60 protein-coding genes and 1 pseudogene are annotated in these 55933 nt (G+C 31.0%); 59 read left to right on the top strand and 2 right to left on the bottom strand.

Translation table 11 applies throughout. The features are described from left to right. The first annotated feature begins 121 nt into the window (after positions 1 to 121). The 58 genes and pseudogenes from KPL38_RS05855 (at position 122) to KPL38_RS05575 (ending at position 50626) form a co-directional block, all read left to right on the top strand. Positions 122 to 571 (top strand): chemotaxis protein CheW, encoded by a 450-nt coding sequence (locus tag KPL38_RS05855; RefSeq protein WP_216288115.1) that lies wholly within the window; start codon positions 122 to 124, stop codon positions 569 to 571. 14 nt (positions 572 to 585) lie between these two features. Continuing rightward, the gene (locus KPL38_RS05850) at positions 586 to 1074 is read left to right on the top strand and encodes a chemotaxis protein CheD (protein ID WP_216288113.1); all 489 of its coding nucleotides are present in this window, start codon (positions 586 to 588) and stop codon (positions 1072 to 1074) included. A gap of 49 nt (positions 1075 to 1123) precedes the next feature. Beyond that, entirely contained in the window at positions 1124 to 2194 is a 1071-nt protein-coding gene (locus KPL38_RS05845) for a protein-glutamate methylesterase/protein-glutamine glutaminase (protein WP_246577830.1), read from the top strand. 9 nt (positions 2195 to 2203) lie between these two features. Beyond that, on the top strand, positions 2204 to 2968 hold the full coding sequence (locus tag KPL38_RS05840) for a CheR family methyltransferase (protein ID WP_216288111.1): 765 nt from the start codon (positions 2204 to 2206) through the stop codon (positions 2966 to 2968). A 31-nt stretch (positions 2969 to 2999) separates the two neighbouring features. Continuing rightward, positions 3000 to 5030 (top strand): chemotaxis protein CheA, encoded by a 2031-nt coding sequence (locus KPL38_RS05835; RefSeq protein WP_216288109.1) that lies wholly within the window; start codon positions 3000 to 3002, stop codon positions 5028 to 5030. Between the two features lie 12 nt (positions 5031 to 5042). Continuing rightward, positions 5043 to 5642, top strand: a complete 600-nt coding sequence (locus tag KPL38_RS05830) for a chemotaxis protein CheC (RefSeq protein WP_216288107.1) — start codon at positions 5043 to 5045, stop codon at positions 5640 to 5642. 16 nt (positions 5643 to 5658) lie between these two features. Continuing rightward, positions 5659 to 6018 (top strand): response regulator, encoded by a 360-nt coding sequence (locus KPL38_RS05825; RefSeq protein WP_216288105.1) that lies wholly within the window; start codon positions 5659 to 5661, stop codon positions 6016 to 6018. Between the two features lie 13 nt (positions 6019 to 6031). Continuing rightward, positions 6032 to 6433 (top strand): chemotaxis protein CheW, encoded by a 402-nt coding sequence (locus tag KPL38_RS05820; protein WP_216288103.1) that lies wholly within the window; start codon positions 6032 to 6034, stop codon positions 6431 to 6433. 72 nt (positions 6434 to 6505) lie between these two features. Next, positions 6506 to 7510, top strand: a complete 1005-nt coding sequence (gene fliM, locus KPL38_RS05815) for a flagellar motor switch protein FliM (protein ID WP_216288101.1) — start codon at positions 6506 to 6508, stop codon at positions 7508 to 7510. Beyond that, positions 7503 to 8834, top strand: a complete 1332-nt coding sequence (fliY, locus tag KPL38_RS05810) for a flagellar motor switch phosphatase FliY (RefSeq protein WP_281419326.1) — start codon at positions 7503 to 7505, stop codon at positions 8832 to 8834. Before fliM ends, fliY begins: the two co-directional genes overlap by 8 nt. 130 nt (positions 8835 to 8964) lie before the next feature. Then, positions 8965 to 9237: a flagellar biosynthesis anti-sigma factor FlgM gene (locus tag KPL38_RS05805; RefSeq protein ID WP_216288098.1), complete on the top strand. Its 273-nt coding sequence runs from the start codon at positions 8965 to 8967 to the stop codon at positions 9235 to 9237. Between the two features lie 2 nt (positions 9238 to 9239). After that, positions 9240 to 9659, top strand: coding sequence for a flagellar protein FlgN (locus KPL38_RS05800; protein WP_216288097.1), 420 nt, complete (start codon positions 9240 to 9242; stop codon positions 9657 to 9659). Between the two features lie 5 nt (positions 9660 to 9664). Continuing rightward, positions 9665 to 11503 carry a flagellar hook-associated protein FlgK gene (gene flgK / locus KPL38_RS05795; protein ID WP_216288095.1) on the top strand — a complete coding sequence of 613 codons (1839 nt, stop codon included), beginning with the start codon at positions 9665 to 9667 and terminating at the stop codon, positions 11501 to 11503. Between the two features lie 39 nt (positions 11504 to 11542). Next, entirely contained in the window at positions 11543 to 12481 is a 939-nt protein-coding gene (gene flgL / locus KPL38_RS05790; RefSeq protein WP_216288093.1) for a flagellar hook-associated protein FlgL, read from the top strand. An 84-nt stretch (positions 12482 to 12565) separates the two neighbouring features. Next, the gene (gene fliW / locus KPL38_RS05785; protein WP_216288091.1) at positions 12566 to 13003 is read left to right on the top strand and encodes a flagellar assembly protein FliW; all 438 of its coding nucleotides are present in this window, start codon (positions 12566 to 12568) and stop codon (positions 13001 to 13003) included. A gap of 38 nt (positions 13004 to 13041) precedes the next feature. Next, a pseudogene (gene csrA / locus KPL38_RS19555) lies at positions 13042 to 13257 on the top strand (carbon storage regulator CsrA); the annotation flags it as partial. Positions 13258 to 13269: 12 nt separating this feature from the next. Continuing rightward, complete coding sequence (locus tag KPL38_RS19550) at positions 13270 to 13617, top strand: flagellar protein FlaG (RefSeq protein ID WP_246577833.1); 348 nt, start codon at positions 13270 to 13272, stop codon at positions 13615 to 13617. Positions 13618 to 13683: 66 nt separating this feature from the next. Beyond that, on the top strand, positions 13684 to 13974 hold the full coding sequence (locus KPL38_RS05775) for a hypothetical protein (protein WP_216288086.1): 291 nt from the start codon (positions 13684 to 13686) through the stop codon (positions 13972 to 13974). A gap of 12 nt (positions 13975 to 13986) precedes the next feature. Then, positions 13987 to 14382 carry a flagellar export chaperone FliS gene (fliS, locus tag KPL38_RS05770; protein ID WP_376769018.1) on the top strand — a complete coding sequence of 132 codons (396 nt, stop codon included), beginning with the start codon at positions 13987 to 13989 and terminating at the stop codon, positions 14380 to 14382. 54 nt (positions 14383 to 14436) lie between these two features. Further along, the gene (gene fliD / locus KPL38_RS05765; protein WP_216288084.1) at positions 14437 to 16464 is read left to right on the top strand and encodes a flagellar filament capping protein FliD; all 2028 of its coding nucleotides are present in this window, start codon (positions 14437 to 14439) and stop codon (positions 16462 to 16464) included. A gap of 68 nt (positions 16465 to 16532) precedes the next feature. Next, positions 16533 to 16868: a hypothetical protein gene (locus tag KPL38_RS05760; protein ID WP_216288075.1), complete on the top strand. Its 336-nt coding sequence runs from the start codon at positions 16533 to 16535 to the stop codon at positions 16866 to 16868. Between the two features lie 768 nt (positions 16869 to 17636). Then, the gene (locus KPL38_RS05755) at positions 17637 to 18932 is read left to right on the top strand and encodes a flagellin N-terminal helical domain-containing protein (RefSeq protein WP_216288073.1); all 1296 of its coding nucleotides are present in this window, start codon (positions 17637 to 17639) and stop codon (positions 18930 to 18932) included. Positions 18933 to 19013: 81 nt separating this feature from the next. After that, entirely contained in the window at positions 19014 to 19307 is a 294-nt protein-coding gene (locus KPL38_RS05750) for a hypothetical protein (protein ID WP_216288072.1), read from the top strand. 740 nt (positions 19308 to 20047) lie between these two features. Then, the gene (locus KPL38_RS05745; protein ID WP_216288071.1) at positions 20048 to 20194 is read left to right on the top strand and encodes a hypothetical protein; all 147 of its coding nucleotides are present in this window, start codon (positions 20048 to 20050) and stop codon (positions 20192 to 20194) included. 187 nt (positions 20195 to 20381) lie between these two features. Next, positions 20382 to 21074 carry a hypothetical protein gene (locus KPL38_RS05740; protein WP_216288070.1) on the top strand — a complete coding sequence of 231 codons (693 nt, stop codon included), beginning with the start codon at positions 20382 to 20384 and terminating at the stop codon, positions 21072 to 21074. A gap of 164 nt (positions 21075 to 21238) precedes the next feature. Continuing rightward, on the top strand, positions 21239 to 22480 hold the full coding sequence (fliB, locus tag KPL38_RS05735; RefSeq protein WP_216288069.1) for a flagellin lysine-N-methylase: 1242 nt from the start codon (positions 21239 to 21241) through the stop codon (positions 22478 to 22480). 15 nt (positions 22481 to 22495) lie between these two features. Next, complete coding sequence (locus KPL38_RS05730; protein WP_216288067.1) at positions 22496 to 22864, top strand: DUF8042 domain-containing protein; 369 nt, start codon at positions 22496 to 22498, stop codon at positions 22862 to 22864. Between the two features lie 130 nt (positions 22865 to 22994). Beyond that, positions 22995 to 23432, top strand: coding sequence for a YjfB family protein (locus tag KPL38_RS05725; RefSeq protein ID WP_216288065.1), 438 nt, complete (start codon positions 22995 to 22997; stop codon positions 23430 to 23432). 322 nt (positions 23433 to 23754) lie between these two features. Next, positions 23755 to 24570: a flagellin gene (locus KPL38_RS05720; protein WP_216288063.1), complete on the top strand. Its 816-nt coding sequence runs from the start codon at positions 23755 to 23757 to the stop codon at positions 24568 to 24570. 43 nt (positions 24571 to 24613) lie between these two features. Beyond that, positions 24614 to 24826, top strand: coding sequence for a YjfB family protein (locus KPL38_RS05715; RefSeq protein WP_246577829.1), 213 nt, complete (start codon positions 24614 to 24616; stop codon positions 24824 to 24826). A 155-nt stretch (positions 24827 to 24981) separates the two neighbouring features. Further along, positions 24982 to 25188, top strand: a complete 207-nt coding sequence (locus tag KPL38_RS05710) for a hypothetical protein (protein WP_216288061.1) — start codon at positions 24982 to 24984, stop codon at positions 25186 to 25188. Positions 25189 to 25393: 205 nt separating this feature from the next. Further along, the gene (locus KPL38_RS05705; RefSeq protein ID WP_216288059.1) at positions 25394 to 26224 is read left to right on the top strand and encodes a flagellin N-terminal helical domain-containing protein; all 831 of its coding nucleotides are present in this window, start codon (positions 25394 to 25396) and stop codon (positions 26222 to 26224) included. 352 nt (positions 26225 to 26576) lie between these two features. Next, entirely contained in the window at positions 26577 to 26978 is a 402-nt protein-coding gene (flgB, locus tag KPL38_RS05700) for a flagellar basal body rod protein FlgB (RefSeq protein WP_312884162.1), read from the top strand. Positions 26979 to 26984: 6 nt separating this feature from the next. After that, entirely contained in the window at positions 26985 to 27419 is a 435-nt protein-coding gene (gene flgC, locus KPL38_RS05695; protein ID WP_216288053.1) for a flagellar basal body rod protein FlgC, read from the top strand. A gap of 11 nt (positions 27420 to 27430) precedes the next feature. Further along, the gene (gene fliE, locus KPL38_RS05690) at positions 27431 to 27742 is read left to right on the top strand and encodes a flagellar hook-basal body complex protein FliE (RefSeq protein ID WP_216288051.1); all 312 of its coding nucleotides are present in this window, start codon (positions 27431 to 27433) and stop codon (positions 27740 to 27742) included. 13 nt (positions 27743 to 27755) lie between these two features. Beyond that, complete coding sequence (gene fliF / locus KPL38_RS05685) at positions 27756 to 29321, top strand: flagellar basal-body MS-ring/collar protein FliF (protein ID WP_216288050.1); 1566 nt, start codon at positions 27756 to 27758, stop codon at positions 29319 to 29321. Positions 29322 to 29327: 6 nt separating this feature from the next. Then, positions 29328 to 30341 carry a flagellar motor switch protein FliG gene (fliG, locus tag KPL38_RS05680; protein ID WP_216288049.1) on the top strand — a complete coding sequence of 338 codons (1014 nt, stop codon included), beginning with the start codon at positions 29328 to 29330 and terminating at the stop codon, positions 30339 to 30341. Beyond that, the gene (locus tag KPL38_RS05675; protein WP_216288048.1) at positions 30325 to 31068 is read left to right on the top strand and encodes a FliH/SctL family protein; all 744 of its coding nucleotides are present in this window, start codon (positions 30325 to 30327) and stop codon (positions 31066 to 31068) included. The genes fliG and KPL38_RS05675 overlap by 17 nt, the downstream gene beginning before the upstream one ends. 20 nt (positions 31069 to 31088) lie before the next feature. Further along, positions 31089 to 32396 carry a flagellar protein export ATPase FliI gene (gene fliI / locus KPL38_RS05670; protein ID WP_216288047.1) on the top strand — a complete coding sequence of 436 codons (1308 nt, stop codon included), beginning with the start codon at positions 31089 to 31091 and terminating at the stop codon, positions 32394 to 32396. Between the two features lie 25 nt (positions 32397 to 32421). Next, the gene (gene fliJ, locus KPL38_RS05665; RefSeq protein ID WP_216288045.1) at positions 32422 to 32859 is read left to right on the top strand and encodes a flagellar export protein FliJ; all 438 of its coding nucleotides are present in this window, start codon (positions 32422 to 32424) and stop codon (positions 32857 to 32859) included. A gap of 15 nt (positions 32860 to 32874) precedes the next feature. Beyond that, positions 32875 to 36309, top strand: a complete 3435-nt coding sequence (locus KPL38_RS05660; RefSeq protein WP_216288044.1) for a flagellar hook-length control protein FliK — start codon at positions 32875 to 32877, stop codon at positions 36307 to 36309. Positions 36310 to 36348: 39 nt separating this feature from the next. Next, the gene (locus tag KPL38_RS05655; RefSeq protein ID WP_216288042.1) at positions 36349 to 37014 is read left to right on the top strand and encodes a flagellar hook assembly protein FlgD; all 666 of its coding nucleotides are present in this window, start codon (positions 36349 to 36351) and stop codon (positions 37012 to 37014) included. 35 nt (positions 37015 to 37049) lie between these two features. After that, positions 37050 to 37472: a TIGR02530 family flagellar biosynthesis protein gene (locus KPL38_RS05650; RefSeq protein WP_216288034.1), complete on the top strand. Its 423-nt coding sequence runs from the start codon at positions 37050 to 37052 to the stop codon at positions 37470 to 37472. A 120-nt stretch (positions 37473 to 37592) separates the two neighbouring features. Then, a complete protein-coding gene (locus KPL38_RS05645) occupies positions 37593 to 38540 on the top strand; it encodes a flagellar hook-basal body complex protein (protein ID WP_216288032.1) in 948 nt (315 codons plus the stop codon). A gap of 109 nt (positions 38541 to 38649) precedes the next feature. Continuing rightward, positions 38650 to 38841 (top strand): flagellar FlbD family protein, encoded by a 192-nt coding sequence (locus KPL38_RS05640; RefSeq protein WP_216288030.1) that lies wholly within the window; start codon positions 38650 to 38652, stop codon positions 38839 to 38841. Between the two features lie 119 nt (positions 38842 to 38960). Further along, positions 38961 to 39416, top strand: coding sequence for a flagellar basal body-associated FliL family protein (locus KPL38_RS05635; RefSeq protein ID WP_216288028.1), 456 nt, complete (start codon positions 38961 to 38963; stop codon positions 39414 to 39416). 15 nt (positions 39417 to 39431) lie between these two features. Then, on the top strand, positions 39432 to 39857 hold the full coding sequence (gene fliO / locus KPL38_RS05630) for a flagellar biosynthetic protein FliO (protein WP_216288026.1): 426 nt from the start codon (positions 39432 to 39434) through the stop codon (positions 39855 to 39857). Beyond that, positions 39841 to 40668: a flagellar type III secretion system pore protein FliP gene (fliP, locus tag KPL38_RS05625; protein WP_216288024.1), complete on the top strand. Its 828-nt coding sequence runs from the start codon at positions 39841 to 39843 to the stop codon at positions 40666 to 40668. The genes fliO and fliP overlap by 17 nt, the downstream gene beginning before the upstream one ends. A gap of 10 nt (positions 40669 to 40678) precedes the next feature. Further along, the gene (gene fliQ, locus KPL38_RS05620) at positions 40679 to 40948 is read left to right on the top strand and encodes a flagellar biosynthesis protein FliQ (RefSeq protein ID WP_216288020.1); all 270 of its coding nucleotides are present in this window, start codon (positions 40679 to 40681) and stop codon (positions 40946 to 40948) included. Between the two features lie 11 nt (positions 40949 to 40959). Then, a complete protein-coding gene (locus KPL38_RS05615) occupies positions 40960 to 42798 on the top strand; it encodes a fused FliR family export protein/FlhB family type III secretion system protein (RefSeq protein WP_216288018.1) in 1839 nt (612 codons plus the stop codon). Positions 42799 to 42801: 3 nt separating this feature from the next. Further along, positions 42802 to 44877 carry a flagellar biosynthesis protein FlhA gene (gene flhA / locus KPL38_RS05610; protein ID WP_216288016.1) on the top strand — a complete coding sequence of 692 codons (2076 nt, stop codon included), beginning with the start codon at positions 42802 to 42804 and terminating at the stop codon, positions 44875 to 44877. Further along, the gene (flhF, locus tag KPL38_RS05605) at positions 44874 to 46040 is read left to right on the top strand and encodes a flagellar biosynthesis GTPase FlhF (protein WP_216288014.1); all 1167 of its coding nucleotides are present in this window, start codon (positions 44874 to 44876) and stop codon (positions 46038 to 46040) included. Before flhA ends, flhF begins: the two co-directional genes overlap by 4 nt. Beyond that, a complete protein-coding gene (locus KPL38_RS05600; protein WP_216288011.1) occupies positions 46034 to 46897 on the top strand; it encodes a MinD/ParA family protein in 864 nt (287 codons plus the stop codon). Before flhF ends, KPL38_RS05600 begins: the two co-directional genes overlap by 7 nt. A gap of 14 nt (positions 46898 to 46911) precedes the next feature. Continuing rightward, on the top strand, positions 46912 to 47556 hold the full coding sequence (locus tag KPL38_RS05595; RefSeq protein WP_216288009.1) for a flagellar brake protein: 645 nt from the start codon (positions 46912 to 46914) through the stop codon (positions 47554 to 47556). A gap of 11 nt (positions 47557 to 47567) precedes the next feature. After that, positions 47568 to 48299 (top strand): FliA/WhiG family RNA polymerase sigma factor, encoded by a 732-nt coding sequence (locus tag KPL38_RS05590; protein ID WP_216288008.1) that lies wholly within the window; start codon positions 47568 to 47570, stop codon positions 48297 to 48299. 47 nt (positions 48300 to 48346) lie between these two features. Next, positions 48347 to 48820 (top strand): DUF6115 domain-containing protein, encoded by a 474-nt coding sequence (locus tag KPL38_RS05585; RefSeq protein ID WP_216288006.1) that lies wholly within the window; start codon positions 48347 to 48349, stop codon positions 48818 to 48820. 196 nt (positions 48821 to 49016) lie between these two features. Next, positions 49017 to 49799, top strand: coding sequence for a flagellar hook-basal body complex protein (locus KPL38_RS05580; protein WP_216288005.1), 783 nt, complete (start codon positions 49017 to 49019; stop codon positions 49797 to 49799). A 29-nt stretch (positions 49800 to 49828) separates the two neighbouring features. Next, positions 49829 to 50626 carry a flagellar hook-basal body complex protein gene (locus KPL38_RS05575; protein ID WP_216288004.1) on the top strand — a complete coding sequence of 266 codons (798 nt, stop codon included), beginning with the start codon at positions 49829 to 49831 and terminating at the stop codon, positions 50624 to 50626. Between the two features lie 56 nt (positions 50627 to 50682). Here the strand turns inward: KPL38_RS05575 and KPL38_RS05570 are convergent, their stop codons facing one another. Next, the gene (locus tag KPL38_RS05570; protein ID WP_216288003.1) at positions 50683 to 52326 is read right to left on the bottom strand and encodes a putative manganese-dependent inorganic diphosphatase; all 1644 of its coding nucleotides are present in this window, start codon (positions 52324 to 52326) and stop codon (positions 50683 to 50685) included. 301 nt (positions 52327 to 52627) lie between these two features. Between KPL38_RS05570 and KPL38_RS05565 the strand changes: the two genes are divergently transcribed. Beyond that, entirely contained in the window at positions 52628 to 55222 is a 2595-nt protein-coding gene (locus KPL38_RS05565) for a calcium-translocating P-type ATPase, PMCA-type (RefSeq protein ID WP_216288118.1), read from the top strand. Between the two features lie 83 nt (positions 55223 to 55305). Here the strand turns inward: KPL38_RS05565 and KPL38_RS05560 are convergent, their stop codons facing one another. Beyond that, positions 55306 to 55719, bottom strand: coding sequence for a hypothetical protein (locus tag KPL38_RS05560; protein ID WP_216288002.1), 414 nt, complete (start codon positions 55717 to 55719; stop codon positions 55306 to 55308). Positions 55720 to 55933: the final 214 nt, after the last annotated feature.

Raw genomic sequence — 55933 nt, 5'->3', positions numbered from 1 at the left:
AAATTTAGAAATGAATAAAAATAAACATTAACATTAATAAAGATAAGTAAGAAATCATTCGTATTATTTAAAGAAGGTTTCTTATCAAACTTATAATTAGATTATACAAGGGGGTATGATGGTGAAGCAGCAAGAGGTAAAGATATTGGTATTTAAAATAAAAGATGAATATTATGCAACGAATATTAATGAAGTGGAGAGAATACTTGCATGCGTTAAAACAGCTAAAATTCCTGATTCACCAGAATTTGTTGAAGGCGTGATGAATTATGAAAATAGTATTTTACCAATTATATCACTAGCAAAAATATTTAAATTACCTTCATCTGTTATCACAGAAGAATCTAAAATAATAATTATCAGGCAAAATGATAGCAAAATAGGCATAATAGTCGATGGAGTGTCAGAGGTTAAGGATATAGTGTTAGATAACATAGAAGACCCACCTGATATAATTAAAGGAATATCTAAAGGATATATTAAAGGACTTATTAGAATTGATGGCAAAATTATTATTTATTTGAATATGTCACAAATATTGACGAATGAACAAAAAAAACAAATATTATAAAATAAGGTGTGATTATGGGAAATAATGAAATAAAAGTAGGAATTTCAGATTTAAAGGTAGCATTTTCGCCAGACAAATTAATTACTGTGGGACTTGGATCTTGTGTGGGCATTGCAATTTATGATAGATGTATAGGATTTGGGGGATTGGCACATATAATGCTTCCGGACAGTAGTCAATTTAACAAAGTAAACAATGTAATAAAATTTGCAGATTTAGCGGTGCCAATATTAGTTGAGAATATGATAAAAAAAGGTGCAAAATTAAGAAATATGAAAGCTAAAATAGCTGGTGGAGCATCAATGTTTGATTTTTCGGATAAAAGCGTAGTCATGGACATTGGAAACCGAAATAGCATAGCGGTAAAAAATGCTTTGAAAATTCTGTCCATTCCAATAGTAGCAGAGGACATTGGTGGTAATAAAGGTAGAACATTAATATTTGATACAACGAATGGAATGCTTTCTATTAGAACTGTGGGTATGGGGATAACAGAAATCTAAGGACAACAGAAATTTAATGATGCCTGAAATTATAATGGGGTGATGTATAATGTTTATGAAAATCAAAGTGATTGTTGTAGATGATTCAGCATTTATGAGAAAAATAATTTCTGATATAATAAATTCACAATCAGAGATGGAAGTTATAAATACTGCAAGAAACGGAGAAGAGCTATTAGAAAAAATATCTCGCTCTATTCCTGATGTAATAACTTTAGATATTGAAATGCCTAAAATGGATGGTATGGAAACATTAAAGCAATTAAAAAAAATCAATATAAATGTACCTGTAATTATGCTAAGTAGCATTTCTAAGTCAGGTACTGAATCAACTATGGACTGTCTTGAACTAGGGGCTTTTGATTTTATAGCAAAACCATCTGGACAAATATCACTAGATCTTAACAAAGTTAAAGATGAATTAGTTGAGAAAATAAAAATAGCTTTTATGCAAAATAAGAGTGAAATTAAATTAACAAGTGAAAAAGGTTTAAAAGAAAACAGAAAAATAGTTCATAAGATGGTAGCTAGTTCAGAAAATGGGAAAAAGCATAATATAGAGGCAGTTGTTATTGGCGCATCTACTGGTGGCCCTAAAGCATTATATGAGGTAATTACAGGACTTCCTAGTGATATAGGAGTGCCAGTCTTAGTGGTGCAACATATGCCTGTAGGATTTACAAAGGCATTTGCACAAAGACTTAATTTAAACAGCAAATTAAAGGTTGTAGAGGCTAGTGATGGTGATCTAGTAGAAAAGAATATAGTATATATTGCTCCTGGTGGATATCATATGGAAGTAGGGAGTAATAAGAAAATACATCTAAATACAGAGCCAACTGTTTGGGGCGTAAGACCTGCAGTAGATAAACTTTTTCTATCTGCAACTAAAGTTTATGGATCCAATTTGCTAAGCATTGTACTTACAGGTATGGGACATGATGGTGCGAGGGGCACCGCAGAGATTAAAGACAATGGAGGAATTACTATTGCTGAGCATGAGTCTTCATGTGTAATATATGGTATGCCTAAGGCTGCTTTTGAAACAGGTAAAGTTGATGAAGTTGTTCTACTTGCGAATGTTGCCCAACACATTAAAAAAATTGTAATGGGGAGATGAGCATAACTAATGGATTTAATATACTTTGAGCAGTGGGTTTTAAAAGAATATAATATAGATTTGTCGGCTTATAAATCTAATCAATTGCATAGACGAATTTTAAGTTTAATGTCAAGAGTTGAAGTTAACTCAGTAGAAGAGTATATTAGGTTATTAAAAAAAGATCCTGTTCAAAAGCAGAAATTTTTAGACTTCATTACTATAAATGTAACAGAATTTTTTAGAAATCCTGATATATTTGATGAATTATCAAAAATTATTAAATCTGAACTCCCATTTAATTCAGGACTTAAAATTTGGAGTGCAGCATGTTCTATTGGCTCTGAACCTTATTCATTAGCTATGATTATGGATAATTTAAATTCAAGAGCAAATCATAAAATTATTGCTACAGATATAGATTCTACAATACTCGAGAGAGCAAAAATCGGTGAATATGGTATCTCGGAAATTAAAAACATACCAAAGCAATTTTTAGCTAAATACTTTGAGGCATGTGGTGATAAATATATTATTAATCCTAAAATAAAAAAGTTAGTAGAATTCAAAAAACATGATCTTATTTTAGATAATTATGAAAGTAACTTTGATTTAATAGTGTGTAGAAATGTAGTTATTTATTTTAATCAAGATGTTAAGGATAAAATATATAGTAAAATGTCAAACTCATTAAAAAAAGGTGGCTTATTGTTTGTTGGGGCCACTGAAAGTATATATAATTATAAAGAGTATGGATTTGAAAAAGCATCTACATTCATTTATAAAAAAATATAAGGTATATAACAACTAATGTGGAGGGGATAAAATGGATACATCACAATATATGTCAATGTTCTTAGAAGAGTCTATGGAAAATTTGCAGACATTGAATGAATCTTTACTTGAGCTCGAACAGAATCCAGAAGACATAGATAAATTAAATGAAATATTTAGGGTAGCTCATACCATAAAGGGAATGGCCGCAACTATGGGATTTACACAAATGGCTGAATTAACACATAAAATGGAAGATATTTTATCTGAATTTAGAGAAGGTAAACTTAAAGTAACAGAAAAGGTGGTAACTGTTTTATTCACATGTCTAGATACTTTAGAAAAAATGGTGAATAATATATCAGAAGGAAATTCAGAAGAAATTCCAATTGAGAAAATACTACATGATTTGCATACAATGGCCGAGATTGGTGATAGTCCTAAAGCCCAGGAAAAGGTTAATAATTGTAATGAAAAAATAAGTTGCGATGTTAATGAAAAAGTTATTCTTAATGAATATGACATTAATGTTATTAAGCAAGCAATTGAGAAATTATTTAATGTTTATGAAGTGCAAATTGATTTAAGTGAAAGTACACTACTTAAAGCAGCAAGGGCGTTTCTTATTTTCAAAAGCCTAGAAGAAGATGGCGAAATAATAAAATCCATACCTGGAGCAGAAGACTTAGAAAGTGAAAATTTTGAATTTAAGATAAGTTTGATTTATATTACTAAAAAAGAAAAAGCAGAAGTTGTAGAAATGCTTTTAAATATATCAGAAGTAGAAAATGTAACTGTAGAGCCAGTTGATGTTAAAAATAATTCACAAGATTTAACAAAAAAAATGGGAGACTTTAAGGAGATAGAAAAAGTTCCGCAGGTTAATACTGTAGTTACTAAAAATAATGCTACGGTGGATGATAAGAGTAAGAAAAAAGAAACGACACATAAAAAAGCTCATCAATCTGTTAGAGTTGATTTAGAAAGACTTGATAAATTCATGAACATGGTGTCTGAACTTGTAATTCATAGAACAAGACTTGAGCAAATAAGTAGTGTTCACAAATTAACTGATTTAAATGAAACTATAGAACAAGTAGCTAGATCTACATCAGAACTTCAAGAATTAGTAATGAAAATTAGAATGCTTCCACTTGAAGTAGTATTTAATAGGTTTCCAAGGATGATAAGAGATTTATCAAAAGAACTTGATAAGGAAATGGAACTTGTAATTAAGGGACAGGAGACAGAAATTGATAGAACTGTTATAGATGAAATAGGTGAGCCATTACTTCATTTACTTCGTAATGCAGCAGATCATGGCATTGAACCCAGTGAAGTTAGAATTTCTAAAGGGAAAAGTCCTATTGGTAAGATAAGTCTTATAGCATACGCTGAAGGAACTAAAGCAATAATAAAGGTAATGGATGATGGAGCAGGACTCGATGTTAAAAGAATTACACAAAAAGCTAATGAAGTTGGAATAAACACTGATGGAATGACAGAAGCAGATATAAAAAATTTAATTTTTGCACAAGGATTTAGTACTAATGATAAAGTAACAGATATATCTGGTCGTGGAGTTGGAATGGATGTTGTTAAAACTAAAATTGCGGCCCTTGGTGGAACAGTAGATGCTACAAGTGAGATTGACAAAGGTACCTCTTTTATTATAACATTACCATTGACACTTCAAATTATTCAAGCATTATTAGTTAAAATAGGCAATGAAACTATGGCTATTTCTCTAGGATACATTGACAGAGTAATTGACTATAAAGCTGAATTAATTAAAAAAACTAGTAATAAAGAAGTTATTGTTTATAATGATAGTATAATTCCACTTGTGAGAGTAAATGAACGAATGGAAATAGAAGCAATTGAAAATACACATAAATATATTGTTATTGTAAAAGTAGGAGAGAAAACAGTAGGGCTTTTAGTAGATTCATTACTAGGACAACAAGAAATTGTGATAAAGCCTTTAGGGAAAACATTACAAGGGTTAAAAGAATATATAGGGGCAACTATTTTAGGAGATGGCCTAGTTACATTAATACTAGACGTTGCGGCTTTAGTGTAAGGAGAGTATAATATGGATTATTCTGAGCTTAGTTCTATTCAATTAGATGTATTACAAGAGGTAGGCAATATTGGTGCAGGGAATGCAGCTACTGCATTATCAGAGTTATTAAATGAGAAAGTAGATATGTCCGTGCCAGCAGTAAATATTGTTCCATTTGATGATATCTTTTCTGAAATAGGAGTTGAAAAGGTAGTAGTTGGTGTTATTGTACGAGTAATTGGAGACATACCTGGAAATATACTTTTCACTTTAGATAAAGATGTTGCATTAAATATGATTTCAAGTCTTTTAGGTGAGAAACAAGAGCAGATAACAGAGATTGGAAACTCAGCATTATGTGAAGTAGGTAATATTGTATCAAGTTCTTTTATGAATGCAATATCAAAACTTACAAATCTTGCAGTTAGGCCATCCGTGCCAGCTGTTGCTTTAGATATGATGGGTGCAATATTATCAACAACTTTTATTGAATCAGGTCAATTTGATGAATATGTACTTGATTTAGAGACACATTTTTTAAGAGCAAATGCAAAAATAAGTGGGCATTTTTATTATATACCAATGCCTGGATCACTTGAGAAGATATTTAATTCATTAGGGGTAAATTAATTGGAGGTTATATAAAATGGCTAAAGTACTAATTGTTGACGACGCGGCATTTATGAGAATGATGATAAAGGATATATTAGAAAAAAATGGATATGAAGTTGTAGGTGAAGCAAGTAATGGAGCAAAGGGTGTAGAACTATATAAAGTAGAAAGACCAGACATTGTTACGATGGACATTACTATGCCTGAGATGGATGGAATTGAAGCTGTTAAAGCAATTAAAGCATTTGATCCTGCTGCTAAAATAATCATGTGTAGTGCAATGGGACAGCAGACTATGGTTATGGATGCAATAAGGGCTGGAGCAAAAGATTTCATTGTTAAACCATTCCAATCAGATAGAGTACTTGAAGCAATAAAAAAAGTTTTAGGCTAGGAGGGGAAATGTTATGCAAATAGTTGTATTTAAAGTTAATGAAGAACAATTTGCAGTAGAAGCATCAAAAGTTCAAAGTATTAATGATATGATGGAAATAACAAAAGTGCCTAGGTCTGAGAAATACATAAAAGGGTTGATTAATCTAAGGGGAACAATAATTTCTCTTTTAGATATAAACCTTCTTTTAGATATTGATAAGGGCAGTGAATCACAAGAAAATATAATTATACTAAATTTAGAAGATGAGTTTGTTGGTGTAACTGTAGATCAAGTTGATGAAGTGCTAGAAATTGAAGAATCTTTAATAGAAAAAATTGAAACCGATAAAAACAAATCCTATATTACAGGGGTTATAAATTTTCAAGATAGGATAGTTACATTAATTGATATTGCTAAACTTATTGAAAAATAAAATGGATACGTTATGAAATGCAATTTTAAAATCATAACAATCATACCATGCACAGAGAGATGAGGATAGAATATGGCAGAAGTATTATCGCAAAGCGATATAGATTCACTTTTATCTGCTTTATCATCTGGGAAAATAGAAGCTGATCAAATCCCAAATGAAGAGGAAAAACATAAAATTAAATTATACGATTTTAAGAATCCTCAGAAGTTCTCAAAGGATCATTTGAGAGCTCTTGAGGTCATTCATGATAATTATGCAAGGTTAATGTCGAGTTATTTGACTGCACAGCTAGGAAATAATGTAAAAGTCCAAGTGGAAACTATAGAGCAAATAACCTATGAGGAATTTATTCATTCAATTCCTAATTCTACCATTCTAACAATATTTAAAATGCCACCTTTAAGTGGTTCGATATTATTTGAGACTAATCCACAGTTTTCATACCAAATATTAGATATACTTTTAGGAGGAATGGGGAGTAGAAGTGTTAAGATTAAAGAGTTTTCAGAGATAGATAAAAATATATTGAGAAAAGTTAACGAGGGTCTTTTAGGTAACTTAAAAACGGCTTGGCAGGACGTTCTGGATGTTGAACCAGAGATTGTGGCTCTTGAGACTAATCCTGCACTTAACCAAACATTAGCTCCAAATGAACCAGTTGCATTGATTACTTTTTCGGCAGAAATGAATAATAGTAGTTCGTTTATAAATATTTGTATACCTTATTTAAGCATTGAAAAAGTAATGGATAAACTTGTTGTTCAATATTGGTTTAGAGAAAATGATGAACATGTTGTAAGTGATTCTAGAAACAAGATAAAGGAACGATTGAATATAGTAAGTGTTCCAATAACAGGAGTTTTAGGAAGTACAAATATTACTGTAAATGAATTTCTACAATTAGTTGAAGGAGATGTAATAACACTCGACAATTTAAGCGATAGTCCAATTAAAGTACTTATAGAAGGACAACCATGTTATACTGGAAAACCTGGTATTATTGGTAAAAATAGGGGAATTGAAATATTAGATATAATAGATATAATAGATAAGGATGTGGAAAATTATGAGTAATGGCTTTCTTTCGCAAGAAGAAATCGACGCTCTTTTAAACGGAGACGGGGTTAGCGCGGACAATAATGTAACTGAGAATAAGGACACAGGCATAGAGACTAAAGATGCAACCGTAGAATCTAGTGAAAGTACAACTGTTGGCACTAGTGAAATCGCTAGTAAGGATATAAGTCTAGATGGTGATAAAGAGGCCAGCACTTATAATGGTATAAGCGCAGGTCAAAACTTAGAACCTGAATCCACGCAAGAGTTTGAGTTAACAGATAGTGAGAAAGATTTACTAGGTGAAGTTGGAAATATTTCTATGGGCTCAGCGTCTACTGCTCTTTCCACAATAGTTGCCCAACCAGTTAATATTGCAACACCAGTAGTTACGGTAAGCACACTTACAAAATTAAGAGATACATTTACGGTTCCTAATATTGCTTTAGATGTAAAATTCACAAGTGGTATATCGGGTGGAAACCTTTTAGTAATGAAAAATACTGATGCAGCAGTTATAGCTAGTTTAATGATGGGTGGAGATGGCATTGTAGGAGAAAAGGCAGAGTTATCAGAAATTGAGATTAGTGCAGTATCAGAAGCTATGAATCAGATGATTGGTTCTGCTGCAACATCTATGGCAACAATGTTTGCGAGGCAGGTAAATATTTCACCACCTAATTCAAAAATATGGGATGATAGTACATCACCTTTAAGTGATAGTATTGATGAGAATGAGCAAGTTGTCCAAGTTGCATTTAAAATGACTATTGGTTCCTTAATTGATAGTGTTATAATGCAAATACTACCTATAAAAACTGCAAAAAAAATTGTCTCTATAATGATGGGAACTGAAGAAGAACCTGAAAAAGTTAGTAAGGCTCAACCTGAAATTAAATTAGCAAGTGTTGAAACTGTAAAACTAAAAGCTCCAGTTAATACAAATGATGGTTCGCAACCTATGGATACTGAGTATCAATCAAAACCAATTGAGATACCAGAGCCACAAGTGGATGTACATAAGGCATCTTTTCAGCCATTAACAAAGTCCCCAGTGTATAATGCTCCTAGAAATATTGATTTAATATTAGATGTACCTCTAGAGATTTCTGTAGTGCTTGGAAAAACTAAAAAGAACATTAGGGATATTTTAAATTTAGGGACTGGATCTTTAATTGAATTAGATAAACTAGCTGAAGAACCAGTAGATATATTAGTAAATGGTAAAAAGGTAGCATATGGAGAAGTTGTAGTTGTAGATGAAAACTTTGGAGTTAGAATTACTAGCATAATTAGTGGAGAGGATAGGGTCAAAACCTTGGCTGAACAAAAAAATGCATAAGTTATTTTTGGGATAAATTAAATTTATCCCTTTTTTGTTTATTGTATAAACTTTAAATGATTATGTACGATAATACTAATATAAGAAATAAAACTAGGCTTAAAGATATAAAAGCTAGGGGTGGATATAAATGAAAATAGACGGAGTAAGTCATAATGTAATTAATATGTATAAGAAGAATGTAACTAAAACAGAACCAAAGGTTAATGTTATAAAAAAAGATACAATTGAGTTATCAGAAGAAGGTAAAAATTTGAGTGCATTATCATTAAATGATAAATCGGTTAATTCTAAGGAAAAGATAGAAGCTATTAAAAATAAAGTAATGCAGGGCACATATACGGTAGACTCCAAATTAACTGCTAAAAAAATTATTGATGTTATAAAAGGGAGAGATGTTTAGTTATGAGTGGAGAACTAAATAAGGTTATAGTGAAAGAAACTGATACCTTGAAAAATCTTTTACTTGAACTTGAGGAGCAACACAGATGCATTATTGCAAATGATATATTTGGATTGGAATCTTGCGTTAGCAAAATCAAAATAGCTAACAAAAGTATTGCATATATTGAAGTCGAAAGACGAAAACTTATTGAAAATAAGGTAATGATGGAGATAATAGAACAAGCACATGATGAGGAGCTCTTAAATAATTATTATAAAATACAACAGTTATTACAAGAAATTGTACTTCAAAAGAATACAAACGAGTTGCTTTTAAGACAAGGACTTAGTTTTACAAATAAAATGTTAAATGTATTAAATCCAGCAAGAGAAACAGCAACTTACAATTCATATGGCAAAGTAAAAAATAGTATGAGGTGAATGAGATGTCGGGATTACTTTCAACTTTAAATGTAGCAACAAGGGGCTTAAATGCACAACAAACGGCAATAGATGTAACAAGTCATAACATAGCCAATGCTAATACAGAAGGGTATTCAAGGCAAAGGGCTAATATGGAGACTACCAGTCCACTTTCTACATCTTCTGGAGTAGGGCAAATAGGTACTGGTGTTCAGGTCTCTTCAATAACAAGAATTAGAGATAGCTATTTAGATTATCAGGTAAGAACGGGTAATGGTACTAAGGGGTTATACGATGGGCGAGAGCAAATTTTGTCATCCATACAAAGCGTTTTTAATGAACCTAGCAAGACAGGTATTTCTTCCTTAATTGGAAAAGTTTTTGATTCTTGGCAAACACTTTCGACAAGTCCGGAACTTTCAAACACAAGAACTGTAGTAGTGCAGCAATCAAAAGCACTTACTGGCCAATTAAATAGCACTTATAATCAGTTGATAAGTTTGAAATCAGATATTAATGATGATATTAAACAGGATGTAGTGGATGTAAACAGTATGCTCAATCAGATAACTGATCTGAATAAACAAATTAAAAAGGTTAGTGCTAGTGGAGATAAGCCTAATGATCTAATGGATAAAAGAGATTTACTTGAAGATCAGTTAAGTGCAAAACTTGGCATTAAAATTGATAAGGGATCACTTGGAGGCGACGATATAAAGGCTACTGTTAATGGAGCTACCGGAGATACAACACTAGTATCCGCAACTTCAAGTGATGATAAAAGATTATCCTATATTAGTAGTATTGTACCAACATCTACCACAAAAGCAGGTGAGCCCGGAAGCTATACTGTAACTTATTATAAAAATGCAGATATGACCACGGATGATAATAAAGTTACTATGACTATGAATTTAACAAGTGATGATTATACAAGTCTAGATCAAGGAAGAGTGCTTGTAGCAGATAAAGACGGTTATGCCATAGATAATAGTGGAAATAGACTTGCTGGAACTGATTCTGATGGAGCACAGATTGTTGCAGGAACAACAAACACTATTATGCCAACTAATGGTAAAGATTCAACAGGAGCTAGTGTGATAAACACTCAGATTTTCAAGCCAACAACTGGAGAGCTAAATGGATACATGTCTGTTAAACCAGATATAGATACATACGTAAACCAATTAAATAGTTTAGCAAAGGGAATCGCATTTTCAGTAAATGCTGTACTTAGTGGTGAAAACGATGCATCAGCGACAACTTCTGTACCAAATTTTTTCGTGAATAGTGATGCAACTGATACTATTTCTGCAGATGATGCAGAAACTGGAATTACTGCTGGTAACATTTCTGTGAACAAAACAATTATTGATGATGTTACGAGCTTTAAGGTTGGGTCAGATACTACTGCAGGGTCAACAGATGGTAATATAGCATTAGCTATTGCGCAACTTAGAGATGTAAAATTAAATATTCAAGGAATTGATTCAAGCACTTCAAGGATGGATTTATTGCGTACTCCAGATTCTAATAATTCTTCGACCATAAGTTTAATTCTTAATCCTTCTTTGGGTGTTAAAACAATTACGGAAGCTCCGAATGGAATGACTATTGGTGGTTATTTTACTAATACTATTAATGCTTTAGCTATACAAACTCAAGAGGCTACAAGAACTACAACAAACCAAGATGCACAACTCGCAAGTTTAGAGAAATCAAGAACTTCTGTATCAGGAGTGTCTTTGGATGAAGAGATGGCTAACTTAATTCAGTTTCAACATGCTTATCAAGCAAATGCAAAAATCATTTCAACAGTTGATGAACTTCTAGATGTAATCATTAATGGATTAAAAAAATAATTAATAGAATATATGCTGTATTAATTAAGGGGTGAAGATATGAGAATAACGAACACAATGCTTTCAAATAATTTTTTGAGAGATAATAATATAAATTTAAATAATTTGAGTAATTTGCAAACTCAAATGGCTACGGGCAAACAAATAAATAAAGCTTCAGATGACCCGGCTAAAGCTTCTAAGATAATGCAAATAAATTCAGATATAAGTGAGAATGTACAATATAATGATAATATAACAAATACAACAAATTGGCTTGATGTGACAGACACAGCATTAAAACAAGTAGGGGATGTAGCTACAAGAATTCAAGAACTTCTAGTATCTGCTGGGGATGCTGGTTATGGCGATGATCAAAAGGGAGCTATTAAGGATGAAATAAATCAAAAGGTCGGAGAACTTTCTCAAATACTTAATACAAGTTTTGATGGTAAATATATATTTGGTGGAACAAGTGGAACTACTAAACCGACTGGTGCAAGCGAAGATCCTGCAAGTTCAGATCCTACAAGTAAAAACACACAACTCGATTTTACATCAACAAGTAGCTTGAAAGGCAAACTTTCAGTTGAGGTGTCTCAGGGAGTAACTATGAATTATAATGTAACAGCATCAGACGTTATAAACTATGGAACTGGAACTGATGATAATCTTAAGACGTTACTTTCAAATATCACAAGTAATCTTGATTCTGGTGATACAACTTCTTTAACAACTACAGATTTAACTGGAATTAAATCTTTAATGACCAATGTACTAAGTTTACGCTCAGAGGTTGGTGCCAAGCAAAATGCAATGACTAGTGCTTTAGATAGAAATGTTGATCAAAATGCTAATATGACAGAAATATTATCTACAACAGAAGATATAGATATTACACAAAAGGCAATGGAATATGCAACTATGCAAACAGTATATATTGCATCACTACAAACTAGTGCTAAGGTACTTCAACCTTCATTACTTGACTATTTATAAAAAATAAATACTAAAACATGAATTTTGAAATTGAGAGTGGAAAGTTAAAAGAAATAATTTTTACTAGAGGGGTGAAGTTACAATATGGAGTTAGTCACTAAGTACCATGGGGTTCGCGAATATAGCAATGAAGATATTATAGTATTTAAAAAAGGTCTACCAGGATTTAAAGAATTAAAAAACTTTATAGTTTTTCCTTTGGAAAAAAATAATGTTCTTAATATACTACACTCAGTTGAAGATGTAGATGTTGGTTTAGTTTTGATATCGCCGTTTACAATAATTAAGGATTATGAATTCAAAATACCTGATTCTTATATTAAAGAGCTCAAAATAGTGAAGCCTGAGGAAGTATTAGTATTGACTACGGTAACTTTGAGCTCAGATATTGAAAATATTACTGCAAATTTAAAAGCTCCAATTATTATTAATATAAAAGAAAAATTGGGGGAGCAGTTAATTTTAGATAATGATAAGTATAAAATAAAGGAACCTCTATTTATAGAAAACAACGTTAAATAAATGTTGCTTTTTACACAGAGTAGCAAGGGGAGGTCTAAATGTTAGTTATAGGTAGAAAAAAAAATGAATCCCTATTGATTGGTGAAAATGTTGAAATAACTATAGTTAAAATTGAAAACAGTTCAGTTAAAATAGCTATAAGTGCACCAAGAGAAATTAGCATCTTAAGGAAAGAACTCTACAAAGAAGTAACAGATGAAAATCAAAGAGCAATGATAATTAATACATCGACTTTAGCAAAATTAAATAATAAATTGGAGGATAATATGAATATCGGGAATAACATTAAAAATGAATTTACGAATTTAAATGAATTCTATAGATCTTCAGAAAATGTTAAGCCTTTAAAGACTGCTAAAACGAATAATTCATTAAGTACTAAAACAGACAGTGAAAAAGAAGTGCAAAATGCTGTAACAAAAATAAACAAATTCTTAGAAGGTGATGGTACTCATCTTCAATATGAAAAACACGATGTGTTTAACCAAATGATTATAAAAGTCATTGACAATAATACTAATCAGGTCATAAATGAAATCCCATCAAAAAGCGTACTTGATATGGTGGCCAAAATGTGTGAGATAGCTGGTATTTTGGTTGATAAAAAAGCATAATTTTATTTTTAAAAGTAGTAGATTTTTATGATAAAAAAATTACCCTAAGAAAAATAGGAGGGCAATATGGAATTTAAATTAAATAAAATTGATGTAGAATTAAGAAAAAGAGTTAAAGACACTACAAAATCTGGTGTAATTCATAGAAAAAATTCAATAATGATAAATAAAGATAGAAATCCTAGGAACAATTCAGAGACTTATGAAGAGTTTAAAGGAAAAATCATGAAATACAATAAAAAACATAAAATAACTGTGAACGCATTTAAAAATAACCAATATGAAGTTGAAGTTTTTAAAGATACCTTGGAGAAAGAGCAAAAAAAGATAGGAAATTATATAGATACAAAAAAATAGGGGCGATGTTATATGGCAATGAATGCTTATGGAAATGCATTTAATACTTACAAAAGCAATAGCATAAATTTTGCATCAAAGGATCAGTTACTTATAATGCTTGTAGATGGTGCAGTAAAATTTTCTAAAATGGGTAGACAAGCCATAATAGACAAGGATATTAATAAAGCTCATGAAAACATTATAAAAACTCAAAATATATTTTATGAGTTAATGTCAACTTTGGATGTAGCAAAAGGTGGAGAATGGGCAGAAAGTTTAATTAAGGTTTATGACTTTATAACGCGAAGGCTTATGGATGCTAATATTAAAAAAAGTGAAGCGATTATGAATGAAATAATCCCATTAATTGAAACTGTTAGAGAAACTTGGAATGAGGCTTATAAAAAATCTAAAAGCAGCTTATAAATAATTGCAAATTATTTATTTGCTTTTCAATAAAACTTAAAGGGGTGATTATACATGGCAAGTATTTATCCAACCGGTACTAATAGTAGCGCTAAGTCAAGTGCTAATATGTTAAGAATATCAGGTATGGCATCGGGTATTGATACAGATGCAGTAGTTAAGTCTATGGTTTCAAACTATCAAGCTAAAATAGACAAAGCAAATTCAGCTAAGCAGACATTGCAGTGGCAGCAGGAAGGGTATAGAGCAATTATTAAAGACATAAAAGGATTACAGGATTATTTTGACCCAATTTCAAGTAAGTATATGCTAACAGGAAATTCATTCAATACAAATACTGTAACTAATTCTGATAGTGCTATTGTTACGGGAGATGCTAATTCAAGTGCTAAGCCAGGGACATATAAGGTGGATGTACAAAAAATGGCGGAGCAGGCTAAAATAGAGGGTACACCTCAAAATTCAATGCTATTAGTATCAAATTTGACTGGGCAGACTTTAAAATTTGATGTTGGCGAAGAGGAAGTTACATTAGCAGATTTAACTGGAAGTAAAGAGAAGCTAGTCGCTGACATAAATAGCAAAATTGCAGCATCCGATTTAAAGGGTAAAATGACTGCTTCCTATGTAAGTGATGGAACTGGTGAATACATTAAATTTACAAAAGCTTCTTCAAGTAAAGATACTATTAAATTAACAGCGGCTAAGAATAGTACAATAGCAGATATAAAAGATACCACTATTAATAGCGGGATATCATCAGATTCAAAATTATCAGATTTGGGAATTTCAAAGCCTGTTAGTTTCACTTTATCCTATGATGCAGCCACCAATACGAAGCCTATAATCATAGAGGCAACTAGTGATTCAACAATTAAGGATTTGATGGAGAAAGTGAATAGTGCAACTGATGGATCAGTTACAATGAGTATAGATGATACAACTGGAAAAATATCATTTCAATCAAAGAACTATGGTTCTGCTTCAAGTTTGAAGATAACTAATAGAATGACTACAACTGATACAACACCGGTTGATACGGATAATATAATAACAAAGTTAGGTTTAGCAATAGAGGGAGAAGTTGCAATAGGAACAGGAATAGATGCAATAGTAGCTATTACTGCACCAGGACAATCTACAGCGACAACTACTACTCAAAGTTCTAATAAATTCACTGTAAATGGTGTTGCCTATAATCTTGTTGGAGTCAATGCATCAAATAATATCCCAACTGTAACTGTAACAGCAAATTCAGATACAGTTGTTAGTAATATGAAAAAATTCGTTGAGGATTATAATACTATATTATCAACAATTAATACCAAATTAACAGAAAAAAAAGATAAAAATTATACTCCATTAACGGATGATCAAAAGAAAAGTATGAGTGAAGATCAAATCAAAACATGGGAAGCTAAAGCAAAGGTTGGAATACTTAGGAAAGATGATAATTTAAGTAGATTAATGACTCAATTGCGTGGAACACTTTATTCACCTGTATACAGCAGTTATGACAGTAAAGATTCAAGTACAGGAAAAGTAGCCTTGAATTTTGGTAGCTATGGGACTGGCGCTATAGGGATAGAAACATCATCGATTGCCACAGATGTTGGTAAACTCGTGATTAAGGATGAAGCAAAATTAAAAAGCGCTATAGATAATAACATGGATGACTTTAAAAAACTGTTTATTGGAACTTCCAGTAGTAATTTAGATGCCAATGAAACATATGAAGGTTCTGAAAAATATAAGGAAGATGGAATATTTACAAGAATGGATAGCATAATAGAAGACTATGTAGCGTCGCCAGGACTTGGCAAAGACGGAACTTTCACATTGAGTGGATCTATGAATATATTCGTAAATAAGCAATATGATAATAGTATTTCGGGTTTTTCTGGTAAAAATACACTGCCTGATCAAGTGTATAGCAAGGTTTTAAGTGTTAGTAGATTTCAAACTCAACTAGAGGATGCATCAAGCAGATATTATGCTAAATTTACTGCACTAGAAACAGCTATGAATGCTTTAAATTCACAACAAAGTGCACTTGCATCTATGATGGGTACAGGCGCATAGATACAATTGAAAGTTGAAAGTTGTAAATAATTATTGGTAATTTCAATTTAAATAAAGTGGGTGATACATTGAATTTAGAGGAAGAGTTTATTGAATACAAAGATATCACTTTGACTATTATTGAAACAGTTAAAGCAGAGAAATATGAAAAACTAGATGAAATCTTTGCGCAAAGGCAGTTGATTTTAGATGATATGAATAAAATTGACTGTTCAAAAGAAGAAATGAAGAAATTCTATATGCAATGTGAAATAGAAAATTCAGAAAAAGTATTAGCACATGAAATGAAAGTTAGAAAAGATGATTTGTTAAAAAAAATAAAGCAAAATGGAAAGAAACAAATAGGAATGGCAGGATACAATAATATATCTGCCAAGGCAGTTTTTTTAAGTAAAGAAATCTAATAAAAAAGAAAAAAGTATATATTAATCGTATTGCAATACGATTAATGCATTCACTTCGCTAAGAACTACTAATTTTATTTTTAATTAATCTGCTAAAAAGCATAAACTCGCTGTCGCTCAAACATATGCTCTTTTTAACGCATCTTAATTAAAAATAAAATAAGAAGTTCTAAAGCTCGCTTCAATGCATTATACGTAATATATACTTTTTTTTGCGCATAAAAATATTTGTTATTTATTTTAATATGTACAAAACAAGAATTTCTAAATCAACTTTCAGTGTTTCTGTTCTTCTTATTTGTTGCCACTTCTGGAGAAACTTCATACTATATCATATTTACACTAAGATGTATCTACTATGAATAGCAGATAAAAAAATACCAAATCGCAATAATTCCCACCAAAAGTCTTTTAGCTGGTAGGCTGCAGATATGGTACATATGCTTCGAATTTAATATTTGCAACCTAATAATTTTCAAATGAAATTTTAAGATTTTTCTACGACAAGAGAAAAAAACTAAAATATATAAAATAATTTTAAAAAAACTATAAAGTATATAATTTAGTTCACGATATAAATAGTAGAAGTAAAAAATCAATAATTCAATTGATTAAATGTTCACTAATAAGTTAAAATAACCAAAGAGAATTTGAAAATCATAGGAAAATGAGAGAATTCTCAATAAATTAAGTTAGTAGGCTCAATGAGCTAAACTATAAATACAGTGGACAAGGATGTTCACTTTAAAAATCAAGGAGGAATTTATAATGATTATTAATCACAATTTGGGTGCAATGAACGCTAACAGAAACATGGGTATTAACTCAAGTAATGCAAATAAATCAATGGAAAAACTTTCTTCAGGTCTTAAAATTAACAAGGCTGGAGACGATGCAGCAGGTCTTGCTATATCAGAAAAGATGAGAGGACAAATCAGAGGACTTGACCAAGCAGGAGCAAATGCTCAAGATGGTATTTCAATGATTCAAACTGGTGAAGGTGCATTAAATGAAACTACTTCAATTCTTCAAAGAATGAGAGAACTTGCAGTTCAAGGTTCTAATGATACTAATACAATTGATGATAGAAAACAAATACAAAAAGAAATGAATCAGTTGACTTCAGAAGTAAGTAGAATTGGAGAAAACACTGAATTTAATGGTCAAAAGTTGCTTAATGGTGAAGGAGGAGTTGTATCAGCAGGTACAAAAACAACTGTAGCTAAAGTAGATGAAGTACTTGGCGAAACTACTGCGGCAACAGTAGGAACAACTGATGTTACTATTGATGGCAAAAAGTTAAGTTATAATGCAACTGGTGGTGGAACTACAAACTTCAAAGATGCTGCTGACTTAGTAACCTTAATTAACGGTGATGCTGAATTAAAATTAAAATACCTTGCAGTTGCGGATGGTGCAGCAGGGGTAAAATTAACACAAATTACAGGGAAGGGATCAGCAACTGCTCCAACTATTGAAGGTGCAGGTGTAGTTACTACTGGTAAAGCTGGAGTAACAGAAGCAGCAGCATATGATAGAACTAGCGGAGCTTCATCAGCATTTACATTCCAAATTGGTGCAAATCAAAAGCAACAATTTACTGCTAACATAAGCGATATGCGTTCTGCTGCTTTAGGAATAGCAGGAAAAGCAGGAGCTGCAGCAATAGGTGTTGGAACTGATGTAGTTGCTGATGCTTCTTTCGTAGATATTACAGATGATACTAATGTGTTATCAGATACAACAGATAAAACTGAACGTGCACTTGATATATCTGATTCTACAAAAGCTTCAGCTGCAATTAAAGTTCTTGATGCAGCTACAGCTTCAGTATCAGGAGAAAGAGCAAAACTTGGTGCTTATTCAAACAGATTAGATCACACAATAGCTAATTTAGGAACATCAAGCGAAAACTTAACATCAGCTGAATCAAGAATTAGAGACGTAGATATGGCTAAAGAAATGTCTACATTCTCAAAGAACAATATTCTTAATCAAGCTGCTCAAGCTATGCTTGCACAAGCTAATCAACAACCACAACAAGTTCTTGCATTATTAAGATAATATTATAATTAGAGAATAGATTAGGAGTCAGGGTGAAAACTCTGGCTTCTTTTTCTAAAATTTAAAAAGAGGAGTAAATAAATGAAATATAGATTAAAGGATGTAACCAATAGAAAAAGTGTAATCTTAACGGGACATTCAAAGAATATAACAGCAGGGGTTACTTTTGTTTTTCTTCATGCAAATGTAAAGGTGCATAATAACTATTTTGAAATAGTAGGTATGCCTGCAACTGTAAGTAATGGTGATTTAAGGAAAATGGGACAAGAGATAGCGAATAGAGATACTGTATTACATAATTTAGCTAAAGTATATAATTATACAAGGTCTGATGGTACATCGGGTAAAAGTGTCCAGTTATTTGAGCAATTTTAGCCAATTAGTTAATAAAGACTTGGAAAGAACAATAAAGGGAGGGTATATATGCGAACAAAGAAAATAATAGCAAAATAGAGAAATTGGAAGGTGGTAAAAAAATTATTCTAACTTAAAAGGAGAAATTCTTAGATATGTATGGAAACACTTATCAACTGGAAATTATCAAATTCAATATGAAAATAATATGCCTGAAGTAACTTTATCTGTTATGAACAATATTGAGATTTTTACTTTAGTTGAATAAAATAGATTGATTTATATGTAATATATTACATATATTGAAAGAAGATATTTATATGAAAAAAATCACTAAATATCATGAAGATGCCTATGATAAGTTTTTAAAAGAATATAGTTAACAATGTGGTGTTAATTATAATTCCATTGATGAAGAGGCAGTTGATTACTATAAGGCTATAGATAATTATTTTCCTCAAATTGAAGTTTATTTTAAAGATGGTAAGGTTTTTACGGTAAACAGAATTGATGAAATCTCTATTAGATGGGTTGAAGGAAAGCTTGATTTTTTATAATTTATATATTCAAAAAGTTAGCAACTAATAAACGTATTCACTTCGTTCATACATTTAGCAAGGCGTCCCGTTGGTCCGCCAAGTACCGTAGGGGTGTGAAATTTGGAAATCTACATTGGGGAAATAATTAAAAAAATTCAAGTAATTATTTAAGATAATATCATATAAATAATTTTAAACTAAAGTAATTTGGAGGGGATTGTTATGACAAGAAAGACAAGAAGTGATTGTACTGTTGGAACATTTGAAAAGAAGCACGGATTGCCAGATGGTACAATTAGAAATAATGATGGTAGAGATACAAGAAGTGATAAAAAAATAGGAACTATAAGGACAGAAAAAGAAAAATAGCAAGTCTAGTAATTCTTCCTTCGCAATGATACCTGCTATCTGGTGGTTTGTGTCAGAGAATGTAGCAGTGTATTCCATAGTAGAGGTGTTTTGATGGTAGTCTTTCATAATAAAACATTAAAAACAAAAGGATTAGGTCGGAGTCAAGCTTAGTATTCTGACGATAACAGAGTATATGGAGGTAAAAATGGAAATTACATTATTAGTTAATCAATATAAAAAATATTTTTTAAAAGGGCTTCAGCAGGATTTAAAATGCTATTCAGAGTTAAGTTATGATGAACTAATTAAAAATGTATCTTTTGCATTAACAAGTTCTAATCCAAGTTCGAGAATCGAAGAAAGAAAATTCGATAAAAAACAAAGGCATCAGATGCGTAGAACTGAGAAAACGCTAGATTCGTTATATGGTAAACTAAGTTCGATAAAAGATAAGTTATTATCTAAAAAAAATAATAAGTGTACCTTTGAAGAATTGTATGAATATATTGCTGATGAAATATATTTAGGAGAAAACAAGATTAATGGTGTTGGTCCATTATTTTTATATGATACAGCTCTTAGAATAGGAGCATATTTTGAAATTTTGCCGAAAAACAGGGTTTTTATTCACTCTGGAGCAGAAGTTGGATTAAAATATTTACTGAAATTACAACTAAAAAAAGGTAATATATTAGATGAACGTTCCATCGATATGCGTGATATTGTAAATGATGAATTATTAAAATTGAAGGCATGTTATATAGAAGATTTCCTCTGTGTATACAAAGATGGAAACCTTAAGGAAGGTGTAGAAATAAAGAATTATTGTCATGATATAGATGATGATCCAAATGGCAAAGAGGAGCGGGTAGCAAGGCGTCTCGGTCAATGCCATTAAATTAAGAATACACAAAACGGAAAATAAATATTTGTTAAAAATCAAAAAACTTGACACTCTCAAAACGTTCTAATAATCGATTTGAGAACCTTATTTCAGGGCATATCTTATAAATTGCTGGGGTGTTTTTAATGAAAACAAATAAAAATAAAGGAGGCTGCTTAATGTCAGAAAGAAAAAGAATAGTTCTACAACCAGAATACATGAAAAACTTCAGTTGTATTGGTCCAGATTGTGAAGACAGTTGCTGTATTGGCTGGAGGGTAGATTTAGATAAGAAAACCTATTTAGAATATAAGAAAATCAATAATAATGAATTAAAGACTACTATTGGAAAAATGGTAAATCGTAAACATAGCCAAAAAAGTGATGGATCTTATGGAAAGATTAAAATGGAATCAACTGGTAGATGTCCATTTTTGAATAAAGAAAATTTATGTAAAGTATATATTAATGTAGGAGAAAAGTATCTTTCTGATACCTGTACGTTTTATCCAAGATATGTTAGAAAAATTGACGGAAAGTATGAGCGAAGTGCTACCATGTCCTGTCCTCAAGTAGCTAGAATTGCTTTACTCAATCCAAATGGAATAGCTTTTGAACATATCGAAGAAGATGGTAATACTAAAGTTAAGCTTCACAGTAATTTTGATACAGAAGGTCATCTTTTTGCTACTAAGCCACAAAGATATTTTTGGGATATAAGAATATTTAGCTTAAGTCTACTTCAAAACAAAAGGTATAGCCTAGGAGAAAGACTAATCATTTTAGGTATTGTCTATAAGAAAATAGAAGTAATTTATAGTGAAAAAAGGATTAAGGATTTACCAGCTATGTTAGAAACTATGGATAGTATGATTGAAGCAGAAACTTTTAAAGAGGAACTAAAAAAAGTACCTTCAAATACTCAGATTCAGATGAGATTAGCTAAAGAAATGACTGATGAGAAAGTGATGCAAGGAATTACAAGTAATAGGTATTTAGAATGTTTAAAGGAGACTTTATTGGGAATAGGATATAAAACGGGAGAGAAACTTGAAACTGTTATAGAAAAATATGATAATAGTTACAAAGAGTATCTTGCACCATATTTAGAAGAAAAAGAATATATATTAGAAAATTACTTAGTAAATGAATACTTTAAAGAAATGATGCCCTTTGGTTCTTATAAAACCATGTGGGATTCTTATATCTTTCTATGTGTTATTTACAGCATGGTGAAATTACATCTAATTGGAATGGCAGGATATCATAAGGGATTAAATGATTATCTTACGTTGAAATTAATACAATCATTCTCTAAGGTAGTATTGCACAATGAGAAGTATATTCAGGGAATTATAAAGCTTTTAAAAGACAACGGATATGACAGCCTAGCCTACATGACTATTCTTGTGAAAAATTAAGAGGAGTGTCTGTAAATGGATAACTACATAGAAGTAATTTATAATATATTACAATTGCTATCGACCATAGAAGATGGATTATGTCACATAAAAAGGCAATTATCTGAATTGCGTTACGAAGAAGCATTAGGATTATTACAAGATTCAATGATAGGTATTATGAGCATAGAAAATGTCATTGAGCCAATGATTCCTCAATTAAAAGAAAATAACATAGAAATTATAGGAGTTACCCTAAAAGAAAATATCGGAAATTTTATAGCAATCTATGAGGTTAAAAGAGAAGTATACTTAGAAAGGCAGATGGAAGAAAGAATTTTACCAGTCTTTAGGAAGTGGAAACAAGAGTTAGAGAGAGTATTAAGACCATATGTAGTTTCATAAATGATTAGCCAGGCGTACCGATGGTACGCCAAGTACCCTTGGGTGTGAAATTTGGAAATTCACTATCGTTAATTTCATTTCCTGTAGGGTAACTGTGACTTGATAAAAATAGTAAATAGGAGGTAGTCATATGGACATAGCGGCACTATCAATGGTAGAAAGTCAAGAAAAGCTTCAACAACATTCTCACATAGTAGTAATGAAGAAAACTATGGATATAGGGAAAGGAAACGATATCAAATTGATAGAAAAGATACATAATGTTGAAATAGACCCGAATGTAGGACAGAACTTAGATGTAATTGCAGATAACCAGATGGATAAGAAGGAAGAATTAAATAAACAGTTACAACAGGAACTGAAGTGGGCTCAGGACAGACAGAAGATGCTTAATGTCAAAGAAGCAAAGCTGTTACAAATGAGAGAGATATCGGAACAAGGTAAACAAGTCGCTGTTACTCCACAAGACCTAAAAAAGTTGAATGATAGGTTAGACAATTTAGCAGCACAGGTTAGCACAATAGATAGTGAAAGTAGAAGAACAAAAGATGGAAAAAAACTAGAATGAGCATTAGTGGCTATAGAAATAGCTGTTGGTGCTCATTTTGTTGTGTCTAGTCTATAGGTACCAGTTTAGATCCAGCTTGATTTCCTTTTAATTTGAAATTAACATTAAAACAATTCTTAATATTGGTATGAATAGCTGTATTAACTTTAATACTTTTATTTGATTTTTGGATTATGCAACGAAACAAAGAATAAAGAGTATATCTTGGAAATTTCTAAAAATTATACTTAAGTTATTTAATTTAATTACGATAAATAGAGAAGAAGTTGTATTAAATCAATATACAAGGGTCATTTGTATTGATAGTTAGGAGCGATGTGGTATGGTAATAACTCATAATATAAACAGGATGAAAGTTACAAATAAATTACTTAAAAATGAAAAGAGTTTATTAACATCAATGAAAAAGATTTCATCAGGTTTAAAGATTAATAGTGCTAGTGATGATGCCGCTGGAAGTAGTATTTCTACAAAATTAAAAGCCCAAATAAGAGGATTGGCAAGAGCTCAGATAAATGTTCAGGAAGGAATACACTTATCTACAGAAATGAGCAATTCTTTAAATTTAATTTCAGATAATAGCTTAATAAGGTTAAGGGAGCTTTCACTTAAAGGAGCTAGTGATACTTCTGGAACTGAGGATAGAGAAGCTATGCAAAATGAGATTGATCAAATATTAGAAGATATTGATAGTGTAGCTGACGGTACGGAGTATAATGGGAAAAAACTTTTAATTCCACCTAAGCAAACTATATATATACAATCAGGAGCAAATGCTGGTGATGCATTTAAAATAGAGTCATTTGAGGTAAAAGTTTTCGACATTGGGTTAGGCGGAATTAATGTAAGTACGAGAGGAAATGCAGTTGAAGCTTTAGATAAAGTAGACACTGCTATAAAAAAAGTAGCATCTTATGTGGGAGAAGCTGGTTCTATTGAAGAAGGTCTTCAATATTTTAGTGGAAAACTTGCGGAGTATGAACAAAATTTGACTTCCAGTAATTCAAGAATCGAAGATGCTGATTTGGCTAAGGAGTCTTTAGACCTTGCGCAAAGGAATATAATAACTCAAGCTACACAAGCAATTCTTGCTCAGTCAAATCAATCACCAGAATCAGTAATGGAATTATTAAAATAGAATATTCGTATCTCAGGGGTGTGAATTTTGGGGATTTGCAATAATGAATAATATGGAAATAAAGAGGGGGCAAAAGATGGATATAGGTGCACTATCAATGATAATGAGTCAAGCAAGAGTACAACAGTCAGCTGGTGTATCAGTGATGAAGATTGCAATGGATACTGGTAAGAAAACTTCAAGTCAAATGACAGAAATGATGAAGAATGTTGCAGTAGAGCCTAATGTAGGACAGCATTTGGATGTCTGGGCATAGGAGTAGATGAAAATAATTTTCTCATTATATAACCTGCTATCTGGTGGTTTATGTCATATTAGGTAAATAAAAATGATTTTGAAAAATACAATTTATTATTTTAACCTTACTTGGGATATGATATAATAATAGAAAAAGGTCTAGGTGGTGAATTTATGGATAAGGAAATATTAGATATTCTAAAAGTAATGCAAAGTGACATGAAATCAATGCAAGGTGATATAAAATCAATTAAAACAACACAGGAAGAACATACTCAAATATTGAGAGCTTTAGAACATAAAACTGATGTTATATCAGCTGAGCAGGAAAATTTGAAGCATGAAGTTTTCGAAACTAAAGGCTATAAAATAAATGGATGATAAAAAAATATTAGAATGAGCATTAGTGACTAAAGGAGTAGTTGCTGGTGCTTATTTTGTTGTAGAATTTATTTTTTTATAAGGCAAAAAACATTTATAGAAATTTATATAAAGTTATTAACTCTTTAAACGAAGTATTAAGAGAGAGAGTAAATCAAACTGTCTAAATAGATAATAATTAAAAAACTTTAACGGAGTTGATTTTATGATAATAAGTACAAGCTCAGCATCTTTAAAGATATACAGAGCATATACCCAAAATCTTACTAAGCAAAGTGGGGCCTTAAATAATATATCTTCAGGTATTAAAATAAATAGTGCAAAAGATGATCCTATTGGTATTGCTCAGAGTGAGAGATTTAGAATGCAAATAAGAGGGCTCCAAATGGCAGGGGAAAATACTCAAGATGGAGTTAGCATGCTTCAAACTGCAGAAGGTGGGCTTGATGGTATAACTAGTAATCTACAGAGAATTAGAGAATTATTGGTAGAAGCGGGGGGAGTTACAACAGATTCAGATAAAAATGATATTCAAACTGAAATAAACCAAAATTTAAAGGGAATAGACGATATGACAAATAACACTGAGTTTAATGGAGTTAAGCTTTTAGCTGGTGGTAAGCCCGATACAATACCAATGGTTATAGGTGCTAATGAAGGAGAAAAAGTTGATATACCAGTATTCGATTTAACTACGGCAACAACAGGATTAGATTTAAATACTACAACCGTAGATGTAAATAATACAGATGATTCTCTAAAAATTGTAGATAAAGCACTTAGCGAAATTACTTCTGCGAGAAGTAAATATGGAGCTTTAGAGAATAGATTTACAAGTACTTACAATTCAACAATGGAGCTGTCCGAGAAGTTAGAATCTGCTGATAGTGGTTTAAGAGATGCAGATTTAGCTGGAGAAATGATAGAATATTCTAAGGATAATATTCTCATACAAGCAGGAACTGCAATGATGGTTCAATCAAATAAATTACCACAGGATGCATTACAAATATTAAGCAATATTAGAAGCAGATAAATAGCTCAGTTTCTTGAGATTTTATCTGCTTTTTTTTATTTCCAAATAATCTTTTATTGGTTCTATAGACAAAATACAACAATAATGTATAATATAATTATAATTGGAAATAAACCTTTAATGTCATATTACTTCAACTTAAGTAAACATAACACTTAAAATAGTCATTATAGCAGTATATTATGGTATGTTAAATTTTAGAATGAATAAAATTATATAAAAATTATATAAAAAAGATGTTCACTAAAATAAATAAATAGTATATAATAATATTTGAAGTATGGAATATATTAGTTAGATGAAGAAATTTTAGGTTTTATGTCTAATTGATACAGTATGGGAGATGATGAATGTGAATGTGACTGGGATTTCCGGTGATGATACTTATAGTTTAATTAAAAAGAGTATGGATGCGTCCGCATTAAGAAGCAAAGTTAGTGCAAATAATATTGCAAATATAAATACGAAAAACTATAAAGAGATGTATGTCACATTTGAGGATACATTAAAAGACACTGTGGCTGCAGATACAATGAAAACTGATAATAGTAAAGATATACAAGCAGGAAGTAGCAATGGTCAAATTGCAGTTAAAAGGGATGAGAGTACTAGTTCAAGGCAGGATGGCAATAACGTAGATATAGATCTTGAAGAGACTAATCAAGCAGCAAATACTTTAATGTATAATGCTTTGGTTACTCAAGTTAATAGTAAAATTTCACTTACAAGCTATATTATAGGGGGAGGGAAATAATACACAATGAATGATGCATTTATGGGAATGAGAATAAGTTCTAGTGGACTCACCGCAGAAAGATTAAGAATGGATACAATATCTTCGAATGTTGCGAATGCAACTACTACTAGAGGAGCAAATGGGAAACCATACATAAGGAAGATAGCTGTGTTTCAAGAGAATTTACAACAAGAATTAGATAAAACAACGGGTACATATAAGACAAGCTTTAAAGGAGTTAAGTCTGTTGGAATTGTAAATGATGCCTCGCCTTTAAGGCGTGTTTATGATCCAACAAATCCAGATGCAGGTAAAGACGGATATGTTAGTATGCCAAATGTAAATATCACAAATGAAATGGCAGACATGGTTGCTTCTACAAGAGCATATGAGGCAAATGTAAGTGCTATGGCAGCTGAGAAAAGTATGTTTTCTAAAGCTTTAGAAATAGGTAAATAGGAGAGTGTTTTATGAATATTAATACTAATGTAAACAATACTATTGCAAATAGTACAGCTACTAATGGACTTAAAACAAATGCTGTAACAGGCATTGATAAAGGCACTAGTTTTTTAGATACTTTAAAAGAAAAATTAGATGATGTAAATAATAAACAAGTAGCATCAGATGACATTACACAAAAATTTATAAAGGGCGATGAAACTGATGTACAAAAGGTAATGCTTACTACATCAGAAGCTAAATTGTCTTTAGAAACAGCAGTACAAATTAGAAATAAACTTGTAGATGCATATAATTCATTTAATAGTATGCAAATATAGGAAGTGATTAGATATGAACAAATTTATTCAAATGAAAAATAAGCTTTTGCAAGGCTGGCGTAATTTAAGCAAAAACAAAAAGATTGCATATAGTATACTTACGGTCGTAATTATAATAGCACTTATATCTTTTTTAGTATCTGCACTTACACCTAAATATGATGTATTATTTTCAAATTTGTCATCAACTGATTCTGGAGCAATGCTAACACAGTTAAAAACGGATAAAGTTAGTTATAAGGTAAGTGGTACTAGCATATTAGTACCTAAGGCACAAATTGATAGTGTTAGAATGCAACTTATGTCAGAGGTTCCCCTTACGGATGGAAGCAAAGGATTTGAACTTTTTGATACCAGTCAAATGGCACCTACGGATGCACAAACTAAAATTATGTACCAAAGGGCATTATCTGGTGAAATAGAAAAGGCTATTAAATCATTCCCACAAGTAGAGGGAGCTAAGGTCAATTTGGTAATGCCTGATAGCACTGCTTTTGTCAAAGATACAGATCCAGCTACGGCATCAGTTGTTGTAAAACTTAAACCAGGCAATACTCTTAATAATGATCAAGTAAAGGCAATAGTTGCATTATTAACTGGAGCAGTGCAGAATCTTCCAAAGGAAAATGTAAGCGTAATTTCAGATAATTTTAAACTGTTAACTGCTGGACTATACGATAAGGATAAAGAGACTTTAACTAACTCAACAGAAACTCAACAAGCATTAAAGGCACAAGTTGAAAAGACATTACAAGATAAAATAACTAATTTGCTTGAGCCCGTATATAAAGATGGCGTTAAAGTTTCTGTTAATGCAGAGCTTAATTTTGATGCACTTACAAGAAATTCTACTACATATGCTACAAAGGGAGCAGTAGTAAGTTCGCATGATGTTGATACATGGAACAATGGCACTAGTACTGGTTTATCAACTAGTCCTGTAGATTCAGCAACGCAAAATACTACTGCTACAACTAAAACAAATGCTAAAGATGGGAATGTAGTGAGTAGAGATAGTACTAAGAATTATGATGTTTCAAAAACTGATGATGTTTTAACTAGGGCACCAGGAGCAATTACAAAACTAACTACTTCAGTAGTACTAGATGGTAATTTGGATCAAGCTACTAAAACATCAGTAAACAATTTAGTAGCACAAGCGACTGGATACTCTGGTAAAAGGGGAGATACTATAAGCGTAGAAGGCTTATACTTCAATACCGATGCTAAAAAAGCTGCTCAGCAAGCACTTCTTGATATAGCAAATGCAGACAAAGCGGCTGCAAATAAAGTACTTTATACTCGGATTGGATGTGGAGTTTTAGCTGTTATAGCATTCATTATATTGTTTGTTGTAATTCGTAGATCTAGTAAGAAGGAAGAAATTGAACCAGAAGGATTTGACACAATGATTGAAGATGAGATTATTCCAAAGAAGCCAGAAAAACATGCACCTATTGTAACTAGTACTAAAAATAAGAAAGCAATTCAAGAGAATGAAGTTAAAAAGTATGCAGCAGAAAAACCAGAACAGGTTGCAGATATTATTAAGTCATGGATGACAGAGGATGAGAGGTGATAAATAATGGCTAAGAGTGAAAAACTTACGGGAATTCAGAAGTCAGCTATATTGTTTATTACTTTAGGTCCAGATGCCTCAGCGGCTATATTGAAAAAACTACCAGAAAGAGATATCCAAAAGATAATCTATGAAATTGCTAATATAACCTCTGTTAAGGCTGACCAAAAACAAGTGATTTTAGATGAATTTATGGAAATGAACAAAGCAAAGGATTTTCTTTTAGAAGGTGGATTAGAGTATGCAAGAAATTTGCTTTCAAAAGCACTTGGGGTGCAAAAGGCTAAAGGAATACTGGATAAAGTTATAGAAGAAACACAAAGATACAGACCATTTTCTATTTTGAGAAAAGCGGATGCAAATCAACTTTTAAATGTTATTATTGATGAAAATCCACAAACTATTGCACTTATCATGTGTTATATGCAGTCAGACAAAGCTGCTAATATAATGGCATCCTTGCCTCTTGATTTGCAAAGTGAAGTATCTTTTAGAATTGCAACTATGAGTAATATTTCACCAATGGTTATTAGAGAAATAGAGAAAGTTTTAAATGGAAAGTTATCTTCTGTTATTAGAACAGATACCACTGTAGTTGGTGGTATTGATTCCCTTGTTGGTATTTTAAACCAAGTAGACAGAAACACTGAAAAAAACATTACTGAAGGTCTTGAAAAAGAGGATGTAGAACTAGCAGAAAAAGTTAAAAACTCTATGTTTGTATTTGAAGATATCATCACTTTGGATGATGTTTCAATACAAAGATTCCTTCGAGAAATAGATGCTAAGGACTTATCTCTTGCTTTAAAGGGATGTTCTGAAGAAGTGCAGGATGTTATATTTAAGAATCAATCTAAGAGGGCTTCAGCGTCTTTAAAAGAAGATATGGAATTCCTTGGGCCAGTTAGACTCGTAGATGTTGAAAAATCACAACAAAAAATTGTTGATGTTCTACGAAGATTAGATGAAGCCGGAGAGATTGTAATATCAAGGGGCGGTGAGAATGCAATTGTCCTTTAATGTGATAAAAAATTCAAGAATTATAGAACAAGGGGATAAGAAAATTGACACACAGTTAAGTGAAGTTCCTGATGTATCTATGGATGATAATTATGGTATTAAAAATGCTGATATGGAAGGTTATGAAACTATTGCTAGCAATACATTAGATCAGGCAAAACGTAAAAGCGAAGCGATTATTTCAAAAGCATATATAGATGCAGAAGAGGCAAAAACTCAAGCTATCAAAGATGGGTATGCACAAGGGAGTAAAGAAGGTTATGAGACTGCATATAATGAAAATCTTAGCGTCGCAATTGAAGAGGCTAAGCAAGTTCGTAAAAAAGCAGATTCCATATTAGTAAATGCAAAAATGGAATACAATGATTATTTAATTGAAAAGGAAAAGCATATAAAAGATTTAATTGTAACCATTGCCGAGAGCATATTAAAAAAAGAAGTAACTCAAAAAGATGCTTTAAATGAAATGATTTTTAATACAATTAAAGCTGAAAGAGATATAAAATTTTATATTGTAAAAAGCAATAGTACTCATTTTGACATGATAAAGAGTCAAGTTGAGATTTGGAAAAAAAAGTTTGCATTTCAAGGAGATATATTCGTAATACAAGACAATCTTTTAGATGATGGAACAGCTGTTATTGAAAAAGAAACAGGTAAAAGTATAGTTAGCATAGCTTATGGTATAGAAAAAATTGTGGAAATTTTTAAGGAAGAGCAAATATAAATTTAGAAAGGGCAAAAAATATGATAGCTCTAAATTTCAAATACTTAATGAGTAAAATTCCTGAGATTAATTACACTTATTCAGAAGGGGCAGTTAAAAATGTTATAGGACTAACAATTGAAGTTCAGGGGATAACAGCTTTTGTTGGTGAAGTATGCAATATTTATAATAAGTTAAATGAAGAGATCCCATGCGAAGTTGTTGGATTTCGTGATAAAGATGTAATATTAATGCCCCTTGGTGAACTAGTGGGTATATCATCAGGTTGTAGAGTAGTACCAACTGGAGCTCCACTAAACGTTAAGTGTTCTGACGAATTGTTTGGAAAAGTTTTGGATGGACTTGGAAATCCCTTAAATGGTGGGGAAATTACAAGTTATACAACTTATTCTTTAAATGCATCTCCACCAGATCCTTTAAAAAGACGTAGGATAACAGAAATTTTGCCTACTGGAATTAGAGCCATTGATGGATTTTTAACTTGTGGTGAAGGGCAAAGAGTTGGTATTTTTGCAGGTAGTGGAGTTGGAAAAAGTACAACACTTGGAATGCTTGCAAGGGGAGCAAAAGCAGAGGTAAATGTTATTGCTCTTATTGGAGAAAGAGGACGAGAGGTACGGGACTTTATAGAAAAGGATTTAGGGGAAGATGGTATGAAAAAATCAATCATAGTATGTGCAACTTCTGACAAATCAGCTTTAGTAAGATTAAAAGGTGCTTTTACAGCAACTGCTATTGCAGAATATTTTAGAGACCAAGGCAAAAAAGTAATTTTAATGATGGATTCAGTAACAAGATTTGCCATGGCGCAAAGAGAAATAGGACTAGCAATTGGGGAACCGCCAGCAAGTAAGGGATATACTCCATCTGTATTTGCAATGTTACCTAAATTAATGGAGCGTAGTGGAATGTCAGACAAAGGATCTATTACAGCTTTTTATACGGTTCTTGTAGATGGTGATGACTTTAATGAACCAATAGCTGATGCAGTTCGTGGAATACTAGATGGGCATATTGTTTTGTCTAGAACACTTGCTGCGAAAAATCATTATCCTGCAATAGATGTACTTAGTAGTGTTAGTAGATTAATGCCAGAAATTACAACAACGGAGCATAAGCAAGCCGCATCTTTAGCTAGAGATTTAATGGCAACTTATAAAGATTCAGAAGATTTAATAAATATAGGTGCTTACGTAAAAGGGAGTAGCATAAAAATCGACAATGCAATTAAGTATAATGATAATATTGAAGCTTATTTAAAGCAGGGTATTAATGAAAATACTAATTTTGATGATAGTTTAAGTATGCTAAAAAATATATTCAATTAAATGTTCTTAGGGAGGGATATTCACATTGGCTGAGGTATACAAGTTTAGACTACAAAAACTACTTGATATTAGAAAAAATCATGAGGACAAAAGTAAAATCAAATTTAAAGAAGCACAAAGAGAAAAAGATGTAGTAGAAAAAGAACTAACTGATTTAAAAGAAAAATATAAGAATCATAGAAATATAGATTCGTATGATACTATAGTTCATCAGAAAATCAAACAAAATTATTTGAATGCTATAAATTTTGCAATTGATAAAAATACACTATTATTTGAAGATAAAGGCAAGATTCTTGAGCAAAAGCGACAAGAACTTAAAAAATGCCAAGTTGAAAAGAAGACTGTTGAAATTTTAAAAGAAAAACAGAAAAGCGCTTTTGTAAAAGAACAAAATTTAATTGAACAAAAATCAAATGATGAATTTGCGCTGTTTGCTTTTATTAGAAATAATTATAAGTAAAGGAGGTGAGAAAAATTGAATGTAAATATTGATACGAGCATTTCTCAAATTATTAAAACAATTTATACCCCTAAAAAATCAGACAAAACAGAACAGTTTAAAAAAGTTTTAGACTGTAAAGAATTAAATTTTAAAAAAGATTTAAGCTTAAATGTCCCTAGTAGTTATACCAAGAGCCAAAATAAAAAAAACACTAAAAGTTTAAACAAAGTAATAATCAAAATTAAAAGTGAAAATTTGGTCAAAACAAAGAATGCATCATCAAAAAAATTAGTAGGCATAAATAAGTTAACTGAGGGAAGGGCACATGTTGAACTATTATTGCAATCTTTAAGTTCAAAGATTGAAAATGTTGATAAGACATCACCTAAAATATTAAATGTAATACAAAAACTAACTACTCAAGTTAAAGAGGCAAAGGGAGATCTTAGTTTATTAAAAGTTGTTGATGAAAAAAACACAGTTGAAGGCAAAACTAATGTAAAAGGCCAAACAACAGTAGATTTAAATAATCAAGATTTTAATACTAATGTAGAATCAAAAGTAATAGATTTTGTTGAATTGGCAATTAAAGCAATAAAACAAAATACAGAGAAATCGTCAGAACAATTGGTTAGCAATGATAACTCTACAGGAAAAGTGGCACAGGTTCAACAGGTTTTACAATCTGTAGGCTCATTACTTCAAAGTTTAGTAAAGACTTCAGCTACTAGTAACGATAAAAATGAAAATAGTTTTGTTAATATAGAACACTTACTAGGAGTGGAAAAATTAGATTCTAAAAGGAAGAATTTGGTTAAAAATAATCTTAGTGAAATAGTAGATTTAATTAAAAGTTCAAAAATTGATAAGACTTCGCCAAAGATATTTGATGTAATACAAAAACTAACTACAAAGGTTAAAGACGTAAAGGGAGATCTTAGTTTATTAAAAGTTGTTGATGAAAAAAATACAGTTGAAAGTAAAACCACTGTAAAAGGCAAAATATCAGTAGATTTAAATAATCAAGATTTTAATACTAAAATAGAATCAAAAGTAATAGATTTTGTTGAATTGGCTATTAAAGAAATAAAACAAAATACAGTTAAATCAACAGAACAATTGGTTGGCAATGATAACTCTACAGAAAAAGTGGCACAGGTTCAACATGTTTTACAATTTGTGGGCTCATTACTTCAAAGGTTAGTAAAGACTTCAACTATTAACAACGATAAAAATGAGAATAGCTCTGTTAACATAGAGCACTTACTAGGAGTAGATAAGGTAGATTCTAAGACAAAAACCTTGCTTAAAAATAATTTCAGCGAAATAGTAGATTTAATTAAGAGTTCAAAAATTGATAAGACTTTGCCAAAAATACTTGATGTAATACAAAAACTAACTACAAAGGTTAAAGAGGTAAAGGGAGATCTTAGTTTATTAAAAGTTCCCGATAAAAAAAACACAGTTGAAAGTAAAACTACTGTAAAAGCCCAAACAACAGTAGATTTAAATAATGAAGATTTTAATACTAAAGTAGAATCAAAAGTAATAGATTTTGTTGAATTGGCTATTAAAGCAATAAAACAAAATACAGTTAAATCATCAGAACAATTGGTTGGCAATGATAATTCTACAGAAAAAGTGGCGCAGGTTCAACAGGTTTTACAATCATTAGGATCATTACTTCAAAGTTTAGTAAAGACTTCAACTACTAGTAACGATAAAAATGAAAATAGTTCTGTTAATATAGAACACTTACTAGGAGTGGAAAAATTAGATTCTAAAACGAAGAATTTGCTTAAAAATAATCTTAGCGAAATAGTAGATTTAATTAAGAGTTCAAAAATTGATAAGACTTCACCAAAGATATTTGATGTAATACAAAAACTAACTACTCAAGTTAAAGAAGTAAAGGGAGATCTTAGTTTATTAAAAGTTGTTGATGAAAAAAACACAGTTGAAGGCAAAACTAATGTAAAAGGTCCAACAACAGTAGATTTAAATAATCAAGATTTTAATACTAAAATAGAATCAAAAGTAATAGATTTTGTTGAATTTGCAATTAAAGCAATAAAACAAAATACAGTTAAATCATCAGAACAATTGGTTGGAAATGATAACTCTACAGAAAAAGTGGCACAGGTTCAACAGGTTTTACAATCATTAGGATCATTACTTCAAAGTTTAGTAAAGACTTCAACTACTAGTAACGATAAAAATGAAAATAGTTCTGTTAATATAGAACACTTACTAGGAGTGGAAAAATTAGATTCTAAAACGAAGAATTTGCTTAAAAATAATCTTAGCGAAATAGTAGATTTAATTAAGAGTTCAAAAATTGATAAGACTTCACCAAAGATATTTGATGTAATACAAAAACTAACTACAAAGGTTAAAGAGGCAAAGGGAGATTTTAGTTTATTAAAGGCATTTAATCAAAAGAGCGAAGTAACCGGCAAAACCACAGTTGATTTTGAAAATTCAGTTCTTAATAACAAACTAGAATCGAAGGTAATGAATTATGTTAAAGCAGCTATTGATGAATTAAAACAAAATACGGAGAAACCCTTGGAACAATTGATAGAAAACGGAAAATTGCCTGATAAAGTAGCGCAAATCAAGCAAGTAATGAAACCATTGTCTTCTATGATACAAACTGTAGACAAAACTTCAATTAATAATAGAGAGACTGATTTAAAAAAACTTGATGTATTACAAAAGTTAACAACTAAAGTCGCTGATACAAAGGTAAATCTGAATTCATTAAAGGATAATCTACCTTTAAAGGAATTAAAGCAAAGCACAAAGATGAGTTTGAGCATTGATTCTGTGATAGCCAAACAAGGATCTAATAATGCGGGACAAGAAAAAAAATCAATGGGAAATAAGTCTTTTGGTGACAAATTTCTTAATAATTTACTTGGTCAAGATAAGGATGAATCAAAAATATCAAAAGCAGTCACATTCATGAACCAATTTGAAAATGTAAAAACTGTTGATACATCCAAAGTTGAAGTATCTAATATAACAGTTAACAAAAATAATTTTGAAGTAGATGTTATTAAAAATATAAAATTTATGGAAACCAACAGCATTAAGAATTTAATAGTGAAAATGAATCCTAAGGAACTTGGAGAAATAACAATTAAGCTTACTATAGAGAGTGGAGTTATGAAGGCAAGTATTACTGCCCAAAACAAGGACACTTATAATTTGCTAAATACTAATATTCAAGATATTAGCGATAGGTTAAAAAATATGGATATTAAAATCCATAGTTTAGATATAGGAATATATGAAGATTCAACGTTTTTTAGTAAGGATTCTAATGGAAAAAACAATAATGGTACACAAAATAATAGTGGTAGACAAAATAATAACTCAAGAATAAATATTGATACAGAAGAAGATATTCCTATAACTAATAATTATATTATAGAAGAAAATCAGGTAAATAAATTTGTTTAATTAATCTGAAACACAAATTAATGTTTAGAGGTGATCAAAATGGCAACTGATGTAACAGCAGCGGCTCCAAGTTTACAAACTGCAAATACAGCAGCAACAACTAGCAGAGGAACTGCAATTGTAAAAAAAGATGCAGCGCTTGATCAAAATTCTTTCTTGAAAATTCTTTCTGCGGAACTTTCTAACCAAGATCCAACTAATGCTAAGGATGGTACAGAATTTGTAGCTCAAATGGCAACATTTTCGTCACTTGAACAAATGAATAATTTAAATAACACGATGAGTTTTGCAAGTTCAGCTTCTTTAACGGGTAAACTTGTAGCTTTTAGTAGTTACGATGATAAAGGTGTACAATATGGAGGCACTGTACAGGCAGCTTATAAGGATTCAGGCGCAACATATTTAGCAGTAAAATTGGCAGATGGATCTACAAAAGATTTTCCAGCGGACACATTAACAGATGTTATTGATGTACCAGATACGAAAGCAGACTATTTAAATGGAAATACTGGGTTCTCAGCAGCTATAAGTTTAATGGGCAAACAAGTGACTACTGCTGCATTAGCTGATGGCAAAGTATATTCAGGAACTGTTAAAAGTGTAAGCAAAGATGGAAATGGAATTAATTTAACTGTAGCATATCAAGAAAATGGTGTTGATGTTACTAAGGATATAACATATGATGATATCTCAAAAGTAGGATAAAATTGATTAATTAAGACGGTAAGGTGATGCTAAATATGTCATATAGAGTGGTAAATGGTAAATTATATTCAACTAATGATTTCACTCAGTATTCAAAAGTAGGAACTCAAAATACAAAAGGTAAAGTTAATAAAGAACAAACTATGAATAGTAAGGATAAAAGTTCTTTTAATCAAGTCTTAAATAAACAAATAGAAAAACAAGAAGTTTTTACTATATCAGCTCATGCAACGAAAAGGCTTAGTAGTAGAAATATTAATATTAAAGATGATGACCTAAAAAAAATCAATGAGGGCATAAATATGGCAGAGAGTAAGGGTGCAAAACAATCTTTAATATTATATAAGAATATGGCGTTGATTACAAGTATTAAAAATCGAACTGTAATTACTGCAATTGACAAAGACGCTAGTAAAGGAAAGATAATAACCAATATAGATAGTGTAGTTATGATATAAGCCGGACCTTATTAGGAAGCTTAACTTTGTGGAAATACAGAAGCAAAGTGATAAATTAAAAATCGTAATTTCAGTTCCTATATTTAATATAATTAAAAATAAAAAAGTGGAGGTATTATTATGTTAAGATCATTTTATTCTGGGGTAAGTGGATTGAAGGTAAATCAGGCAAAGTTAGATGTTATAGGAAATAATATAGCAAATGTTGGAACTACTTCATTTAAAAGTTCAAGGGTTAGGTTTAAAGATATGATAAGCCAAAATGTTACCGAGTCTGCATCACCAGGAACAAGTCTTGGTGGAATGAACGCAAAGCAAGTAGGTCTTGGCGTTCAAATTTCAGGAATAGATACTTTGGTAGGTCAAGGTACGATGCAGCCAACAGCTAGAGATCTTGATGTTGCTATTGATGGTGAAGGATATTTTGTAGTTGCTAAGGGAGCTACAACTGCGACAGCATCGTTAGTAGCAGGTAAATTAACTGGAGGAAGTGCTGGAACTGAAATTTCATATACTAGGGATGGCGCTTTAATTAAAGATAATCTCGGTAATTTAGTAACATCGGATGGTGCTAGGGTAATGGGTTACGCTCTAGCAGGAAATGTCCAATCAGCAGCTCCTCAAAATGCAAGTACTAGTGCACTTGTTCCATTATCAATACCTGATAAAATTACAGATTTGAATGGAAAAGTTCAGAATGTAACTAGTTTTACTATAGCAAAGGATGGAGTTATTAGTGCCGTTTTAGCGGATGGTAGTGTTTCTGAAGTTGGACAGATTGCAATGGCAACATTTAGTAATCCAGAAGGATTAAAGAAAACTGGAGATAACTTATATCAAAGTACTTCTAATTCAGGGACAGCTCAAGTTAGATCAGGAATAGTAAATGATGAAGATAAAAGTAGTGGATATGGTGATATGCTTCAAAAAGTTCTTGAAATGTCAAATGTTGATCTTTCTGAGCAGTTTACTGATATGATTATTGCAGAAAGAGCTTTCCAAGCATCAGGTAAGTCAATTACTACAGGAGATGAAATATTACAGGATCTAATAGGCCTAAAGAGATAACCACAACATAACTAAACTAAAATTTATAGTAAGTCTCAAATACTTAATGTATTTGAGACTTACAAATTCCTTTTACCTTACTATATATATTTAGCTCATAGGAGGGCCCATGATAATACTTACTGGTTTTAACAAGAAAAAATTTATACTAAATGCAGAGGTTATAGAAAAAATAGAAATGATGCCGGAAACATTAATAACTTTAACAAATGGGAAAAAATATATTGTTATAGAAAGTACGGAGGAAGTAATTGATTTGATAATAAAGTATAAAAGGAAGATATTCGTCGGAGATTTCTAGGAGAAAATGGAATGAAAAAAACAGGATGTTTTGACATAACATATCAAAGCGAACAATAGAGCTTTAAATAGAAGAGTAAATATTCTAATTGTAGTCAGTGAAAAGGGGGGGAGTACAAGATGAGTGAAAAACCAAAAAAGAAAGAAAATGTTTTGAGCAAAGTTATTATAATTTTATTGTTATTAATTGTAGTTGGGGGTGCGGCTTTTGGGGGTATGTACTATTTTAGCAATAAATCTTCAAAAACTGCTAAAGCTGTAGTAATTCCTGAGGTAACTTATTCATTAGAGGAATTTCTAGTCAATCTTTTAGATAATAATGGAACAACATACCTTAAGGTAACAGTTTATGTTGGACATCAAACTAATGCTGATTTAACTACAGAAATCACAGCACAGAAACCTGTTATTAGGGATATAGTGAATACTTATCTCAGATCAAAGAAAAGTTCTGACTTTAGTGGATCAGGAATAGATACTATAAAATCAGCTTTAATACAAAGGATAAATCCAGTTTTAACAAAAGGTAAAATATCTCACATATATTTTAATAGTATAGTGATAAGTCAGGGATAAGTAGGAGATAAAACAATGGATGGAGAGTTTATACTATTAATTTTTAAAATTATAATATTTTTACCTTTTATATTATTTTTATTATATTTATCATTAAGGTATGGTGGAAGTAAGCTTCGAAAATTGCAAGATGGTAGATATATGAAAGTACTAGATAGAGTTGCTTTATCTAAGGAAAACAATATTGTAGTTGTAAAAATAGGTGATAAAGCATATGCAATGTCATCTTGTACAAAGGAAATAAAAATTTTATTTGAATTACCTAAAGAAGAAATTGTTCGTATTGAGGGTATTAAAGAGATACCACAATATGAAGATATGAAGGAACTATTTAAAAAATATGTTAACAATAATAAACTATTTAAAAAATATATCGATAAGAAGGAATTGCTAAAAAAACATACGTTTAAGAAGGAAGTTAAAGATGAAAAGGAAAAATAAAAGCTTGCTTATATTTGCTTTGGTTATGTTAATAATGAGTATTTCTTTAATAAAAGTAAATGCGGTTACACAAACATTACCAATACCTAAAATTAATATTTCAGTTGATAATGCAAGTACACCAAAGGAATATGTTGATAATATTAAGCTATTATTACTTCTTACAGTACTTACTTTATTGCCTTCAATTGTTATAATGTCGACAAGTTTTGTAAGAATAATTATTGTGCTATCATTATTTAAAAATGCTATAGGGCTTCAACAAGCAATACCTAAAGAAGTAATAATTGGACTTGCTCTATTTTTAACATTCTTTACTATGGCACCTACGTTTACAAAAGTTAACAATGAGGCATTAACGCCATATTTGAATAACAAAATAACCCAGCAGGTTGCAATTGACAAAGGGTCAAAGCCTATGAGAGATTTTATGCTAAGGCAAACTAGGGCGAAGGATTTAAAACTTTTTTTAGATGTTGGAAAATTGCAAAATACAGTTAAGAATCAAGTAGATGCAAAAGGTAAAGTAATACTTACAAATGGTAAGCCTAAACTTACATATGATAATGTTCCGTTATATGCTGTTGTTCCGTCTTTTTTAATAAGTGAATTAAGGCGATCGTTTGAAATGGGATTCTTACTATTTATACCATTTATGATTATTGATATAGTTACAGGTAGTATTCTAATGGCTATGGGAATGATGATGTTACCACCAGTTATGATTTCTCTTCCATTTAAATTGTTATTATTTATTATGGTTGATGGGTGGAATTTACTCGTAAAATCATTAATTATGAGTTTTAGTTGAGGTGAATTAAATGACTGAAGGTATTGTGTTAACGGTAGTAAAAGATGCTATTCAAACAGCGATGTTGGTATCGGCACCTATTTTGCTTGTAGCTACTTTAGTAGGGCTAATAATAAGTATATTTCAAGCTACTACGCAGATTCAAGAGCAAACATTAACTTTTGTACCAAAATTAATTGCTGCAGCACTAATGGGATTGTTAATGGGTAGTTGGATGCTTCATATAATGATGGAATTTACAACTAGAATTTTTGGAATCATCGCTAACATGGGAGGTTAGGTGGAAATGCATTGATAAATACTGCTTATTATTTAGGCTTTATCATGGTACTTTTAAGAATATCATCATTTTTTATGGGTATACCAATATTTTTTCCAAAGTCTACTCCTGCCATGGTTAAAGTTGGATTTTGTGTTGTTTTTACTTTTATAATTTTGCCAGGTGTTAATTATGGAAATGTTAATTTAATTACGAGTAATGCAACTCTTATAATATTTTGTATAGCTGAGGTTGTTACTGGATTAATGCTTGGTTTCATAACAAGGTTTTGTTTTTTTTCAGCACAAATGGCTGGTCAACTTATGGATTTTCAAATCGGATTTTCAATGATGAGCATGTTTGATCCGATATCAAATGAGAATGTTACTTTGCTTGGCAATTTACTTTACTGGATAAGTATGGTTATATTTTTTGTCGTGGATGGTCATCATATGTTAATCAGAGCTATTATTAATTCTTTTAGTGTTGTTGAAATTGGAAAATTTACGTTAACGCAAGCAACAGCTATGATGATGCTAAATATTTTCATACAGTTCTTCACACTTGCATTAAAAATAGCAATACCTATTATTTTAATTATTGTTATAACAGATTTGAGTATAGGACTTGTATCAAGGACGGTACCTCAGTTAAATGTTATGATTTTAGGTATGCCAATAAAAATATTAATAGGATTAAGTTGTTTTTCTTTAGTACTTCCGGCTGTTATAAATTTAATAGTTAAATCTTTTTATACTATTCCAGATATAATTAAAGGATTTTACAGCGTTTTACCATCACTGATTTTTATTTCAGCTGATAGTGGTGAAAAGACTGAAGATGCTACTCCTAAAAAGAAAAGCGATTCAAAGAAAAAAGGACAAGTAGCAAAAAGTAAGGAATTATCATCCACTGTTACTTTAGTAACAGTAACAGTTTTAATGATTTCGCTTGGTTCATATATATTAGATAATTTAAAAAACATGTTAATTCTTTTTTTAAACAATTACATAACTCTTCCACTTACCGAGAATACTTTTAAAACTGTACTTTTTGTATCGCTCACGAAGTTTGGAATTCTCGTTTTACCATTTGTGGTTCCTGTTATGCTAATGGGTATAGTTGCAAGTTTGATGCAATCTGGTTTTATATTTACAGGGGAACCACTAAAACCGGATTTGAAAAAACTAAATCCTATAAGTGGATTCAAAAAAATTTTTTCAATGAGATCTGTTGTTGATTTAATCAAGAACTTGGCCATAGTTAGTACAATATCTTACATAGCTTATAATTTTGTTAAGGATAATTATATGGACATAATGACATATGGAAGCTTAAAAGTGGAAGCAATGCTTGGAGTGTTCGGAAGTTTAGTTGTATCTATATTTTTTAAGATTAGTATAGTTATGCTTATAATTTCTATAATTGATTTCTCATATCAAAAGTATAAGCACAACAAAGAATTGAAAATGAGCATGCAAGAGATTAAAGAAGAATATAAGCAACAAGAAGGAGATCCGCTAATTAAATCAAAAATCAGGCAGAAACAAAGAGAAATGGCAACAAGTAGAATGATGCAACAAGTGCCTGATGCCACTGTTGTAATTACCAATCCAACTCATTTAGCTATTGCCATAAAATATGAGCAAGGAGGGGAAGGGGCACCTACTGTTACAGCTATTGGTGCAGATAATGTGGCTATAAAGATTAAAGAGGTCGCGAGTGCAAATGATGTACCAATTATTGAAAATAAACCATTAGCTAGGCTTATATATAGCGAATTAGAGATAGGATCAGAAATACCAACTGAGATGTATCAAGCTGTGGCAGAAATATTAGCAGTGGTGTATAAACTTAAGAAAAAAAAGTAAAGGATGATATTTGTGGCTCAAAAAGTAAAGTTTAATATTAAAAATAATTCAGACGTTATAGTTGCATTTGGTGTAATAGGAATAGTTTTAATGATAATTATCCCATTACCACCAGCTCTTGTGGATGTAATAATTGCGTTTAACATTACACTTGCAGTTGTAATTTTACTTTTAACAATGTTTACAACAGAAGTTTTGCAGTTTTCAGTTTTCCCAACTTTACTTCTTATTACAACACTTTTAAGATTAGGACTCAATATATCATCTACAAGATTAGTATTAACACAGGCTTATGCAGGTAATATAATTGAGGCTTTTGGTGAGTTTGTTGTTGGAGGTAATTATGTCGTTGGAATAATTATTTTCTTAATAATCATCATTATACAGTTTGTAGTTATTACAAGTGGTGCTGGTAGAGTTGCTGAAGTTTCTGCTAGATTCACACTCGATGCTATGCCAGGTAAACAAATGAGTATTGATGCTGATTTGAATGCAGGGGTTATAACTGAAGAACAAGCAAGAGATAGAAGAACAAAACTTCAAGATGAAGCTAGTTTTTATGGAGCTATGGATGGAGCCTCAAAGTTTGTAAAGGGAGATGCAATAGCTGGCATAATTATTACAATAATTAATATTTTTGGTGGAATAATTATAGGTGTTGTAATGCTTAAAATGCCAATTGCAACAGCGCTAACAACCTATGTTAAGCTTACAGTAGGAGATGGCCTTGTAAGCCAAATACCGGCTCTTTTAATATCAACTGCTTCTGGTATTTTAGTTACTAGATCTGGTAGCAATATGAATTTAGGAAGCCAAATAACAAAGCAATTAACCGCATTCCCAAAGGTTATTGGTATAGCCTCAACTGTATTATTAGTTTTGGCTGCGATACCAGGTATGCCTCATGTTACTTTCATCTTGCTTTCAATTGGAATGGCACTTAGTGCATATTTCTTAAACAAGGATGAAAAAGATCAATTAGTTATTGAAACACAAAGTGCTGAGCAACAATCTTCTGAAACAGAGAACCGAGAACCTGAGAACGTAATGAATTTGATTTCTGTAGAGCCTATGGAAATAGAAATAGGTTATGGGCTAATACCACTAGCTGACGAGGCTACAGGAGGGGATTTACTTCAAAGAATTGCTTCTGTTAGGAGACAATGCGCAATCGAAATGGGAATTGTTGTTCAGCCTATAAGAATTAAAGATAATTTGCAACTTAAAACAAATGAGTATGTAGTTAAAATCCGAGGTACTGTAATTATAAAAGGTGAGTTAATGCCAAGTATGTTGTTATGCATTGATCCAAGTTCGGAGGATATTACTATTCAAGGCATTAATACTATTGAACCAACCTTTGGATTACCTGCAGTATGGATAAATAATGACCAAAGAGAAGATGCTGAGATTAAAGGATTAACAGTTGTAGATCCAACTACAGTAATGGTTACACATTTAACGGAAACAATTAAAAATCATGCATATGAACTATTAGGTAGGCAAGAAACTAAGTTACTTATAGACTCTGTAAAAGAAAAATATGATACCGTAGTTGATGAATTAATACCAGATCTTATGACAATTGGTGAAGTGCAAAAGGTTCTTCAAAGTTTACTTAAAGAAAAAGTAGCCATAAAGGACATGGTAACAATACTTGAGTCATTAGCAGATAATGCTAGGATAACTAAAGATACAGAAGTATTAACAGAGTATGTGCGATTTTCACTCGGGCGCAGTATTTGTAATGGACTAGTTGATGAGAATGGTAGAATTACAATAATGACGCTGGCACCTGAAGTTGAGAGTGTTATAGCAAATAACATACAAAAATCTATACAAGGTTCATTCCCCGCAGTAGATCCAGATACTACAGGAAAAATTTTAAATTCTATTAAGACTAATATTAACACTATTTATTTTCATAATAATCAACCAGTAATTTTAGTTTCTCCAAAAATAAGACCAGCATTTAGACGATTAATTGAAATGGTCTTCCCAAACGTCTGTGTACTTTCTCTTAATGAGATACCAAACGAGGTTGAAATTAAAACTGAAGGAGTTGTGACTCTAGAATGATTATAAAGAGATATATAGTTAAAAGTATGAATGAAGCTATGACAAGAATAAGATATGAATTAGGGTCTGATGCTGTAATTATAAGTCAAAGAAAAATTCGTAAACCAGGATTAAAAGGTATATTCACAAAAAAAGTTATTGAAGTAACGGCAGCAACTGAAAATAAAGTAGATGAGCAAAAAAAAGATGTAGTAAGTAGTTTCGACGCAATTAATAAGGTTGTGGAACATGAAAATAAAATTAAAGTTAATAATAGGAAACTTGAGGAATCTAATAAAGTAGTACATAGAGATGCTACTCATGCTTACGAAAAAGGCGATAATTACTCAGAAAACATTATGAATGAAATGATGAAAATGAAAACTATGATTAGTAATCTTGCAAGCGAAAACAAAACTTGTGATAGTACTAAAAGTGATATAGAAAAAATATTGGAAGATAGTGATGTGGATATTGAAACTATTAAAAATATAATGATTAAAGTTAAAGACATAAACTTAGAACTTACTGAATATGAAAAATTGAAAACAGTATTAAAAAGTATGATAAATGTTACTAGTCCAAAACTCGAAGGGAGAGTAGTACTTGCAGGTCCAACTGGTGTAGGAAAAACTACAACCATAGCAAAACTTGCTGGAAAACTTGCATTAGTTGAGAAAAAAAAAGTAGGACTTATTACTATAGATACTTACAGAATTGGTGCAGTTGAGCAACTAAAAACTTATGCTGATATTATGAACATACCTTTTCATGTTGTATATACAATGAATGACATGGAAGCTGCAATGGAAAGCATGAGTGAGTGCGAGATAATCTTGATTGATACTACAGGAAGAAGCAGCAAAAATAAGATGCAAATAGCTGAACTTAGAACATTTGTGGAGAAGGTTCATACAGAAAATATTCATTTGGTGATAAGTGCTACAACAAAGAATAAGGACCTTAAATATATTATTGAAGGATACCAGATTTTGCATTATAATAGTATAATAGTAACTAAATTAGATGAAACTTCCACTTATGGTTCCATTCTTAACATATTAAATATCGCGCAGATACCACTTAGTTTTGTGTCAACAGGTCAAAATGTACCTGACGATATTAAAGAGTTATCTGCAGATAAAATTGTTAATCTTATTGTAGGAGAGGATACTGTATGTTAGATCAAGCACAAAGATTAAGACAAATGGTAGTAAAAGAAAGTCATAGTATAATACCTAATAAGCCTAGAATAATAACTGTTACCTCTGGTAAAGGGGGCGTAGGTAAAAGCAATATAGTTGTTAATTTATCTATAGCACTTCAAAAAATGGGAAGAAAAGTTATGATTTTTGATGCAGATATAGGAATGGGAAATGATGATATTCTTATGGGATGTTCATCTAAGTATAATGTATTTGATGTTATATTTAATGGTAAAGAGATTGAAGAGGTTGTTTTAACAGGTCCGTTTGGTGTTAAACTTCTTCCAGGTGGATCGGCGCTCACAAAGGTTGAAGATTTGAGCGAAATTCAAAGAACTATATTTTTAAATAAGCTTACTGATTTAAAAGGACTTGATTATATAATAATGGACACAGGGGCTGGGGTAAATAAAAGCGTTTTGGGATTTATTGCCTGTTGTGAAGACTTAATAGTAGTAACAACTCCAGAACCTACATCACTTACAGATGCATACAGTCTACTGAAAGCTGTTAATCATTTTAATATTAAAAAGTCTGCTAAAGTTATAATAAATAGGTCTTTAAATAATAATGAAGCTGATTTAACCTTTAATAAGTTTAATAATGCTGTTACGAGATTTCTTGATATGAAACTCGAGTATTTAGGTAAGATTGGTGAAGATAAAAAAGTAACACATGCAGTAAGAGAGCAACAACCTGTTATTGTTAGTTATCCGAGTTCTGAGGCTACTAAGGATATAATTAGTATAGCAGACAAAATCGAAGGTATGAGTAATAAATCTAGTGGCATGGGAATAGAGGGGTTATTTAAAAGAATTTTCAGCATTTTTTCATAAGGGGTTGGGGGCAAGTGATTAAAGTTGAGTTTAAGATAAATAAAAAATTAGAAATATTGATTAATGAGAGATATTTTCATAGTAATATACAAGACATAACATCGGAATACATGGCTATTAGTGTTCCTATTAATTCAGGTGAATATGTTCCATTATCCAAAGGAGCTATTATAGATGTAATCTATTATGGTGAAAAAAGTCTTTATAAATTTAAAGCCACTGTTATAGGACGTAGATTTGAAAATATACCTATCTTACTTATATCAAAGCCAGTGGAAATCAAAAAAATTCAAAGAAGAAAATATGTAAGAATGCCTTTAATAAAAACTGTTAAGTATATAAACCTTAAAAGTGAGAAAAAGATTAATATTAATACAATTAATAAGAATAGTTATTTAAAAGCTATGTTAATTGATTTAAGTGGTAGTGGTATGAGAGTAAAAGTATCACAGGAGGTAAAGCTCAATGATTTTCTCTTGGTTTCATTATTAGTTAATGGTGAAGATATAAATGTAATTGGTAAGTCAATGAGAATAATAAAGGATAATGATGGCAACTGGTTTTGCGGTTTAAGCCTTGATTTTATAGATAATGCAACTCGCGAGAAAATAATAAAATATATATTTCAACTTATGAGAAATCAAATGAAAAAATTATAAGGAGGTGTCATATGTCCATAGCTAAAGCAACTGATATACGTGAGCAAATTGTTAAAAAACATATACCTTTAGTTAAATATATTGCATCTAGAGTAATAATTGGAAAAACTAAATATGTTGAATATGAAGATTTAATTAGTTATGGTATGCTAGGACTTATGGATGCTTTAGGAAAATATGATTCAACTAAGGGCATGAAATTTTCAAGTTATGCATCAATAAGAATAAAAGGTGCTATGATTGATGAACTAAGGCGTAATAGTCCTATTTCAAAAGGTGCTATGGATAAACTTAATAGCTATAATTATGCAATTGATAGGCTTCAAAAACGTCTTTATAGAGAACCAACTAATCATGAAATTGCGAAAGAATTAGGAATTTCAATTTCTGATGTAGCTGATATTGAAAACAACATAAATTATATATCTATAGTATCTCTTGAGGACTTAATATTTTCTGATGATGATGATATGCCACTTAGTGGTACAATAAAAGATGATAAAAGCCCAAGTCCAGAAATGGCTTTAGAAGAGAAAGAACAAATGGAGTATTTGGCTCTAGGTATTGAAAATCTTAAGGATAAGGACAAGTTGGTTTTAACTTTATATTATTATGAAGGTCTTACATTAAAGGAAATAGGAAGTATTTTAAGCGTATCTGAATCACGAGTTTGTCAACTTCATAGTAGGGCACTTATAAACTTAAGGAAAGGCCTATTAAAACTTAAATATGATATAAATTAAAGTCTTGAATACAGAAAACGTAATATATTAAACTTGGAGTGGATTAGATGACTGCTTTATTAATTTTCATTGGATTAATTCTTATAATACTAAATGTTATCGCCATAAAAAAACAGAATAAGTCCTTTGATGGAGTATTAGGAAATGCTATGGGTGATGTTAAAAATAATGATATTATAGTAGGTGAACTTAGACAAGAATTTTCAGAAAGTATTTTGGAACTTCAGAGTGAAATTATGGATATGAAAGAAATTATGGAAAAAAACAATAAATCAATTAAAAATAATGAACCAATGTTTAACAAAAATGAAAATGAAACTATTATAGAAGAAAATAATCATATAGCTGGAGATAAGACCGATGATATAGCTCCTATAGAAGAACTACATAATGATAACAGCAGTAAGATTGAGGAGATAAAAAAGCTATTTAGCGAAGGATTATCCTTGGATGAAATTTCAGAGGTCACGCATCTAGGTAAGGGGGAAGTACTATTAATAAAGGATTTATACATAAGATAAAAGAATTAATAGACTTTTTAAGTGATAGAAAACTTTTAATAGGAATAGGAATAGGATTGATATTAGCTTGTATTTTAATAAGTGGGGCTAAAATAAATTACCAAATGAGTAAAGGAAACATTGAGATTAAGGCTAGGGCATATGGAATGCGTTATCCTGATGAAATGCCAATAATAATTAATAAGGAAGTGGGAAAATGATTAGAGCTCTTTACACTGCTGTAACAGGAATGATTACTGGAGAAGCTAAACAAAGCACAGTAACTAACAACATAGCAAATGCAAATACAACTGGGTTTAAAAGTGATGATCTTGCGCTTAAATCATTTAAGGATGTACTTATACAAAACTATGACAACGTTGTAAATGGTAAAAATACAAAAAACACTATTGGATCATTAAGTCAAGGAAGTAAAATTGATGATGTAAACACAGATTTTAGCCAAGGTGTTCTTTCTACAACGGATAAAGCTACAGATTTTGCATTAAGTGGGAAAGGGTTTTTTACAGTGCGAAGAGATAATGGTATTACTACTAAGGATTATTACACTAGAAGTGGTAATTTCCAAGTTGATGGAACTGGTTATTTAGTAAATGATAGTGGAGATAAGGTTTTAGGTAAAGATAATACAACAAATGCAATTGGACCCATAAATGTTTCCGATGGTAAACTTCAGGTAGATAATAGTGGAAATATTTCTGTTAATGGCGTGAATAGATACAAATTTGATATATCCGATTTTAAAGATTATAAGACTATTACAAAAGTTGGTGATAATTTATATGATGCAGCAAATCCTGTCCAGGCTCAAAATGTTTCTGTAAACCAAAATTCGCTAGAAAAATCTAATGTTAATGTAACTACTGAAATGGTAAATATGATGTCTATTACGAGAAATTATGAAAGTAATCAAAAAGTCATACAGGCTATTGATGAGACTTTAGGAAAGGCTGTAAATGAAGTAGGAGTAGTGAGATAACATAATAATAGTTGAGAGGAGGGAAACAAATGCTAAGACTTTTATCGAATGCACAAAGTGCAATGGCAGAGCAACAAGAAAAGCTAGATGCTATATCAAATAATATTTCAAATGCAAATACTAATGGATATAAAAAAGTCGATGCAAATTTCAAAGATCTTGTTTACGAGACACTTGATAGAAATGGATATCCTGTATCTACAAAGGGTGCAGGAAAAGCAACACTTCAAAATGGTACAGGGGTTCGCACGGGAGAATGGACAAGAGATTCTACGCAAGGACAACTTACACAGTCAAGTCTTTCAACTGACTTAGCAATAGATGGTTCTGGATATTTCGAAGTTACTCAGCCAGATAATAGCAAAGCATACACAAGAGCAGGCAATTTCCAAACAGATGCAAATGGAACAATCGTAGATGATAAGGGAAATAGATTAAGCATACTTGATGGCCAGGGTAATAATATTAATACATTGAATGGGCCTTATAAATTTAATAAAGATAATTTTAAGGTAGATGCGAATGGCAACGTATCTATAAAACAAGGGAATTTATCGATACAAGCTGGTAAAATAAAAATATCAGATGCTATAGGTGATAATTCAATGATTTCCATAGGTGATAATTTATATACGCCCAAACCAGGGGCTACTATGGTGCAAAGTAAAGATTACTCTGTTATGCAGGGCTACATTGAAAAATCAAATGTTGATGTCGCAACAGAGATGTCAGATATGCTTGTAACTCAAAGAGCATTTCAGCTTAGTTCAACTACTTTAAAAACTGCAGACGAGATGTGGCAAATGGCTAACAATTTACAAAAATAGAAAAACAAAGCATGTACATCAATTAATGTATATGCTTTGTTTTTATGTAAAAAAATTTATTTTATTTTGTTCATAGCCACTGTAATAGGTGGTATAACTTGTTTTTTTCTTGAAACAAGTCCAGGAATATATACACCTTCATCAGTTAGAGTAATATTAAAGGCTTTTGAGACAACATCTTTATGTTCTCCTGAAGCTATTAATACTGAACCACCATTTAATATGTCAGTTAACATTAGTAAAATTAATGCAAAACCATTTTCTTTGGCTTTTTTGTCCATCAATTTTATCATGTCTTCTTTTAGTGGATCAAAACCTTCAATATACATTGTACCAACTTGTGATACTCCTACCTTAAAGTTATTAAGGGTAAAGGTCTTAAAGTCTTGATGGAAAATTTCTTCAGCAGTTTTACCTTCTAAAGAGGTACCAGCTTTAAACATTTCCTTAGCAAACTTTTCTACATTTAAATCAGCAATTTGAGATAATCTCTTTAATGTGAGTTTATCAACTAGTGTAGAAGTTGGAGATTTTAAAAGTAATGTATCTGATATAATTGCTGCACATAAAATACCAGCAACACTCTTTGAAGGTCTAATTCCATTTTCAAAGTATATGGAAGCAACTATTGTTGAAGTACTTCCCACAGGCTCATTTCTAAAATATATAGGTTGACCAGTTTGTACATCTGCAATTCTATGATGGTCAAGTATTTCTAATACATCAGAATCTTCGAGTCCGTTTACAGATTGGGCTTTTTCATTATGATCAACAAGTATTACCTTTTTTCTTTTCTCTGATATTAGATGGAATCTTGATATACTTCCAATAACTTTATTATCATTATCAAGCACAGGATAACTTCTATATCTTGTTTCAATCATAATATGTTTTATGTCTTCAATAAAATCATTTTCATTAAAACTAACTAGATTTTTTCTAGTCATAACATAATCAATAGGTATGCTCTGTGTTATCAATCTAGAAGCTGTAAAAGTGTCAAAAGGGGTTAATATTATTGTACATCCATTAGTTTCCCCAAGTTTGACAATGTTATCTGTTGGAGCATGATTTCCAGTAATTATAATAATAGAAACCTTAGAATTAATTAATAATGTTTGGGAATCTTCTCTATCCCCACAAATGGCTATATCGCCAGGTTCAATTACTGCTTTTGTACTATCAGGGATCATAGCAGCTACAATAATTTTTCCAGTTAGTTTAAGTGTTCCTTCCGGTTTGCACAAACATTTAGCTGATAGAGTATCTAGAATATTTTCAAGGGTTGTATTACTTTTAGAAAGTATAGAATTATCCCAAATATCTAAATAGTTGGATGCAAGATTTGAAACTGAAACTACACCAGCTAATTTATCATTTTCATCTATTACAGGTAGTGTTTTATTATTATTTTTTTTCATAATGGACCATGCCATTTTTAAAGAGATATCTGGTGATATAGGAGCGACAATATCTATGTCTAAGTCAGAAATTTGAGTTTTAACAGTGGTTACAAGATTTGGCTCCTCTACATTAAAATAATCAAGTATAAATTGCGTTTCACGATTAAGTTCACCAAGCCTTATAGGCATAGCAGTAATCTTTCCCGTTTTATTTTTAAATTCAGCATAAGAAATAGCAGCACAGATAGAATCAGTATCTGGATTCTTATGCCCAGTAATATAAATAATGTTTTTCACGAATTGGCCTCCTTATATTCCTTTGAGATGAATAACAATTACTAATTATTGTTCATCTGTATTGTTTTCATAAGAAATCATTACAGTATTATTTTATATTTAAATGACCATATTGTAAAGAAAAAACCAATGTTATTTATATTATTTTGATTTATTTAAAAGATTAGATAACATTTTTTTCATATGTAAGTAATCAAACACATACATTAATAAAGAATAGAAATACAGTAATTTAAAGAATCTGTAACATTTAAGAGAGGTTACTTATTCTTAGAAAAGTATAAGGGGGTACAAGTCAGTGATGAACGAACAGGTTTCAAAGGATAATAAAAATCAAGGAGGATTTGGGTATGATAGTAGGCCTTCATCGAAAGGACTTACAAGTGCAGATGCTGAAAACAGATTAAAAAAATATGGTTATAACAAATTAGAAAACAAAAAGAAAGTAACTGCACTTCAAATATTTATTTCACAATTCAATGATTTTATTACATGGATATTAATTGTTGCAACTGTATTATCAGGAATTATGGGAGAAAAAGCGGATGCAATAACTATATTGATTATAGTTATAATGAATGGAATATTAGGGTTTATTCAAGAATATAAAACTGAACGTTCACTCGAGGCACTTGGTAAACTGGCAGCCCCAACAGCAAAAGTATTTAGAAATGGTGGTGTACTTGTAATAAATGCAATATATTTGGTTCCAGGTGATTTAGTGATTTTAGAAAGTGGAGATAGAATTCCTGCAGATTGTATTTTGACTGATGACAATAATGCAATGCTAGATGAATCATTGCTTACTGGAGAATCGGCTGGAGTAAATAAAAGTGCGAGTTCTAAGGATAATACCATTTATATGGGAACCATACTTCTAACAGGAAAAGCAAAAGCAAAAGTTATTGCAACAGGTATGAGTACAGAAATGGGAAAAATAGCAGATATGCTTCATAACATTGAAGATGAGAAATCTCCGCTTAAAGAAAGATTGGCACATCTTGGAAAGATATTAGTTATACTTTGTATAACTATTTGTTTAGTCGTAACTTTTATGGGCATTTGGCGTGGTCAAGACATGTATGAAATGTTTTTATTGGGAGTTAGTCTTGCAGTCGCTGCGATACCTGAGGGATTAACGGCCATTGTTACTGTAGCATTAGCACTAGGTGTATCTAGAATGCTTAAAAGAAATGCATTGGTAAGAAAGTTACCAGCTGTTGAAACTTTAGGGTGTACTTCGGTAATATGTACAGATAAAACAGGTACTTTAACTGAAAACAATATGACAGTAAAAGCATTTTATTTTGATGGTCATATTTATAATATTGATAGAGAAAAGATACCATTAAATGTAGTGATGAAGAAAGCATATACATATTGTAATGATTGTAATTACGATTTCAATGCAAAAAATATGGAAAAATGCTTATTTGGTGATCCAACAGAGACAGCACTAATTAAAGGCTTTTTTAAGAATACTAAAGAATTGCAAGATTTTTTGAATAAATCAAGACGCGTATATGAAATTCCTTTTAACTCAACAAGAAAAATTATGTCGGTAATTGTTAAAGAGAACAATAAGGAAACTTGTTACGTAAAGGGTGCTCCAGAAAGAGTTATAGAAAGGTGTAATTATATACTAGTGGATGGAAAGGTTCAGCCAATGCTGCCGAATTATAAGAAGGCATTGATAAGAGCTGTAGAGGCTATGTCAAACAAGGCATTAAGGTGTATCGCCTCTGCATATAAGGTGACAGGTCTTGCTCATAATGATAGCTTGGAAAGTAATTTAATATTTGTAGGCGTAGCAGGCATTATTGACCCACCAAGGAAGGAAGTAAAAGCGGCAGTAGTAGAGTGCAAAATAGCCGGGATAAAACCAGTAATGATAACTGGGGATCATAAAAATACAGCTTATGCTATTGGTAAAGAATTAGATATATGCTCATCTCTAGAGGAAGTTATAACAGGGGATGAATTAGATAAATTAAGTGATAAGCAATTAGATAAAAAAATTGATGATCTTAGAATATTTGCAAGAGTAAGTCCAAAACATAAACTAAGGATAGTAAAAGCATTTAAGCATAAGAAACATATTGTGGCCATGACTGGAGATGGTGTAAATGATGCTCCAGCAATAAAGGAAGCAGATATTGGAATAGCTATGGGAATATCAGGAACGGATGTAACTAAAGAAGCGGCTTCTATGATTCTTTTAGATGATAATTTTGCAACAATTGTTGCAGCAGTTGAAGAAGGACGTGTAATATACAATAATATAAGAAAATTTATTAGATATTTATTATCTTGTAATTTAGGTGAAGTGCTTACCATGTTTTTGGCTTCTTTATTCTATTTACAAAATCCACTTTTACCAATACAAATATTATTTGTAAATTTGGTTACGGATGGACTTCCAGCTATTGCTTTAGGTGTTGACCCTGCAGATCCTGATATTATGTTTGAAAAACCTAGAGGGAAAAATGAAAGCGTATTTTCAAGAGGACTTACAGAAAAAATAATAATTAGAGGATGTTTAATAGGCGTCTGTACAATATTGTCATTTATCTGTGGTAAATATTATGGTATGAATCTTGAGGCATGTAGAACACTAGCTCTTGGTACTCTAGTCTTATCTCAACTTATACATGTTTTTGAATGTAGGTCAGAAAAACATTCTATATTTGAAATAAATCCATTTACAAACTTGTATTTAATTGGGGCAGTTGGTATATCAGTACTAATGTTGGTTAGCATAGTTTATGTTCCTTTTTTACAAAATGTATTTCATACTATAGCACTTGGCTTTGGGCAATGGTTAATAATATTATTTTTCTCAGGTATTATATCATTTATAAATAGTTTGTATTTGTATTTAGTTCACAAGCACTAATTATGAGTGATAGAATTACTATTCTAGATATAAAAGGATGCAAAAAAAATGATATATGACTAAAAAGTCATATATCATTTTTTTTATTTGAAACGTTTATCAGCTCTTACTCTTTGTACTTTGGGAGCATTTCCCTTCATCGGTACCAAGTCTTTTTTTGTAGTCATATTTCTAATGTTTACAATCTGAATTTGTTCTCTATGTTCTTTACCTTTTTTTCCCTTCATTCCTTGGATTACAACAGAATGACCTTGAAGCACAGAAATAAAGTGAGCTTTTTTGAACCAACGTTTTTTCTTAAATACGCATTTAGAAATCGCTTTGCTTCCGTCAGCCTTTACTAAAATAGTTACCAATAATTTGTAAAATATTCTCAAATAATTTTTTTCCACAACTTTGACTGATAGAACTCGTCCTTGTGCTTGAGTAAGTCTATCACCATATCTTTTTAAATAAGCTTGTGTATAGCTATTTGTTAATTTATCTTTTAATCCCATAAGTATTACTCCTTTACAATAAAAAATATAAAAATTCAATAAACCTATTATATCTTATGTTGTAATTTAACTCAAGTATTTGAGAATGTATATTTTCAATATTTATATGATCGAATTGTGATAATGTCCTATTATACCGAATTTGATTATGTCCCAAAAAGAATATAGTATAATAAAACCTCATGACTAAGAAATGAGGTGGACAAAATCAGAA

It is taken from the genome of Clostridium psychrophilum (assembly GCF_018861705.1).
Classification (GTDB): domain Bacteria; phylum Bacillota; class Clostridia; order Clostridiales; family Clostridiaceae; genus Clostridium_AD; species Clostridium_AD psychrophilum.
Note: the sequence above shows the minus strand (reverse complement) of the source record. Positions and strands in the feature narration are given on the sequence as shown.

Bases quoted from the DNA above. Each gene is read 5' to 3' on its own strand.
- fliF (WP_216288050.1), top strand. From the start codon at position 27,756: ATGAACAAATTTATTCAAATGAAAAATAAGCTTTTGCAAGGCTGGCGT.
- KPL38_RS05655 (WP_216288042.1), top strand. From the start codon at position 36,349: ATGGCAACTGATGTAACAGCAGCGGCTCCAAGTTTACAAACTGCAAAT.
- fliP (WP_216288024.1), top strand. From the start codon at position 39,841: ATGAAAAGGAAAAATAAAAGCTTGCTTATATTTGCTTTGGTTATGTTA.
- fliD (WP_216288084.1), top strand. From the start codon at position 14,437: ATGGCAAGTATTTATCCAACCGGTACTAATAGTAGCGCTAAGTCAAGT.
- KPL38_RS05840 (WP_216288111.1), top strand. From the start codon at position 2,204: ATGGATTTAATATACTTTGAGCAGTGGGTTTTAAAAGAATATAATATA.
- KPL38_RS05675 (WP_216288048.1), top strand. From the start codon at position 30,325: ATGCAATTGTCCTTTAATGTGATAAAAAATTCAAGAATTATAGAACAA.
- KPL38_RS05600 (WP_216288011.1), top strand. From the start codon at position 46,034: ATGTTAGATCAAGCACAAAGATTAAGACAAATGGTAGTAAAAGAAAGT.
- flgK (WP_216288095.1), top strand. From the start codon at position 9,665: ATGTCGGGATTACTTTCAACTTTAAATGTAGCAACAAGGGGCTTAAAT.
- KPL38_RS05565 (WP_216288118.1), top strand. From the start codon at position 52,628: ATGAACGAACAGGTTTCAAAGGATAATAAAAATCAAGGAGGATTTGGG.
- KPL38_RS05715 (WP_246577829.1), top strand. From the start codon at position 24,614: ATGAATAATATGGAAATAAAGAGGGGGCAAAAGATGGATATAGGTGCA.
- flhF (WP_216288014.1), top strand. From the start codon at position 44,874: ATGATTATAAAGAGATATATAGTTAAAAGTATGAATGAAGCTATGACA.
- fliG (WP_216288049.1), top strand. From the start codon at position 29,328: ATGGCTAAGAGTGAAAAACTTACGGGAATTCAGAAGTCAGCTATATTG.
- KPL38_RS05705 (WP_216288059.1), top strand. From the start codon at position 25,394: ATGATAATAAGTACAAGCTCAGCATCTTTAAAGATATACAGAGCATAT.
- KPL38_RS05585 (WP_216288006.1), top strand. From the start codon at position 48,347: ATGACTGCTTTATTAATTTTCATTGGATTAATTCTTATAATACTAAAT.
- KPL38_RS05575 (WP_216288004.1), top strand. From the start codon at position 49,829: ATGCTAAGACTTTTATCGAATGCACAAAGTGCAATGGCAGAGCAACAA.
- KPL38_RS05835 (WP_216288109.1), top strand. From the start codon at position 3,000: ATGGATACATCACAATATATGTCAATGTTCTTAGAAGAGTCTATGGAA.
- fliE (WP_216288051.1), top strand. From the start codon at position 27,431: ATGAATATTAATACTAATGTAAACAATACTATTGCAAATAGTACAGCT.
- KPL38_RS05560 (WP_216288002.1), bottom strand. From the start codon at position 55,719: ATGGGATTAAAAGATAAATTAACAAATAGCTATACACAAGCTTATTTA.
- KPL38_RS05640 (WP_216288030.1), top strand. From the start codon at position 38,650: ATGATAATACTTACTGGTTTTAACAAGAAAAAATTTATACTAAATGCA.
- KPL38_RS05590 (WP_216288008.1), top strand. From the start codon at position 47,568: ATGTCCATAGCTAAAGCAACTGATATACGTGAGCAAATTGTTAAAAAA.
- KPL38_RS05720 (WP_216288063.1), top strand. From the start codon at position 23,755: ATGGTAATAACTCATAATATAAACAGGATGAAAGTTACAAATAAATTA.
- KPL38_RS05755 (WP_216288073.1), top strand. From the start codon at position 17,637: ATGATTATTAATCACAATTTGGGTGCAATGAACGCTAACAGAAACATG.
- KPL38_RS05645 (WP_216288032.1), top strand. From the start codon at position 37,593: ATGTTAAGATCATTTTATTCTGGGGTAAGTGGATTGAAGGTAAATCAG.
- KPL38_RS05820 (WP_216288103.1), top strand. From the start codon at position 6,032: ATGCAAATAGTTGTATTTAAAGTTAATGAAGAACAATTTGCAGTAGAA.
- fliY (WP_281419326.1), top strand. From the start codon at position 7,503: ATGAGTAATGGCTTTCTTTCGCAAGAAGAAATCGACGCTCTTTTAAAC.
- fliB (WP_216288069.1), top strand. From the start codon at position 21,239: ATGTCAGAAAGAAAAAGAATAGTTCTACAACCAGAATACATGAAAAAC.
- KPL38_RS05635 (WP_216288028.1), top strand. From the start codon at position 38,961: ATGAGTGAAAAACCAAAAAAGAAAGAAAATGTTTTGAGCAAAGTTATT.
- fliW (WP_216288091.1), top strand. From the start codon at position 12,566: ATGGAGTTAGTCACTAAGTACCATGGGGTTCGCGAATATAGCAATGAA.
- KPL38_RS05800 (WP_216288097.1), top strand. From the start codon at position 9,240: ATGAGTGGAGAACTAAATAAGGTTATAGTGAAAGAAACTGATACCTTG.
- KPL38_RS05845 (WP_246577830.1), top strand. From the start codon at position 1,124: ATGTTTATGAAAATCAAAGTGATTGTTGTAGATGATTCAGCATTTATG.
- KPL38_RS05580 (WP_216288005.1), top strand. From the start codon at position 49,017: ATGATTAGAGCTCTTTACACTGCTGTAACAGGAATGATTACTGGAGAA.
- fliS (WP_376769018.1), top strand. From the start codon at position 13,987: ATGGCAATGAATGCTTATGGAAATGCATTTAATACTTACAAAAGCAAT.
- fliQ (WP_216288020.1), top strand. From the start codon at position 40,679: ATGACTGAAGGTATTGTGTTAACGGTAGTAAAAGATGCTATTCAAACA.
- KPL38_RS05830 (WP_216288107.1), top strand. From the start codon at position 5,043: ATGGATTATTCTGAGCTTAGTTCTATTCAATTAGATGTATTACAAGAG.
- KPL38_RS05730 (WP_216288067.1), top strand. From the start codon at position 22,496: ATGGATAACTACATAGAAGTAATTTATAATATATTACAATTGCTATCG.
- KPL38_RS05825 (WP_216288105.1), top strand. From the start codon at position 5,659: ATGGCTAAAGTACTAATTGTTGACGACGCGGCATTTATGAGAATGATG.
- KPL38_RS05740 (WP_216288070.1), top strand. From the start codon at position 20,382: ATGGAAATTACATTATTAGTTAATCAATATAAAAAATATTTTTTAAAA.
- flgL (WP_216288093.1), top strand. From the start codon at position 11,543: ATGAGAATAACGAACACAATGCTTTCAAATAATTTTTTGAGAGATAAT.
- KPL38_RS05775 (WP_216288086.1), top strand. From the start codon at position 13,684: ATGGAATTTAAATTAAATAAAATTGATGTAGAATTAAGAAAAAGAGTT.
- KPL38_RS05850 (WP_216288113.1), top strand. From the start codon at position 586: ATGGGAAATAATGAAATAAAAGTAGGAATTTCAGATTTAAAGGTAGCA.
- KPL38_RS05750 (WP_216288072.1), top strand. From the start codon at position 19,014: ATGAAATATAGATTAAAGGATGTAACCAATAGAAAAAGTGTAATCTTA.
- fliI (WP_216288047.1), top strand. From the start codon at position 31,089: ATGATAGCTCTAAATTTCAAATACTTAATGAGTAAAATTCCTGAGATT.
- flhA (WP_216288016.1), top strand. From the start codon at position 42,802: ATGATATTTGTGGCTCAAAAAGTAAAGTTTAATATTAAAAATAATTCA.
- KPL38_RS05725 (WP_216288065.1), top strand. From the start codon at position 22,995: ATGGACATAGCGGCACTATCAATGGTAGAAAGTCAAGAAAAGCTTCAA.
- KPL38_RS05805 (WP_216288098.1), top strand. From the start codon at position 8,965: ATGAAAATAGACGGAGTAAGTCATAATGTAATTAATATGTATAAGAAG.
- flgC (WP_216288053.1), top strand. From the start codon at position 26,985: ATGAATGATGCATTTATGGGAATGAGAATAAGTTCTAGTGGACTCACC.
- fliO (WP_216288026.1), top strand. From the start codon at position 39,432: ATGGATGGAGAGTTTATACTATTAATTTTTAAAATTATAATATTTTTA.
- KPL38_RS05710 (WP_216288061.1), top strand. From the start codon at position 24,982: ATGGATAAGGAAATATTAGATATTCTAAAAGTAATGCAAAGTGACATG.
- KPL38_RS19550 (WP_246577833.1), top strand. From the start codon at position 13,270: ATGAATATCGGGAATAACATTAAAAATGAATTTACGAATTTAAATGAA.
- KPL38_RS05650 (WP_216288034.1), top strand. From the start codon at position 37,050: ATGTCATATAGAGTGGTAAATGGTAAATTATATTCAACTAATGATTTC.
- KPL38_RS05745 (WP_216288071.1), top strand. From the start codon at position 20,048: ATGACAAGAAAGACAAGAAGTGATTGTACTGTTGGAACATTTGAAAAG.
- fliM (WP_216288101.1), top strand. From the start codon at position 6,506: ATGGCAGAAGTATTATCGCAAAGCGATATAGATTCACTTTTATCTGCT.